The organism is Mesorhizobium sp. CCNWLY176 (assembly GCF_037153935.1).
Taxonomy (GTDB): domain Bacteria; phylum Pseudomonadota; class Alphaproteobacteria; order Rhizobiales; family Rhizobiaceae; genus Mesorhizobium_M; species Mesorhizobium_M zhangyense.
This window is the reverse complement of record NZ_JBBBDZ010000003.1, coordinates 396,049-439,956: the sequence shown is the minus strand read 5'-3', so window position 1 is coordinate 439,956 and position 43,908 is coordinate 396,049. Positions and strand designations below refer to the sequence as shown.

Here is a 43,908-nt window from a genome sequence, read left to right as displayed (position 1 = left end):
CAAGCCTAAATGCAATTCGTCATTCTCGACCTCGTGAGCGAGGAACGAGCGGAGAGTGTCGGGAATCCATGCCGGAACGGAGAAGAACTTCAGCGGTGCAGAACGCGCGTCAATATCCGGACCGGGCCGCGCCCAACGATGCCCTGACCAATAGATCCCGGATAACCTCCGCTTCGCTGCGGTTTCCGGGATGACGAACTTCATGGTTGGCTTGCGCTGATCGTCACGGATGGTGTCCTGAACATTTCGGCATGCAATTATTAGCCGGCAAAGACAAATGCACTGGACAGAGTGACTATCACTCTTCCCCCACCCTCACCGTTCGCGCCCCCACATGCAGCGCCCTGCCCGCACCCCATCCCATGATTGCGGCACCGACACCGAGCGCCACGAAGAGAAACGCGGCGGCGTGAAAACTGCCGGTCCAGCTGCGGATGAGGCCGACGAGCAATGGGCCGATTGCTGCCAGCACGTAGCCGACGCCTTGCGCCATGCCGGAAAGATGCGCGGCGACATGGGAATCGGGCGAACGCAGCACGATGACCATCATCGCAGCCGCAATCAGCCCGCCCTGCCCGGTGCCTTGCAGCACCGCCCAGAACAGCACGGTGGAGGTGGGCGCAAACAGAAAGCCGAGCAGCGCGACGACTGAAGCCGCGACCAACACCACATTGACGCCGCGCTGGTCCCTAAAGCGAACGGCCAGCGACGGCACCGCCAGACAGGTGACGACCTGCATCATCACCGAAAGCGAAACAATGCCGCCGGCAGTCGCCGCATCGAAGCCGCGTTCGCGCAGCATCGGCGCGAGCCAGCCGAACACGCAATAGGCCAGCGCCGATTGCAGCCCCATGAACAACGTGACCTGCCAGGCGAGCCGGTCGCGCCACAAGCCGACGACACGAAAGCCTGAATGGCTGGCCTGCGCCTTCCGCGCCAGCGCCTGCGGCGCAAAGATCAGCATCACGACCAGCGCCGGCACCGCCCAAGCGGCGAGCGCGCCCGACCATGAGCCAACGACATGCTCGATGGGCAGCGTCAGCCCCGCTGCACCCGCGGCGCCGCCGCAGAGCGCCATGGTGTAGAGCCCGGTCATGATCGCCGCGTGGCTGGAAAAATCGCGCTTCACCAGCCCCGGCAGCAGCACATTGCTGACGGCAATTGCAGCCCCAGCCAGGAAAGTGCCAGCAAACAGGACCGGTACCGCTTCCAGCCCGCGCAGGGCCGTTCCGATCGCCAGCAACAGCAGTGCGCCGAGCAGCACGCGCTCTGCGCCGAAGCACTGAGCAAGCTTGGGCGCAAAGGGCGCAAAGACTCCCAGGCAGAGGACCGGCAGCGTCGTCAGGATACTGGCGCCGACGGTCGACAGGCCGGTTTCCTGGATGACTTCCGGCAGCAGCACCGACAGGCTGGAAAACAACGGCCGCAGATTGAAGGCAATCAACACGAGGCTCGCGCCGAGCATTATCTGCGCCGCGCGGCTGTGAAGCTGCGGCGGTAGCGGACGCGGAATGCTGTCTTCTTCGGCATCAATGAGCTGGCTGTCAGCGGCATCCATCGCGGCGGGCTTGTCCTGCGCCTGCGGCCGGGGAAAGTTCTGGTTCATTGCGAAAGCAGCCGATCGAGTTCGAGAAGAACGGGCGCCATAAAGGTGCGGACGGCGGCGGCGGCAATGTCGGGATCGCCCGAGGCGACGCCATCGACAATGGCCTCATGCGCCTTGGCATCGGGCTCGGACACATCGCCGGCGAGCGTCGACTGGATCGTCTCGATAATCGCCGCAGAGAAGAAATCGTAGATCTCGACCATCGCCCGGTTGCCTGACGCGGCAACGACCGCCTTGTGAAAGGCGATGTCGCGGCGGGCAAAGGCCTCGCGCCCACCATCGGCAGGCGTACCGCGCTGCGCCAGCAACCGGCGCATCAGTGCGATATCGGCGGGCGTGTGGCGGATGGCGGCAAGCCGCGCCGCTTCGATGTCGAGTGCTGCCCGCGCCTCCCACTGGTCGCGCAGGCCAGCTCGCTTTACCCGGCTCAGCGTACCGGCGGTGTCGACGGCGGAACGCACATAGGTGCCGGAGCCTTGCCGGGTTTCGAGAAATCCTTGCGATACCAGCGCCCGCACCGCCTCGCGCACCGTGCCGCGGCTGACGGAGAGCATTTCGGTCAGCGTGGCTTCGTTGGGGATGCGCTCGCCGATGGCCCAGCGGCCATTGACGATTTCGAGCCGCACGCTTTCGGCGGCACTTTCGGTGAGATTGGTGCGGACGGCTGGTTGCATGGCAAGTATTCATCAAGTCATCGGATGACTTGATGAATACGCCTCTGGCCACCAGCCGTCAACTCGAACGGATTCAGGCAGGATTTTCCGATGGATAGGCGGTCAAACTGAATCAGTTTGTGAGAAGCCACAGCAATCGTTCTGGCTGTTTACACGAACGTCTCCGCTTCAGCGCAGCGTTTCGGCGAAGAATGTGGTCAGGTGTTGCCAATGACGCTCGGCACCCTTTTCGTTGTAAGCACCATTGTCGGGAACGCACCATCCATGGTCCGCGCCGATATAGTTTTCGATGATGTGATCGACGCCGGCCGTGCGCAGCGCCTCGGCAAGGCGGCCGGACTGCTCCGGCGGAAAGCTGCCATCGACGCCGGCGGTACCGACATAGACGCGTGCCTTGATACTGGCTGCATTGTTGTGCGGGCTATCGGGAGCGTCGCTTGCGAGCCGTCCGCCGTGAAAACTGGCTGCGGCGACAATGCGGCCGGGATAGGCTGCGGCGGCATTCAGCGCGCGGCCGCCGCCCATGCAGTAGCCGACGGCGCCGATCGGCCCGGTCGCGCCATTTTCCGACAAGGCTTCGAGAAACGCCGCCGTGTCGCGCTGCGTCATCTCCTGCGTGGTACCGCCGACCATGCCCATGAGTTCGGCGCGCAGTTTCTCGTCGCTGAAGGCTGTCCTGGCATCATAGGGACCGTAAGCGCCGAAACGGTAGAAGAGATCGGGTACCAGAACCGCATAGCCCTCGCCCGCTAGGCGCTCGGCCATTTCGTAAAGTGCTGCGCGCGGCCCGAAAGCGTCCATATAGAGGATGACGCCGGCCTTCGAAGTCGCTGAGGGCAGGATCAGAGCCGCCTTGGCGGTGCCGTCTTCGGTCTTGATCTCGATGTCGCGCATGGTCATTGGCTGCTCCTTTGCTCCGGTTCGATACATAGCCGTCTGCCCCCATAGGGCCAAGGCAGCGCCGGATTGCATCGTTCAATAATTCGTGCGGGGAGAAGGCGCCGCTCGCCTTGTATAGCCGCCCCATCTCTGGAACATGGCACGGCAAGATGAGGTCACACATGAAAAATCGACTGCTGCCGGCGCTGTTTTGCCCGGTAATCTCCGCCATTTTTCTTGCCGGCTGCACATCCTCCGAACCGCAGGATCTCGGCTATTCGCCTGCGGCTGCTTCGACATCGCAGATAAACGCCGCTTCCGAAAACCTCCCGGCTCCCAGCCTCGCGGCACCGTCACCCGCAAACGCGATGCCTGCGCCAGCAGCCGCACAGCCAGAAGTTGCCAATTCGGTTGTCGGGTTTCCCAGCCCGCCGCCTTGCCCGGACCCGGACGGTTGCGCGCCGAAGCCCGTCGCCAGCGCCTGCCGCACGGTCGGCAATGTGACAACCTGCGACGCCCCTCGCGACCCCTCGGCCGACGACACGCGCTACACCAACTGACCGCGCGCCTCGCTCGGCTACAATCCGGCAAAAGCCTTCATGTGAAAGGCCTGCACCTCAGCCGCATAGCGATATTCCGTCCCATAGGGACAGGCGTTGCGGGCGATGCAGCCGGTATCGCGGCAAGGTGCGCCATTCGGCCCGCGCACATGCGACAGACATGTCTCATAGGCAAATCCATCGGCGGAATATGCTCCGACCGGACAGGAATTCAGGCAAGGTTTTCCGATACATGCGTCGCAAAGATGAATCGGATTCTCAGGCGCTTGAATCGGAATCTGATGATCGAACAGAAGCGCCCCGCGATAGGCGTGCCAGAGGCCGTATTCGGGATGCATGAGAATACCGAGCGGCGACGGTTTTAGTCCCTCAACCCGCATCGCCCATTGCTGGAACGGCAGAAACGGCCGGTCTGACGGCGAGACGGCCCGCGCGCCGAATTCCTCCGCCACCGCGCCGATGACCTCGCGCGACCATGTGTCGAGCGGGTTTTTCAGGTGGCGTGGTTGTTTCTCGTGCCAGCGCAGAAAATGCGGCCAGGGTGCTGAGCCTGCCTGCCCGATGAGGAGGACGGATTTCGCGGGGACATTCGAGAGACCGGTGGGCGCTTCCTCGCCAGCGCTGAAGTTGAAGCCGCCGCGCGGGATAAGGCCATGGGCAGTCAGGGCGGTGGAAATATCGGCAAGAGGGTTGCTCATGGCCACAGTCTAATCGGCGAATTTGGACCGCCTGCGCGAGCTTCAACGTTCAGGCATGGATCCCCGGGTTCTCCGATCTTCGCTTCGCTCAATCTCCGACCCGAGGATGACGAATTCCTTGACGTTCGCCGCAAATCGCAAACGCTGGTGACTAGCCGAAACGGTTCTCCCGTCGTCATCCTCGGGTCGCAGCACGAGCAAAGCGACGTGCGGAGAACCCGGGGATCCATGCCTGAGAATTGCGGCCGAATGAGACGGTCCAGAAAACAGCCGTCTAAAAGCACAAGCCTCACCCCTTGTCCGGTTCGGAGAAAGCGCTCCGCCAGACTTCCTTGTGAATGATGTTGGCGACTTTAGCCCCGCCTGAATCGGGCTCCTTTCAAGTGAAGGCGTCGGGCATCGATTCCTTCTTCTTGGCAATGAAATCGATCAGCCCGTCGTCGATGCCCTGGTCGAGCGCCGGCGCTTCGTAGGTTTCGAGCCAGCGCCGCGCGAGGTCGTTGGCGCGCTGCGGCGCGGTCTTCTGGCCCTCGGCCAGCCACTGCTCGTAGGAATTGTTGTCGGCGATCGAGGAACGGTAGAACGCCGTCTGGAAATTCGCCTGGGTATGGTCGCAGCCGAGATAATGGCTGCCCGGCCCGACCTGGCGGATCGCATCCATCGCCTGGCCGTTTTCCGACAGATCGACGCCGTCGGCGAATTTTTGGCTCATGCCGAGCTGGTCGATGTCCATCATGAACTTCTCGTAGCAGGAGGCGAGACCGCCTTCGAGCCAGCCGGCCGCATGCAGGACGAAATTGGTGCCGGCAAGCAGCGTCGAGTTCAGCGTGTTGGCGCTTTCATAGGCCGCCTGTGCATCGGGAACCTTGGAGGCGCAGAGCGAGCCGCCGGTGCGGAACGGCAGGCCGAGGCGACGGGCGAGCTGTGCCGCGCCATAAGACACCAGCGACGGCTCCGGCGTGCCGAAGGTCGGCGCGCCCGACTGCATGGAGATCGACGAGGCGAAGGTGCCGAACAGCACCGGAGCGCCGGGGCGGATAAGCTGGGTGAAGGAAGCGCCGGCCAGAACCTCGGCCAGAACCTGCGTCAGCGTGCCGGCCACCGTCACCGGGCTCATCGCGCCAGCGAGAATGAAGGGCGTGACGATGCAGGCCTGGTTGTTGCGGGCGTAGACCTTCAGCGCGCCGAGCATGGTTTCGTCAAAAACCATCGGCGAGTTGGCGTTGATAAGGCTGGTCAGCACCGTGTTCTGGTCGACGAAATCGTCGCCGAAGACGATCTTGGCCATCGCGATCGTGTCTTCGGCGCGCTCCGGCGCGGTGACAGAGCCCATGAATGGCTTGTCGGAATATTTGATGTGGCTGTAGATCATGTCGAGATGGCGCTTGTTGACCGGCACATCGACCGGCTCGCACACCGTGCCGCCTGAATGGTGGATCGATGGCGCCATATAGGCGAGCTTCACGAAATTGCGGAAATCCTCGATCGTCGCATAGCGCCGGTTGCCATCGAGGTCGCGCACGAAGGGCGGACCGTAGACCGGCGCGAAGACTGTCGCATTGCCACCGATCTGCACGGAACGTGCCGAATTGCGCGCATGCTGCGTGTACATCGAAGGCGCGGTCTTGAGCAGCGAACGCGGCAGGCCCTTGGGAAAGTGCACGCGTTCGCCTTTTACGTCCGCGCCGGCTTCCTTCCACAGCGCCAGCGCCTCGGCGTCGTCGCGGAATTCAATGCCGATTTCTTCCAGAACGGTGTCGGCATTCTTCTCGATCAGCGCGAGGCCCTCTTCATCAAGCACCTCGTAAACCTTGATCTTGCGGTTGATATAGGTCTGCTGCACGCCGGGGCCGCCGCCCGAACGCGCCGCGCGCCGCGCTGCCGCTCCGCCGCTGGCGCCGCGTCCGCGCCGTGCGTTGGAGGCTTCCTGCTCGGACAAGAGGTTATCTTCCATCGAAGTCATCCCTAGAAATCTGACATGGAGCGCTTTTTGCACCCTTGCTCCGGATCGTAGCCATGCCCCCTTAGCGAAACGGCCCGCCAGCGCCAAGACCTGTCGCAAAATCGACAAGAAAACCGATAAGTTGGCGGTCGCTTTCCTTTTGCAGGAAGTCGCAAATCAGCTATGGATTTGTACTGCTTGCGGGATAGGTATTGAAGCGAAATTGCGCGCCGCGCTGGATGGGTGCCTGCGGCCACGAGGAGCCTGAAAATGTCCGACGACGAAATCATCCTGTCCGAGCTTTCCGACGACGAACTCGTGCAGCAGATGCATGACGACCTTTACGATGGCCTCAAGGAGGAAATCGAGGAAGGCACCAACATCCTGCTCGAACGCGGCTGGGTGCCCTACAGGGTTCTGACCGAAGCGCTGGTCGAAGGCATGCGCATCGTCGGCGAAGATTTCCGCGACGGCATCCTGTTCGTGCCGGAAGTGCTTTTGTCGGCAAATGCCATGAAGGCCGGCATGTTCATCCTGCGCCCGCTTCTGGCCGCCACCGGCGCGCCCAAGCAGGGCAAGATGGTCATCGGCACGGTCAAGGGCGACATCCACGACATCGGCAAGAACCTGGTCGGCATGATGATGGAAGGCGCTGGCTTCGACGTGATCGACCTCGGCATCAACAATCCGGTCGAAAAGTATCTCGCGGCGATCGAAGAACATCAACCCGACATCATTGGCATGTCGGCCCTGCTGACCACGACCATGCCCTATATGAAGGTCGTGATCGACACGATGAAGGAAAAGGGCATCCGCGACGACTATGTCGTGCTCGTCGGCGGCGCACCGCTCAACGAGGAATTTGGCAAAGCCGTCGGCGCCGACGCCTATTGCCGCGATGCGGCTGTGGCGGTCGAAACTGCCAAGGATTACATGAAGCGCAAGCACAACATCCGCGCTTCGGCCTAAATGAAAAAGGCCGCACTCAAAGGTGCGGCCATTTCCCTGCGACGGAAATCCGGATCGAGGATTATTCGACGGTATCCTCGACGGCATTTGCCGTTGACTTGACGTCCTTGCCGACGCCGCGAACTGTGTTGGCGCAGGCCGATACCGCCAGGGCGCAGGCCAGAATGGCCGCGAGCGATGCAATACGTGACAGTTTCATGGACTGTGTCTCCCTCGTTGACTAAATAAATAGCGTTCAGACGTTAGTACGCGATCGGAAACGGGTTTGAGCCTAAGTGGTTCCATGGCGACCGCATCGAAGCACGCAAAAACGCAAGACGGCAAGCTGCTGGTGATCGGCTGCGGCATGCTTGCGCGCGAAATACTCGCCGTAAAAGAGCAGCTTGGGCTCGACCATCTCGACCTGACATGCCTGCCCGCCGAATTCCACTACTATCCCGACCGGATTGCGCCGGCGCTCGACAAGGCGATCGTCAAGGCAAAGGCGGACGGCTACGGCCAGATCTTTGTCGGCTATGCCGATTGCGGCAGCGGCGGCATGGTCGACCGCATTTGCGAGAAGCATGGCGTCGAGCGCATGGACGGACCGCACTGTTTTGCTTTCTATCAGGGCATGGAGGCGTTTCGGGCGATCGAAGACGGCGACATGATGTCCTTCTACATGACCGACTTCCTGTGTCGGCAGTTCGATGCTTTCTTCATCAAGCCGCTCGGGCTGGACCGGCATCCGGAACTGATCGCCGACTATTTCGGCAATTACGAGAAGGTCGTCTATCTCGCCCAGACCAACGATCCTGCCTTGGACAAGGTGGCGGAGGATGCCGCCAAGCTGCTCGGTCTCGCCTATGAGCGCCGCTTCACCGGCTATGGCGACCTCTCATCCTCCCTTGCCAAGGCGGCTTTAATCACGGCTTGATCACGATGCTGCCGGAATCACCGGCTCCCTTCGCCTTGAAACAAGGAGCCGACGATGGCATTTCGCAAAGCGCTTTTTTCTCTCCTGCTGGTCCTGCCCGCCTCGCAGGCGCTTGCAACCGGCGAGATCGAAAGCCTGATCACCCCAGCTGACCGCGCCCGGTTGGAAAAATACGATGCCACCCGCACGGAAGCGATCGACGAGGCCAAGAAGGGTGGCGCAGCCGCAGATGTGGCGACGCTCGACGCAATCCTTGCCAAGCAGCCCGTTTCCTTCACCGATTTCGACATGACCGGCAACTGGCAGTGCCGCACCATCAAGGTCGGCGGCAACCTGCCGCTGGTCGTCTATGGCTGGTTCAAATGCCGCGTCACCGACGACGGCTCGGGCTGGACGCTGGAGAAGCTGAGCGGCTCGCAGCGCACCAAGGGCCGCTTCTTCGCCGACAGCGACACCCGCCTCACCTATCTCGGCTCGTTCTTCGTCGCCGGCGACACGCCCAAGCGCTACCCGGCCAATCCCGACAGCGACCAGGCCGGCTATACATTCCGCACGGGACCGAGCGAATGGCGTATCGAATTTCCGGCACCACGCTTCGAATCCAAACTCGACATCCTCGAATTCAAGCGCTGAACTGCGGTTCACGGCGGCAAACTTGTCACTCCGGTTAAGCCGGCAGTAAGCTTACCGTGCGATTGTCCCGCGGGCCCTCGCCGCCTCGGCGTGGGCCCGCAGAAATCACCGTGACCGAATAGAATGACAGCCCACACAGACAACAAACCGATCGTCATGGTGACCGAGGGCGGTCCTCACATCTGGGCGATCATCAATGCCGTGGCAAATGCCTTCGGGCCTGTCACGGTCATTCTCGAAACGCCGGAATCGAAGGCCGCACTCCTCAAACGCCGGGCCCGCAAGCAGGGCTGGATTTCGGTCGGCGGCCAGGTCGCAACGATGGTCGTCAACCGGCTGGGCAAGCGCTTCTTTTCCGGGCATGCCGAGCGCCTGATTGCTGATGCCAGGCTCGAAACCGAGCCCCGCCCCGGACAGAAGATCATCCAGGTTCCGTCAGCCAATTCGCCAGAATTTCTGGCCGCGATCGCAAAAATAGACCCTGCGGTGGTTTTCCTCGCCGGCTGCCGGCTTCTGTCGAAGAAGACGCTCGCTGCGATAAAATGCCCGGTGCTGAACTACCATGCAGCGATCAACCCGAAATATCGCGGCATGAACGGCGCCTATTGGGCGCTGGCCACGGGTGACGCCGGGAATTTCGGCTCCACGGTGCATATTGTCGATGAAGGCGTCGACACCGGCGACGTGCTCTATCAGGTGCGCGGCAAGCCCGGCCCCGGCGACAATCTGATGTCCTACGCACTGCGGCTGGCCTCGCAGTCGCGCGAAATCTGCGTGCAGGCGGTCGGCGATGCACTCACTGGTCGCCTGAAACCGGTCGATACCGGCCTGCCCTCGATGCAATGGTATCATCCGCCGATCTGGACTTATCTCTGGAACGGCATCCGGCGCGGCGTCTGGTAATCGTCGCCCCTCAAATTTCCTTTTTAGCTCTGTTTCTTTGCGACATCGCTGCGCGTCGCTTTTGAATGCGCGCGCGTCGTCCCATAACAAGCAGCACCCCAACGGTTGCGGCAATGCTGAATGCCAAGAGGAAAGCGAGATTTCAATGGCCGATCTGATTATCGTCTACTGGCGCGACATCCCCGCCCAGGTCATCGTCAAGAAGGGTCGCACCAACGCCAAGCGCGAATTGCCGCTGCGTTTCACCGAGGCCATCGACATGGCCGCGATGCGGTCGGGTGCGGCCGAGACCGACGCCTATCTCGCCGAGTGGCGCAAGGCCGAGCCGCTGCCGGTAAGCGACGATCTCGAAGCCGAGGCGGACAAGGCCGTTGCCACGATTGACAGCGACTACACCCGCGAGCGGCTCGTAGCTTTGGCGAAAGCAGGCGGGACAGAAGAAAATGTCTGAAAACCAGCCGGCGGTTACCCAGGCCACATTGGTCAAGAAGGCAGCGCCGAAAAGCGACTACAAGCCCGCCGACGTGTCGCCACAGCGGCGCGTCCAGCGCTCCTATGCGATAAGGCTGTGGTCGATCCGCCATTCGCGGCTGCTCGAATGGTTTTATGCCCGCTTCGCCGACACGTTCCTGCTGCTCCATCCCCTGTGGAAGGGCATCGGCTACGGCCGCGTCGAAGCGCCGGTGAAGTTCATCGAGAAGCGCGCGAAAGGCTTCATGTTCGACTGCCGCATGTGCGGCCAGTGCATCCTGTCCTCCACCGGCATGTCGTGCCCGATGAACTGCCCCAAGCAGTTGCGCAACGGCCCCTGCGGCGGTGTGCGCGCCAACGGCAATTGCGAGGTCGAGCCGGACATGCCCTGCGTCTGGGTCAAGGCCTGGGAAGGCTCGCGCAACATGGTCAATGGGGATGCCATCCTGAACGTGCAGAAGCCGGTCGACCAGTCGCTTCGCGAAACCTCGGCCTGGCTGCGCGTTACCGCTCAGGCCGCCATGGCGCGCGAAGCGGCCAAGACCCCGGGAGCCTCGGCATGAACCCGCCGCGCCCGCCACAAATCGACGAGAACCCGGCCGGCATCGACCTGCCGCTCGACCGCCTGCCCGGCCATTCCTCGCGTGGCCGGCTGGAACGCGTGCTGCGCCGCGGCGAGTTCGCGGTAACGACCGAACTCAACCCCCCTGACAGCGCCGACCCGGAAGACGTCTACAACCGCGCGAAGATTTTCGACGGCTGGGTCGACGCCATCAATGCCGTCGATGCTTCGGGCGCCAACTGCCATATGTCGTCGGTCGGCATCTGCGCGCTGCTGACGCGCATGGGCTATGCCCCGATCATGCAGATCGCCTGCCGCGACAAGAACCGCATCGCCATTCAGGGCGATGTGCTCGGCGGAGCCGCCATGGGCGTCGCCAACATGCTCTGCCTCACTGGCGACGGCGTGCAGGCCGGCGACCAGCCGGGCGCCAAGCCCGTCTTCGACCTCGACTCGATGTCGCTGCTGGAAACCATCCGCATCATGCGCGACAACGGAAAATTCCTGTCGGGCCGCAAGCTGTCCACGCCGCCGCAGCTTTTCCTGGGTGCTGCGGTCAATCCCTTCGCGCCGCCTTTCGATTTCCGGCCAATCCACCTCGGCAAGAAGATCGCCGCCGGCGCGCAGTTCGTGCAGACGCAATATTGCTTCGACGTGCCGATGTTCCGAACCTTCATGGAGCGCGCCCGCGATCTTGGCCTGACCGACAAGGTTTTCGTCCTGTGCGGCGTCGGGCCGCTGGCCTCAGCCAAGACCGCCAAGTGGATCCGCTCCAACGTGCCGGGCATCCATATTCCTGATTCCATCATTGCGCGGCTGGAAGGCGCGCAGGACCAGAAGAAGGAAGGCAAGCAGCTTGCCATCGATATCATCAACGAGGTGAAGGAAATCCCCGGCGTTTCAGGCATCCATGTGATGGCCTATCGCCAGGAGGAATATGTCGCCGAGATCGTCGACGAATCGGGCGTGCTGAAGGGCCGCCAGCCGTGGAAGCGCGAAGTGCGCCGCGACGACCAGCTTGTCGCCGATCGGCTCGACCACCTGCTGCATGACAACGTGACCGAAACCCAGGTGGACATGGTGAAGACCGCCCACTGAGCGCCTGCTTGATCGAAACGAGAAACGATATAAAGAAGTCTTTATATCCTTACGGAGAAGTTCATGACCCGCACGATCGTCGCCTCGGCGACCCGAGAAATCATCATCGGCTTCGACCAGCCCTTCTGCGTGATCGGCGAACGCATCAACCCGACCGGCCGCAAGAAATTGGCCGCCGAGATGATCGCCGGCAATTTCGAGACGGTGATCAAGGATGCGCTCGAACAGGCCGCCTGCGGCGCCACCATGCTCGACGTCAATGCCGGTGTGACAGCCGTTGACCCGAACGCGACGGAGCCGGCGCTGCTGGTTCAGACGCTGGAGATCGTGCAGGGCCTGGTCGATTTGCCGCTTTCCATCGACAGCTCGGTGTCGGCGGCGATCGAGGCGGCATTGAAAGTCGCCAAGGGCCGTCCGCTGGTCAATTCCGTCACCGGCGAGGAAGAAAAGCTCGAAGCGATCCTGCCGCTGATCAAGAAATACAATGTCCCGGTCGTTGCCATCTCCAACGACGAGACCGGCATTTCCATGGACCCGGACGTGCGTTTCGCGGTTGCCAAGAAGATCGTCGAGCGCTGCGCCGATTTCGGCATTCCGGCGCATGACGTGGTGGTCGACCCTCTGGTCATGCCAATCGGCGCGCTGGGCGATGCCGGCCGCCAGGTGTTTGCGCTGCTGCGCCGCCTGCGCGAGGAACTGAAGGTCAACACCACCTGCGGCCTGTCGAACATCTCCTTCGGCCTGCCGCACCGCCACGGCATCAATGCCGGCTTCATCCCGATGGTCATCGGCGCGGGCATGACCAGCGCCATCATGAACCCGGTTCGCCCGCAGGAAATGGAAGCCGTGCGCGCCGCCAACGTGCTCAACGGCACCGACGCCAACTGCACCAACTGGATCAAGACCTACAAAGACTACAAGCCGGCCGAGGGCGGCCAAGCGGTTGCGGCTCCGACAGCAGTCAACGCACCGGGCGAAGGCGCCGCCAATGGCGGCCGCCGCCGCGGTGGGCGTGAAGCGCGCATGGCGCGGGGTTAGAGTAGAAATAGACGAACGCGGTCAGCAAGGGCTGGCCGGAAAGCAGCATACCATGAACTCTCCCGCCAACATCACCGATCCGCTCGTGCTGTTCATGCCGTCGGGCAAGCGCGGGCGGTTTCCGGTCGGCACGCCGATCCTTGATGCCGCGCGCACGCTCGGCGTCTATGTCGAGAGCGTGTGCGGCGGGCGGGCGACGTGCGGGCGCTGCCAGATCGAGGTGCAGGAAGGCAATTTCGCCAAGCATAAGATCGTCTCATCCAACGACCACATCTCGCCCAAGGGCGCCAAGGAGCAGCGCTATGAAAAGGTGCGCGGCCTTCCCGAAGGCCGCCGCCTCTCCTGCTCGGCCACCGTCCAGGGCGATCTCGTCATCGACGTACCGCAGGACACCGTCATCAACGCGCAGGTGGTGCGCAAGGCTGCCAGCGACCGCGTCATCGAGCGCAATGCGGCGGTGCAGATGTGCTATGTCGAGGTCGACGAGCCCGACATGCACAAGCCGCTTGGCGACCTCGACCGGCTGAAGGTGATGCTGGAAAAGGACTGGGGCTGGAAGGATCTGCTGATCGCCCCTCATTTGATCCCGCAGGTTCAGGGCATTTTGCGCAAGGGCAATTGGGGCGTCACCGCTGCCATCCACCGCGATATGGATTCGTCGCGGCCCTTTATCATCGGGCTTTTCCCCGGCCTGAAGAACGAGGCCTATGGCATCGCCTGCGACATCGGCTCGACCACCATCGCCATGCATTTGGTGTCGCTGCTGTCGGGCCGCATCGTCGCGTCCTCCGGCACGTCGAACCCGCAGATCCGCTTCGGCGAAGATCTGATGAGCCGTGTTTCCTATGTGATGATGAACCCGGACGGGCGCGAGGCGATGACCAAGGCCGTACGCGAGGCCGTCAACACGCTGATCGGCAAGGTCTGCGAGGAAGGCGGCGTCGACCGTCACGACATCTTCGACTGCGTCTTCGTCGCCAACCCGATCATGCACCATCTGTTCCTTGGCATCGACCCGACCGAGCTCGGCCAGGCGCCGTTCGCGCTCGCCGTGTCGGGCGCGCTGCAATTCTGGGCGCATGAGATCGACATCGACGTCAATCGCGGCGCGCGGCTCTACACGCTGCCTTGCATCGCCGGCCATGTCGGCGCGGATGCCGCTGGCGCGACATTGTCGGAAGGCCCCTATCGTCAGGACAAGATGATGCTGCTGGTCGATGTCGGCACCAATGCCGAGATCATCCTTGGCAACCGTCAGCGCGTGGTCGCCGCGTCGTCACCGACGGGTCCGGCTTTCGAAGGCGCGGAGATTTCGTCGGGCCAGCGCGCCGCCCCCGGCGCGATCGAACGCGTGCGCATAGACCCGCTGACGCTGGAGCCGAAATACCGCGTCATCGGTGTCGAACAATGGTCCGACGAAGAAGGCTTCGAGGAAGCCTCCTGGGCAACCGGTGTGACGGGCATCTGCGGCTCGGCGATCATCGAGGTCGTCGCCGAAATGTACCTGGCGGGCATCATCTCGGAAGACGGCGTGGTCGACGGCTCGCTCGCCGCGACCTCCCCGCGTATCATCCAGAACGGCCGCACCTTCTCCTATCTGCTGCGCGAAGGCCGTCAGGGCGAACCGCGCCTGACGGTAACGCAGAATGACGTCCGCGCTATCCAGCTTGCCAAGGCTGCTCTCTATGCCGGCGTGAAGCTCTTGATGGAAAAACAGGGCGTGGAAACCGTCGACACGATCCGCTTCGCCGGCGCCTTCGGCTCCTTCATCGACCCGAAATACGCGATGGTGCTCGGCCTGATCCCCGATTGCGACCTCGACGAAGTGAAGGCGGTCGGCAACGCAGCCGGCACCGGCGCGCTGATGGCGCTGCTCAACCGCAACCACCGCCGCGAGATCGAAAAGGAAGTAGGCCTGATCGAGAAGATCGAAACAGCGCTGGAACCAAACTTCCAGCAGCTTTTCATCGATGCGATGGCGCTGCCCAACAAGGTCGACCCGTTCCCGAAACTGTCGGCCGCCGTCAAACTGCCGCCACGCAAGACGGTGAGCGAGGATGGTATCGCCGGTGACGCGACACCGCGCCGGCGCTCACGAGAAGAACGCGCGGCTCGGCGCAACCGGGATTAGCTGTTAGAGACTGTTTTGATAACTCGCCCTGCCGAGGCAAATGGCGTGGTTTTCGAGAACCGGAGCGGAGCGTACTTAAAGTACGTGAGCACCGGAAGCGCAGAAAACCGCGTCAGATGACCGGCAGGGTAGAGTTAGCGAGCAGTCTCTCAGAACTTGCCGGTTTCGCGGAATAGTTCAAAGGCCGAGCGGATATGGTCGGCGACGGCGCGCACCGGCGCGCTGGCGTCAGATGCCACCACCATAGCCAGACTGTAGGTGCCGATATCGGGCATGCCGTCCTTTGAGCTGAGTTCCATCAGATCGCCGCCTATGAAGGAGCGCGGCAGCGGTGCCACGGCCAGATCGGCGAGGATGGCAGCGCGCTGGCCCGCCGTATGCGCGCTCATATAGGCGACGCGGTAGTTGCGCCCTTCCCGGCCAAGCGCTTCAACCGCGCCTGCCCGCCAGGCGCAGCCCTCTTCCCAAAGCGACACCGGCAGCGGTTCGCGCAGATGCGCGCAGCCACCCTTGGCGCCAGCCCAGACGATCGGCTCGGTCAAAAGCACTTCAGCGCCAGCCATGTTCGTCTTGTAGGAATTGGTGATGAGGGTGATGTCGAGCGTGCGGTCGTCCATGCGCCGCCACAAATGCTTGCTCTGGTCGATCGTCACGTCGACAGCGATCGACGGATGCGACTGGGCAAAGCGCTTCAGCACATGCGGCAGGATGCGTTCGCCGTAGTCGTCCGGTGAACCGAGGCGCACGACACCGACGATATCGGGAATGATGAATTTCGACACTGCTTCGCGGTTGATCGACAGAAGCCGCCGCGCATAGCCGAGCAGGACTTCGCCGTCATTGGTCAATGTCACCGACCGCGCGTCGCGCGAGAAAACCGAGCGCCCGAGCACGTCTTCAAGCTTCTTGATCTGCATCGAAACGGCAGAAGGCGTGCGGAAGACGGCATTAGCCGCGGTGGTGAAACTGCCCGTCTCGGCAATCGCCACGAATGTGCGCAACACATCAAGATCAAGCACCGGCAGCGGATGATTGAGTGGGGCTGTCATCGCTCTAACCCTTCAATTTTTCTGATCCAAGACATCATTTCATTTCGTTTGATTGAACATCACAACAGGAGGATAGTCAAGACTGTGAAGAGAGGCCGACGGGTACAGACACCAGGATCGACCTCGAGATGCGAAGCCCACAGCGATATCTTTTCCGTGGGGCAACCGAGAGGAGAATGAAATGTCTATTTTGTCGTCGATCGGCCGCTTTGCCGCCGAATACTCTGCCGCCCGCAACCGCTATCTGACGGAGCGCCAGGTTCGCTCGCTTCCTTTCGAAATCCAGAAGGATATCGGCTGGCCGGATAGTTACACGCGGCGCGACGTTACTCGCGCGTCACTTGGTGCGTGGGCCGGAAGCAAGTAATCATGCATAACCAGATCATGGCCTGCCGGACCCTCTCACAGAAGACCGGCGGGCCTTTTCTTTGCCCGGACCTTGCCACAAAGTAGACATGGCAGCCATGCGCGGCACGCATGACGCATATGAAGCAGTCGCATAGCCGGTTAATTTCACAGCTAAATACCTGTAATTGCTTATTTTATCGGCATACGACGCACAAAAACGTCGCAAATGATGTCGCTTTTCGCTTCAAGTAGTTCGTTTTCTCCACTTAACTTCCGCAACAGACCATCTATATGAGCGGCATCAAACGAGCTGCCCCACTCCATCAAGCGAAGGCACCCCGTGTAACCACTACGCATGGAGAAGTGTCATGAAGTTTCTTTCCCGTTTCCTGAACGGCAGCCGCCGCGAAATGAACCTGACGACTGCGCTTGAGCGTCAGCGTCTCGACAGGACGATGCCTGGCCAGTCCGGCGCCGTTGCCGCCGCCCGCCTCGGCTTCCTGATCCGCTAATTAGAATATCTCTGGCTCTGGATACAGGGCCCGACTTCCAGCAGCCGCGCCGGCCAAAACAGGCCGCGCGGCTTTTTCTTTGGAAGCAGTAGCCTTACCTAAGGTGATGCAAACAAGTCGATGTCGCAAATTTAGTTTTCGGCAAGCCCTCTACCCCATTGACAGCAATGGTTTTTCCTGATGACGCTTTGCTGATCGCGACATCGGGTTCGCGCCATCTTCGGTCTGCGTGAGGGTTCCTTGAACGCCGTAAAACATCCGATCAAACGGTCGCTTGTCTTCTTCCTCGTGCCTGATTTCACGATGATCGCCTTTGCGACTGCGCTCGATCCGCTCCGCTCGGCCAACCGTATGCTCGGCTACGAGGCCTATAAGTGGCGGCTTGCCAGCATCGACGGAAAGCCCGTCAGCGCGTCGAACGGCGTGCAGTGCGCGGTCAACACCTCGCTGGAGGAAGAGCGCAAGAAGATGGCAGGCCCCGACCGCCCCTCAATGGTGGTGGTGTGCAGCGGCATCAATGTCGAAAGATACCAGAACAAGTCGGCCTTCGCCTGGCTGCGCGAGGAGTACAATCGCGGCGTCGCCATCGGCGGGCTGTGCACCGGCGCGCATGTGCTGGCGGCTGCCGGCCTGCTGTCCAACAAGCGCTGCGCCATTCACTGGGAAAACCTGCCCGGCTTCTCGGAAGCCTTCCCCAAGGCCAATGTCTTTGCCGACCTCTTCGAGGTCGACCAGAACATCTACACCTGCGCCGGCGGCACTGCCGCGCTCGACATGATGCTGAAGCTGATCGGCGACGATTTCGACGATAATCTCGTCAACCGCGTCTGCGAACAGGTGCTGACCGACCGTGTGCGCAGCCCGACCGACCGCCAGCGCCTGCCACTGCGCGCCCGCCTCGGCGTTCAGAATTCCAAGGTGCTGACCATCATCGAACTGATGGAGGCCAACCTTGCCGAGCCGCTGTCGCTGATCGAGATCGCCGATCATGTCGGCCTGTCGCGCCGCCAGATCGAACGCCTTTTCCGTACCGAGATGGGCCGCTCGCCGGCACGCTACTATCTCGAGATCCGGCTCGACCGCGCGCGGCATTTGCTGATCCAGTCATCGTTGCCGGTGGTGGAAGTGGCGGTCGCCTGCGGTTTCGTCTCGGCCTCGCATTTTTCCAAATGCTACCGCGAGCTTTATGCGCGCTCGCCCCAGCAGGAACGCGTCGACCGCAAGCAGTTGCTGGCGGCTTGAGGTCGGGCAGAGCGTTCAGTTAAAGCAATTCCAGGAAAAGTGCTTAGCGGTTTTCCGTCCGGAATTGCGTAAAAACAAATAATTAGAGCCGCGCACTCACTAACCGTCGCAGTAGCATTCGGCAGATGAGATCTCGTCGTTCCAGTCGCCAACATGGCGATCGTTGCGGCGGAACTCCTGCGACCTGCCGCCCATGCGGGTATCTTCGTACACCACCAGCGAACAGCCGCGCGCGACGCGAATCGACGAAACGCGGTCGTTCCAGAATTGGCCGCTGCGAAAGCTGACCGCCTGATCCGGCTGCATCCGCAACGCGCGCCCGCTATAATTGCTGTCCTCATACATCACGCATGCGACGTCGCGATATTCGTTATAATACTGGGCGCTGGCACTGCCAACCATCACCACCGAGGCGAACGCCGCAATAGCTGCAACACGTTTCATGATTCTCATTTCCCTCTCAGGCTGTATCCCAAAAACTTAGAGATGCGATCCTCGTGGCCAAACTTTGGCAGCGAGTCGCGGAGGATGAACACCGCCAGTCTACCGGCTTTCCCACATCCAGGAACGGTCGCGCCACAGCTTTTCACCAACCATGCAGTCATACGGCGCTGTGGCCTGAGCCAGCACGACCGGAAGCCCCTGCTCCGCCTCGGCGCGCCAGGGCTGCGACCATGGGCCGGCCAGTTCCAGCACCAGCTTGCGGCGGATCGCTTCCGGGAACTGTTCCCAGTCATTGACCGGGATCATGAACGCCCCCGGCCCGCCGATGACGCAGTCATTGTAGTATTTGTCGAGTTCGGCGACGTCATAGGCACTGGCGAGCCCGCCATTGGTCATCAACGGCAGGCCGTTGATGGTTATGCCCTGCCGGACAAGCGCATCGCGAATTCCCTGCACAGGCGCGCCCTGGTTGTTCGGCCCGTCACCGGAAACGTCGATGACGCGCTTCATGCTGGTAAATCCGCTTTCGGCGAAAAGGTCGCCGCCGAATTCCAGCGCGCCCGAGATCGAGGTTCGGCGCGCGCTGTTTGGCGGGCTGGCCGAAAGCTGTGCTGCGACACGCTCGGCATCCTCGCGGCTTGCGATGACAGTCCACGGCACGATGACATGCTGGGTGGTTGCGCCCGCCCATTCAAAAAAGGTCACTGCGATCTTGCCATGGACGCCATCTGCAATCGCCTGCAGCACATCGTTATGGGTAAGGGCCGCGGCATAGCCGTGGCGCTGGATTTCAAGCTCGTCGGGCGACATCGACAGCGAGACATCGACCGCGAGCACCAGTTCGATATCGACCTGTTCGGCGGCAAAACCCTGTGGCGCGAAGAGAAGTGTCAGCGCAAGGGCTGCGCCGCCTGCAAGAACATGTCTGATGCGAAGCAAACGAGACATGCATCGAAGGTACGCGAAAATCTGCGGTTGAAAAGAAAGCCCGGTTTTTTGCCGGGCCTTTTCCATTCACATTTTCGCGATTGCTTGAATCGAATTTCGCAAGAAGCCGCCTGCTTAAGGATCGTACATCCGTTGCCGCCCGCGGTCTCCCTGCCAGAGTTTTTCGCCGATCATGCAGTCATATGGCTGCTTGGCTTGCGCAAGTATGACAGGCACTTTCTCTTCATGCGACCGTGGCGGCCGACTGGCTAGCTCCAGCAGAAGCTTGCGGCGGATGGCTTCGGGAAACTGCTCCCAGCCATTGACCGGCATGACAAATGAGCCCGGTCCGCCAATCACGCACTCGCTGTAATAGGTGTCGAGTTCCTCGACCTCATAGGGCAGCAATTCGGTGCCCGCCGCCATCACCGGCAGGCCATTGATGGCGATCTTTTGCCGAACGACGGCATCCCGCGCCGCATCGACCGGCCGGCCTTCATTGTTCGGCCCGTCGCCAGAAATGTCGATGACACGTTTGAAGCTCTGAAACCCGCTCTCGGCAAACAGATCGGCGGCGAAATGCAGCGCGCCGGAGATCGAGGTTCGCCGCGACTGGCGCGGCGGCATGGCAGAAATGCGTTGTGCGACCCCCTCGGCATCCTCGCGGCTTGCGATGACCGTCCAGGGCACGATGACATGCTGCGAGGTACTGCCCGCCCACTCGAAATAGGTGAGCGCGATCTTGCCATGCGCGCCGTCGGTAATCGCTTCCAATACGCGCGGGTCCGTCAGCGCCGCCGCATAGCCGCGCCGCTGTATTTCCATCTCGTCGGGCGACATCGACAGCGACACGTCAACGGCCAGCACCAGCTCGATATCAACCTGCTCGGCGGCGAAACTATGCGGGGCGCAAAGAAACGTCAGCGCAACAGCTGCGCTGGCTGCAAGGACATGTCTGATGCGTGGCAAACGAGACATGAATTGCAAGGTACATGAAAACCAACGGTTGAGAAGACCGGAGGATGTTCGTCTTAGTAATGAGAGTCAGCGCTGCCCCTCATCCGCCTGCCGGCACCTTCTCCCCGTATAGTGACGGGGAGAAGGGAGAGGCGGCGACGTCGCGGCCAGCCTCCTTCTCCCCGTCACTATACGGGGAGAAGGTCGCGGCAGCGGGATGAGGGGCAGCACCAACCTATATCGGTCAGCGCCCTACTCTCGCGATACCAGCAAGCACCCTCAGCTCCGCGGCTTGAGGTTCTCCGGGTCATACAGCGGCTTGTAGCCAACGGCGGCCACTTCGACCGGATAGGTCTCGCCAAAGTATTCGACAGCGAGCTTGCGGCCTTCCTGGCAATAGGCGTGCGGCAGGTAGGCGAGCGCGATGTTCTTGCCGATCGTCGGGCCGTAGGCGACGGAAGTCGTGTAGGAGCGGCGGCCGAGGTCGTCGACCAGCACTGCGCCGGTGTCAGCATCCATGACTGGCATGCTGCCGACGGGATAGCGCTTCACGCCCTTGCTGTCGGTGTTCTCCGTCATCACGAGCGTGCACAGAATGGCGGGCTGGTGCTCGCGCGCCTTGTATTCCAGATGCTTCGCCTTGCCGCGGAAATCCGCTTCCTTGACCTTCGGGCGGGCAAGATCGGCCTCGATCAGGTTGTACTGGGTCAGGAGATCGCCGTTCTGCAGGCGCAGGCTTTTTTCCATGCGGCGGGAATTCGCGTAGGTCTCGACGCCGAAGGCCATGACGCCGGTGGCGCGCAGCGCATCCCAGACGGCAAGGCCATCCTCGTATTTCATGTGAAGTTCCCAGCCCTGCTCGCCGACATAGGAAATGCGGAAGGCGGTGACCGGCTTGCCGGCGATTTCGATCGGCTTGATCGCGGCGAAGGCGAAGTTTTCGATATCGAGGCCGGCCGGGTCGGCGACCACCTTTTTCAGCGTGTCGCGGGCATTCGGCCCCCAGATGCCGATGGTGATGAATTTTTCCGAGACGTCGGTGATGGTGACGTCGAGGCCGCGATCCTCGGCAACGCGCTTCATGTAGTGGAAGTCGCGCGGGCCGGCATCGGCGCCGTTCACGAGGCGGCAGCGGTCGGCCATGCGGAAGACCGTGAAGTCGGCGCGCACCATGCCCTGGTCGTCGAGGAAGTGGGTGTAGACGCCCTTGCCGATGTTGCCGTCCCCGCCGATCTTGGCGGCGCAGAGCCATTCGAGCAGCTCGACATGGTCCGGCCCCTCGATATCCACCATATGGAAGTGCGAGAGATTGACGATGCCGCAATCCTCGCTCATCGCCAGATGCTCGGCATTGGAGACGCGCCAGAAATGGCGGCTATCCCATTCGTTCTCGCGCACCGGCACGCGGTTGCCGTATTTTTCCAGAAGGTGCTCATTGGCCTTGTAGCCATGCGCACGTTCCCAGCCGCCGAGTTCCATGAAATAGCCGCCAAGCTCGACTTCGCGCTCGTAGAAGGGCGAACGCTTGACGTTGCGGCCGGTGCCGTAGGGCTCGCGGGTGTGCACGGCCGGGAAGTAGATTTTTTGCGCGGCCTCGTAGGTGCGGCCCTCGATGAATTTCTCTTCGAGCTGGTGCGGATAGAAGCGCGCATAGTCGATGCTGTTATGGTCGATCTCGGTGCGGCCGTCCGTCATCCAGTCGGCGATGAGCTTGCCGTAGCCGGGACCGTCCTTCACCCAGATGGCGACGCAGTACCACAGGCCACGCACCTTCTGGCTCTCGCCGCAGGAAGGGCCGCCCGCAGCCGAGACCTGAAGCAAGCCGTTGAAGGAGTGGCTCTCATTGTAGCCGAGTTCGCCGAGGATCGGCGTCAGTTCCATCGCCTTTTCGAGCGGCTCGAGGATCTGCTCCATGTCGAGGTCGCGCTGTGAGGGCGACAGGCGCGCCTGGTGCTTTTCGAGAATGTCGCGCGGATGGCAGAGGCGCGGATTGGTGGTCTCGTAGTAGCCCCACTCGATCTGGCCGCCTTCGGTGGTCTTCGGATCGCCGGTGTCGCGCATATAGGCGGAGTTGCCCTGGTCGCGCAGCAGCGGATAGCCGATCTCCTTGCCCGTCCCTTCGAACTCGTTGTACGGACCAAAGAACGTCAGCGGGTGGTCGACCGGCATGACCGGCAGGTCCTCGCCGACCATCTCGGCGATCAGGCGGCCCCAGATGCCGGCGCATACGATGACGTGATCCGCCATGATCGTGCCGCGATGCGTGACGACGCCCTTGATGCGGCCATTCTCGACGAGAAGCGAGGTCGCCGGCGTATTGCCGAAGACCTGAAGCTTGCCGGATTTTTCGGCTGCATCGACCAGCTTGCCGGCGACCGTCTGCGAACGCGGGACGACAAGGCCGGCATCGGGATCGAACATGCCGCCCATGACCTGATCTTCCTCGATCAGCGGGAACATCTTCTTGATTTCGGCCGGAGAAACGTAGTGTGCGCGGGTGCCGAAGGCTTTGGCGGAGGAAAGCTTGCGCTTGATCTCTTCCATCCAGGTATCGTCGCCGGTGCGCGCGACTTCCAGGCCTCCGATGCGGGCGTAGTGGCCCATCTTCTCGTAGAAATCGATGGAATACTGCGTGGTCCAGACCGAAAGATAGTCGTGGCTGGTCGTGTAGCAGAAGTCGGAAGCATGCGCCGTCGAGCCGATGTCTGTCGGGATGCCGGACTTGTCGATGCCGACGATGTCGTCCCATCCGCGCTCGATCAGGTGATGGGCGATCGAGGCGCCGACGATCCCGCCCAACCCGATGATGACGACCTTCGCCTTTGCCGGAAACCCTGCCATTGACTGCTGCTCCAAAGTGGTAATGCGGGCAGACTATAGGGCGAGGCGGCAGCGTGATTGCAGCCTGTTTGCGACATTCCAAAAAAGCCGAGCGACGGGCGGCCTCCGCAACCTATTAAGCGAATGCCCAGACGTCCTCGGCGTAGATGCCGACGTGGTAGCCGGCGGTCTTGAGCTTGACGACGACATTGCCGATTTCTGCCGCCGGCAGCGCACCGATCTCCACCTTGATCATGCCCGGACGATAGCGCTCGAGGTCGAGCTGATCGAAGACGATCCAGTCGGCACCCTCGCAATCGACGAGGAAGGCGTCGATATGCTCGACTTTGTTGCGGTCGAGGACGGATTGCAGCGTGTCGGAGGGAACCTCTATGTCCCTGAGGTAGGGCGCGAATTTCTTGAAATCGATATCCGCTTCGCCCCAGGCGTTCTTGCCCGACATCAGGTTGGTGTCGGTGATGGAGGAGCAGCCGATGAACTCGATCGGCAGCGTGCCGGCTTCGAGGGCTGCCGCATCGAAAGTCTTCACGGTGATCGAGCCGGGTTTTGTGGTGATCGCCAGCGGCTCGATCCTGAAACGCTCCGTATCAGGATAGTTCTTGCGCAGGCGCTGCTGGTTGTAGGGGATCGGTTCGACCAGCACGGCGCGCGCATTCGGAATGCGGTGCAGCCACGGCGTCACGTCGTCGAACAATGCGCCGTCGCAAGCGCCGACATTGACCATCTGGAACGGTCGCCCGCGCCCGAAACGGGCATTGAGCGCCGCCCAGGCGAGAAACCGCGTGCCCCGGAGCGGCGCGCCGCGATTGAGGATGCCGACCGGAACGCCCAGCGCCAGAACGACGCGAACGAATTCCATGAAGACCGAGGCTTCGGCTCCGTCCATGATCATGCCTTTCCGGCTGCGATGTCGAAACGCGGCTTCCACATGACGACGAGAAGCATCGCCATGCCTGCGAGGAAAACGAAATAAAAGCGGTCGTCAGGCAGCGGGAAGCTGGCGAACTTGCCGAGCGTCCCGATGGCAAGGGCAAACATCAGCGCATTCTCGCGGCCCGTTCCCGTCCTGCCGGCGCGCCACAACAGCGCCCAGCCGGCCAGGATCGCAAGGAAAAGCGGTGGCCAGTCATTGTCGAGCAACGCCACCGCAGCACCCCGCGCATACCCCTTGACGAAGGCGGCAAGCGAAAAGTCCGGGTGGAAATTTATCATCGAGTTCTGGATCTCGACGCAGGAGAAATAGAAATGCGCCCACCAGCCGGGATGGCCGCCGAGTTTCGAGATCAGCAGACAAGCTGCGAAGGAAGCAACGAAAGTGAGTGCGATCGGCAGGAGCCGCCAGCCGAAGGCTATCGCCGTCAGGAGCAGCGCGAAAATGAGGATGATGTTGTCGGGTCGCACGAACACCGACAGGAACAACAGCAGGCAGGCAGCTATGTCGCGCTTCTTGGCCAGCAGATAAAGCGCGCCCATGGATATCAGGGCAAGCAGCATGTCCGGCGTCACCGCAGTCGTCATATGGAAAGCATCGGCAACGATAAGCGCCGGCGCCAGCAATATCGCCCCTTGAAGCGCTTGTTCGCGGCTTAGCCAGAACAGGCAGATCAACGCAAAGCCAAGCACCGGAATTACGGACAGCAGGATTGCCGCCCTCGTGATACCGGTGAAGGGCTCCAGCGCGCGCAGCGCCTCAATGTAACCGAGCTTCACCCGGAACATCGACAGCTGGGACTCGAAATCCGCCGGGTTTTCCCACTGATGGCGGTTGTAGGGATTGCCGTATTGCAGATTGTAAAGCTGTGCCTCGCGCGCGCCTTCGCTGACAGCTTTCCAGGTCTCGGCGTGAAGCTGCTCCGGGCTTTCAGTGCGATTTTCGAGCGCGCTGGCTATGTAGGCGACCATGTCCCAGTTGTAGTCCGGCCGCACCCAGGTATAGGCGGCAACGAACAGGAAGATGGCGAGGAAGAAGACGGCAGCGATCCGGTCGAGCAACGTCCGGTTCGACGCCGCCCTGCCGAGCGCTTCAGCCGCTCCCGTTCCCATTGCCCAACCAATGGCTGTGCCCTGCAACTGCGCCATGCCCTGCCCCTACCTTGATGGCCCTTATTTCATCTGCGATTTCACGAAATCCTTCACGATCGACACGATGCCGCGCGACAGGAGATCGTCCATCGAATCCACGAGCTTGTCGACATGCTCGCGCTGGCAGATCAGCGGCGGCAGCAGGCGGATGACGTTGCGGTTGTATTCGGTGAAGGCCACCAGCACGTCATAGTCTCGCAGCAGCAGCGCGCCGACGAAACCCGAAAGCGAGCCCTTCAGCTTTTCGTCCAGAACGCTGACGACCGGACGCAGCACCATCGGCAGCGTCTGCGAGAAATCGTGGAATTCGAGGCCGACCATAAAACCCTTGCCGCGAACGTCCTTGATGATCTTCGGATATTTCGCCTGCAGCGCCTGCAGCCGTTCGAGCAGATAGTCGCCGGTGACGGCGGCGTTCTCGATCAGCCCTTCGTCGTAAAGAACATTCAGGGTCTCGATGGCCGTGATGGAAGCCTCGCCGATACCGCCGAAGGTGGCGGCGGCATGGATCATCGCCGTCTTCGGCGTGCCATAGGCCTTCATGTAGATGTCCCGCTTGGCGATCATCGCCGCCATCGCCGACTTGCCGCCGCCGAGCGACTTCGCCACCGCCGTCACATCCGGCACCACGCCGTAATGCTCGAACGCATAGAAGCGGCCGGAACGGCCGACGCCGCACTGGACCTCGTCGGCAACCCAGATGACGCCATGCTTGTCGCACAGCGCGCGCAGCTTCTGCCAGAACTCGGCGGGCGCCTGCACGATGCCGCCACCGCCCTGAATGGTTTCAAGGATGATGACGCCGATTTCGGGATCGGACTTGAACGCCCGCTCGATCGCGTCGATGTCGCCGAAGGGCACGCGCACGGTGTTGTCGACCAGCTTGAACTCGCCGCGATAAAGCTGGCCGTCAGTGATGGCCAGCACGCCCTTGGTCTTTCCATGGAAAGAGTTTTCAGCATAGACGACCTTGGACCGTTTCGGGCCGGCGGCGCGCTCGGCGATCTTGATTGCCGCTTCCATCGCTTCGGAGCCGGAGGAGCCGAGGAAGACCATATCGAGGTCGCCCGGAGAGATCTGCGCCAGATTGTGCGCAAGGGCTGCCGCATATTGCGACATGAAGGCGATGGCGATTTCCTGGCGCTTCTCGTCCTGGAATTTCTTGCGCGCCTCGATTATGCGCGGGTGATTGTGACCCAGCGCCAGCGAGCCGAAACCACCGAAGAAATCGAGGATGCGCCGACCGTTCTGGTCGACATAGTACATGCCTTCGGCGCTCTCGATCTTGATCTTGTGGAAGCCGAGCAGCTTCATGAAATGAAGCTGGCCGGGATTGAGATGCGCCTTGAACAGGTCGGTCATGCGGGCGACATCCATCGCCTTGGCCTGCTCGACGCTGATGAGATCGGGCTTGGCGATCGTTACCGGCGAAAGGCTTGGCGCAGCTAAGACGGCACGGGCATCATTGGTGTTCGGCTTGGTCATGACGGTCATCGATATCCCCTATTCGGCCGGAACGTGTTTCGCGGCCACAACAGGACCGTCTTTCTTGGCGCGATATTCCTTGTAGGCGGCGATCAGCATGTCCTCGTCGCGATACTGCGGCACCCAGCCGAGCTGCCGTTCGCCTTTGGAAACGTCGAGAACGCATTCCTCGTCGGCGATCAGATACTGCTCCGGGTCCATGATCGGCATGTTCATCAGGTCGAGCAGGTCGAGCGTGCGCTTGACCGCCCAGCCTGGCGTCGGGATCAGGATCGACTTCGAACCGGCATGCTTGACCAGATCGCCCAGAAGCTTGCGCACCGGCGGCGGGTTGAGCGAGCCGAGATTATAGGCCTCGTTCGGCACGCCGGCTTTCCAGGCAGCGCGTGCAGCTTCCGCGCAGTCGAACACCGAGATAAACTGATACGGGTTCTTGCCCGAGCCGATCATCGGAACGGGCAGGTTCCAGTCGATCAGCTTGAACAGCTTTTCGAGGATGCCGAGACGGCCGGGGCCGATGATGAGGCGCGGGCGGAACAGCGAGATCGCCATGCCGCGCTTGCGCCATTCGACGGCTAGTTCCTCGGTCTTCAGCTTGGACCAGCCATATTCGCCGAGCGGCGAGACCGGGTGCTCCTCGGTCATCGGATAGGTCACGGTGTGGCCGTAGATCATGTCGGTGGTGAAGTGCACAAGGCGAGAAGCCCCTGCCCTGTCCATCGCCTGCATGATGTGCTCGGTGCCGTGAAGGTTCACCGGAAAGAAGAAATCATGGCGCTTGGCCCGAACCTGGATCGGCGACAGCATCTTGGCCGACAGATTGTAGACCATGTCGTCGGCCTTGATGCCAACAGCGTCCACGGATGCCGGCTCGGTCACGTCGCACTGGACAAAGCCGGCGTTACGGTAGTGCGGCAGGTCGCTCTTGACGATGTCGGCGACGATGACTTCCTGTCCGTCGGCCAGAAGCTTTGGCGCAAGATGGCGGCCGACGAAGCCGTCGCCTCCAAAAATGATGTGTCTCATTGTGCAAGCTCGCTTGTCTGAACAGGTTTCGAAAGATCGCCCGCTTCTTCGTGTCCGCTGCCGCCCTGGGCGATCAGTATAGTGCCGACACAGATGAAGCCGATGCCGGCGATACGCCATGCATTGAGGTCTTCACGGAAGACAAAATAGGCGAATACTGCGACCGCGACATAGGCCAGGCTGAGGAAAGGATAGGCGAAGGAAAGCTCTACCTTCGACAGCACGTAGAGATGCGAGGCCATGGAGATGACGAACGTGGCAAGCCCGGCGAATACCCATGGGCTGAACACGATCTGAAGTATCTTCAGGATGGGATTGACCCCGGCAAAGGTGATCGGCCCAAGCGTCATCATGCCGTGCTTCAGCATTAACTGCGCCGCCGCATTGGTCATGACCGTGAAAAGTATGAATGCGATGTATTTCATGTCCTACCCACCCGTCACGCTCTATAAAACAAAACTGAAAACATTTCGTGAAACAGAAGAACGATTTGAAAAGTTCGATAATAATGAAACGTTTACTATGATTTGCTCACAATTTAATTATTCAGCAGCTTCGACATGCCCGCATTGACGGGCATGGAGCCGCCGCGCCGTGCGCTCCCAGAAGCTGGAGGTGAATGCCGGATCGCGCAGCACTTCCAGCCGCTGCCATTCGGGGAATGAGCCCCCGAAAACATCGGCGCCCATGCGGGCATCCTTGTAAGGATTTACGGCGCCGCCTGCGTCGATCGTAATCTCATCGAGCCGCTGCAGTAGCGACAGCGTCGACCGGCCCCGGTTCGGAAAATCCAGCGTCAGCGTATAGCCCGGCCGCGGGAACGACAGCATACCCGGCGAGCGGATCGATGCGAAGCGCTTGAGCACGGTGAGGAAAGACCCCTGCCCGGCCTGCCGCGCGGCAGCAAGCATTGCCGGTATCGCTTCGCGCGCGACGGCCTCCGGCACCACGCTCTGGTGCTGGAACAGCCCTCGCGGACCGTACAGGCGGTTCCAGTCGCGCACCCCGTCCAGCGGAAAGAAGAAACCCTGGTAAGGCACGTGATGCTCGGCCGTGTTGCTGCCTTTGCGCCAGCGATAGGCAGCGTTGAAGGCTTTCAGGAACGGCCGGTTGAGCACGTTGAGCGGCGGCTGGAACGGCACGGACAGCCGGGAACTTGCCGGAGCCGAAACCCGTGCGCCATGCCTGGCATGGTTGCCCGTCATCAGCAGCCCGCGTCCGCTTCCCTTGCCGCCGGCAAGCTGGTCGATCCAGGCAACCGCATATTCGTTCGCCGCGTCGGCTTCCTCGGCGAGATCGAAATACTCGGCGAGATTGGCGAAGGGCGTGACCTGTTCCAGAATGTCGATCGAAGGCACGCGCATCAGCCTGATGGAGGCTGACAGGATGATGCCGGTCAGGCCCATGCCGCCGATGGTCGCCCAGAACAGGCGCGCGTTGCTGGTTTCGGAACAGTTGTATGTCTTGCCGTCCGATCGCAGCAACTCGAAGGTCTCGACATGGCAGCCAAATGTGCCGCGCCGGTGGTGGTTCTTGCCATGAACATCGTTGGCAATCGCGCCACCGAGCGTGACGAACTGCGTGCCCGGAACAACAGCCGGAAAGAAGCCGTGCGGTGCTGCATAGGCGATAATATCCGAAAGCAGCGCACCCGCCTCCGCCTCGACAACGCCAGTCTCGGCATTGAAAGAGAGGATGCGCTTCATCGAGCGCATGTCGACGAGACTTCCGGTCTCGGTCTGGCAGCTATCGCCATAGGAACGGCCATTGCCGAAGGCAAGGAGAGACGCCGGGTTGGCCGCGCCGCTCTTGAGCAGCGCTATACCCTCGGCAGCAGGCATCGCCCACCGCGCCGGCGCTGTCGTCCGGCCGAAACTGTTATAGGCGGCCGTCATCCGATCCACCCCGCCAGAAAGAGGAGGGCCGCGCCGGTAACCGCCACGACCTGGCTGCGCCAGTCGCGGATGATGAAGACGACGGGATCGTCGTGCATCTCGTCGCGGCGCGCCAGAATCCAGACGCGCATCGTCAGATAGAGCACCGTCGGCGCCAGCGGCCATACCATCCAGGGATGCGGATAGAGTTCGCGCACAGCGGCGCTGTCGATATAAAGCGCCAGAACGAGCGCTGCCGAGAAGGCCGAAGCCATGCCGGCCTGCGCGATGATTTCCTGATCCTCGGTGCGGTAGCCGCGGCCGGCGATGCGCTCGCCCGGCGAAAGCACAGAGGAACGCAGTTCCACGTAACGCTTCACCAGCGCCAGCGACAGGAAGAAGAAGATCGAGAAAGCCAGAAGCCAGAACGAGACGTCGACGCCGGTGGCGGCAGCACCCGCCAGAATGCGCACGGTGTAGAGCCCGGCGAGCATCAGAACGTCGATCAGCAGCATGCGCTTGACGGCCAGCGAATAGGCCGTCGTGGCAACCAGATAGAGCGCCAGGACGCCGGCAAACTCGATCGGCAGGAACACGGCCGCACCTAAACTGATCGCAAGCAGGATCGCGGCCGACGCAAGGCCGAACGGGATCGAAAGCAGGCCGCTGGCGAAAGGGCGATTGCGCTTGGTCGGATGACGTCGATCCAGCGCCAGATCGAAGAAATCATTGATGATATAGATGGCCGATGCCGCCGCACTGAACGAGATGAAGGCGAGCACGCAGGCGAGCAGCATATCCTCGTTGAAATACTCATGCGACAGCACCATCGGCACCGCGATCAGCGAATTCTTCAGCCACTGATGCACGCGCAGCATCTTCAGGATGGTTTTCAGCGTCGGCTTCGGCGTCTCGACGATCTCGCAGCCATGCGCTGCCTGCCAGCGCGCTGCGTGACGGTCCGGTGCGACGACGATCGCCTCGCGCGATGCGTCGAAAACCTTGAGGTCGTGCCGGCTGTTGCCGACATAGTCGAAGCCGGCATCGCCATAGGCCGCGACAAGTGCAGCGCGCTTGCGCCCCGAAGTCAGGTTTTCGAGGCCGTCAGTCGCAAGCACGGCATCGAAGAGCCCTAGATGCGCCGCGACGGCGTCGGCGAATTTGCGCGGCGTGCCTGTCGCAAGAACGATCTTGCGCCCGTTCGCGCGTTCCTCGCGCAGACGTGAAACGAGCACGTCACGATAGGCAAGCGAAGCCGGATCGATGTCGATACGCGCCGCGATCGCCTGCTTCAGGCCGGCCGGTCCCTTGGACAGCCAGAACGGAATGCAGAAGAGATAGAGCGGGTTCTTGCGGATGAGGAGAAACAGCCCCTCCCAGAGCAGGTCACCGGCGATCAGCGTACCGTCGAGGTCGACTGCAAGCGGTATCGCATTGTTGTCCGATCGCGCATCCATTTTGCGTAGCCCGCCCGTTTCCGCATTACGCCATTTGTAGGCGTTTTGGGCGGGGTATAACTACCATAGCGCTACGGAAGGTTAAACGGGCAGGTTTGACGCTGCCAAAGAGCCGCGATTTCGCCTGTCATCGTTAAGATTGCGCTACCTCGGACGATAAAAGGCCGGGCAGATCGCCCGGCCCTCCGCCTCCGCCCTTTGAGGGCAATTTACTTGATGCGAGCGACTCCGCCCGAGATTTCGATCGTCTCGCTGCCGGTCAGCGCCTCGCGATCGCCATTGGGCATGGTGACGAAGCAGCCGCTCGAGCAGAATTCCACGGTCTCGCCGCCGGCAAGCGACAATTCGGACTTGCTGCCGCCTTCCGTCACGATCAGCGTGCGGGGCTCGGCATCCTTGTTGACGGCACTCGCGCCAAAGGCTGCGTTGCCCAAGCCAAGAAGCACCGTGGCCGCAAGAAGAGATTTCATCATTGCATTGTCGGTGTTTCCACCGCCCCTGTTGCCATTTGCAAGGCGCACCTGCCCCTTGCAGCGACCTTATAGGAATTCCAACCTGAACAGCAACTGAATGACACGTTCATGCCACAATTGGCCGCGCCGCAATCTCAATCCGGATCGGGCCGCTTGGGCCTGCGTTTGGTCGCTCGTTCAACCGCCGCCTTGGCCTTGACCTGTTCCTTTTCATAGTGCTCGGCCTCCAGCTTGTCGTCGTCGATCGGCCAATTTTCCTCCGGTGGCGGCTCGATGAAGCGCGCCGTGGACGGAATGGGAATGCCTTCCTTGCCGAAGGCGTCAAGGATGGCGAAACGGATATCGTTCTGGACAATGCTGCCATTGTTGATATCGGCGAGGAAGGCACGGACCTCAAACTCGAGTGCGGCAGCGCCGAAATTGGCAAACAAAACGAAGGGTTCCGGGTTCTTGAGCACGAGCGGATGGTTGCGCGTGATCTCAAGCAGTATCTCATGCGCGCGCTTGGCATCGAAGCCGTAGGCCACGCCGACCTTGATCTCGATGCGGCCGAGCTTGTTGCGATGCGTCCAGTTGCCGACCGCGCTGTTGATCAGCTCCGAATTGGGGAGAATGACGGTCTGGCGCTGGAACGTCTCGATCTCGGTGGCGCGCACGCTGATCTTCTTGACCGTACCCGAAGTGGCGCCTGCGACGATCCAGTCGCCGGCCTTGAACGGACGTTCGGCCAGAAGGATCAGGCCCGAGACGAAATTCTGCACGATATTCTGCAGGCCAAAACCGATGCCGAGGGACAGACCGCCGGCGACAAGGGCAAAGCTGGAGAGATTGATGCCGGCTGCCGAGATGCCGATCAGTGCTGCAAGCGCCAGACCGGCATAGCCGACCACCGTGCGGATCGAATTGCGCACGCCGGTATCGACCTTGCCGCGCGCCATGACTGAATCGTCGAGCCAGCTCTGGAACCAGCGCGTGATGAAATAGCCGATCGCAAAGACGACTAGACCCGTAACGATGGCGAATGGCGAGAACGAGAAGGTGCCGATCTGAAAGCCGGTCGCCAACTTGTTGAGCCATGTCGCGATGTCGCCCGGCTGGAATCCCCACTGGAACAGAACCAGCGGCAGGAAAACGACGACGATCAGGATGTTGATGCAGACGCTGGCCGCAAGGCCGAGCTGGTCGAGTGTCGTGTCTTCGGTCTCGAAGCGAGCTTTGAGGCGCCTTCCGATGAAGGTGTTGCTGAAGCTGCCCTCTTCCGAAACCGCGCGCGCGGCGAGGAAGCCTATATAGGCCGTCGCCAGCATCGCGCCGGTGACGACGATCTGCTGCGAGATGAACTGGGCGAAGCTGATATAGCCGAGCAGTGCGGCAACAACCGTGGCAGCGCCGAGAAAATAGAGCAGGAAACGCAAGGTCGCCGGCCAGCGGCGCCGCGCGCCCTGCCCATCGACGAATGGCCTGACACTGCCGATGAGAACCAGAAGCACGCCGACAATCACGGCGGCGATAAGGCTTTTCAGGATGGTGACGGAAAGCGGCGAGCTGAGCGTTTCGCTGATGAGCCCCATGAAATAGTCGAGGCCGACAACCAGTGCCATAGCCGTCATCAGCCAGACCAGCACACGTGCAGGCCGGGATTCGATCGGGATAAGCCGCCAGTTGGGCATGTCCGGCGACAAGGCCGCATGGCTCAGGCGGTAGACGAAGAAGGTGAGGAAGATGACGCCGACAAGGCCGTTGAGATAACTACCGATATCGCCGCGCAAGACGTTGAAATAGTTGAACAGCCCTATCGTCGAACTTAGGAAAACCGAGAGCGCAACGCTCGGCAGCAGCGTCGACCAGAATGCGACCGTCAACCTCGCAAGATAGGAAGGATCCTCGATCGTCGGATCGCGGTCGATAACCCTTCTGACCAGCCGCTTGCCGACGAACTGCAACAAGGCGGCAGCCAGCAGCGCAAAGAAGGTCGCGCCGACCATTGCCTGAAATTTGAACTGGAAGGCGAAGCGCAGCCAGGACGAAATCGACCTGTTGAAGGACGAGAATTCCGTCTGAATCTCCTGACCGACCTCCCCGCTGAATGCCTGGCTAAGCTGGTAGCGCTTGGTCAGCATGTTGGCGAACAGGTCGCGGCGCATGGTCTGGATCTTGTTGGCCAGCCCGTTGACGCGAACCGACAGGTCTTCCGCCTTGCCGAGCAGGACGTTTATTTCGGCTTTCTCGTTTGTCAAAGCGCGGCGTTCGGTGGAAACCATTTCTGGTTCAGGCGGCTGGCCCTCGGCAGGCGGCGCGCCAAGCTGCTCGATGCGGGCATTGATTTCGCCAAGGCGCGGGCGAAAGGCCACACCACTTTCGAGCAGAGCCTTGTCGACCGGCTCCAGTTCACTGCGGATTTCGACGAGGCCAAGATCGTCGTCGGCGCTGGCATCGACCTTCTTTTCAAGATCGTCGACCTGCTTGGTGATTGTATCGATCTTCGCGCGCTGGCTAGCGACGATCCCGATCGCAGCCGGCACCGCATCGGCAACCGTGTCAGAGGGCTGCGCGACCGCGACAACGGGCCCGGCAGCCGTCAGAACGGCCAGCAGGATCAGGACGGCAAAGCGTCGCAAGAGTGCGGAAAAGAGATTGATCGGGCGACTCACTAGCTTCCAGAACCGGTTGTGAAAAGTCGCACAGTGATAAAGATGGCGCGACAGCGGGGCAAGCCGCCTTGATCCGGCAGGCCAAAGTCGGCCATACGAAAGCCCGTGGCGCAATATTGGCCTTGCAGGTCGCGCCTGCTCTATAGTCTGCGCCTTCCTAACTGGACGAATGACATAATGGCGGAATACTCAGCCTTTGCGCTGCTGAAAAATGCGCTCACCGGAAATCAGGACTGGAAGCCGGCCTGGCGCAAGCCGGAGCCGAAGCCTGCCTACGACGTGATCATCATCGGCGGCGGTGGCCATGGCCTTTCAACCGCCTATTATCTCGCCAAGGAATTCGGCATCACCAATGTCGCGGTGTTGGAAAAGGGCTATCTCGGCTCCGGCAATGTCGGCCGCAACACCACCGCCGTGCGCTCCAACTATCTCCTGCCGGAAAATGTCCGCTTCTACGAACACTCGATGAAGCTGTGGGAGAACCTCTCCCATGAACTCAATTACAACGTCATGTTCTCACAACGCGGCTGCCTCAACCTCGCCCACACGCCGGGCCAGCTCGACGACTATGCCCGTCGCGGCAATGCCATGCGCCACGAAGGTGTGGATGCCGAACTGATGACCCCGGCGCAGATCGCCAAGCTGGTGCCGGGGCTCGACGTCTCCGCCTCGGCGCGCTTTCCGATCATCGGTGGCCTTATGCAGCGGCGCGCCGGCACGGCCCGTCATGATGCTGTGGCGTGGGGCTATGCGCGCGGCGCGGACCGCCGCGGCGTCGATATTCTGGAGAATTGCGAAGTCACCGGTTTCATCAAGGACGGCGACCGGGTCGTTGGAGTGAATACAACGCGCGGCGAAATCCGCGCCGGAAAGGTGGCCGTCGCAGTCGCCGGACATACCGGCCACGTCATGCGCATGGCCGGCATCGACACGATGCCGATCGAAAGCCATGTGCTGCAGGCCTTCGTCTCGGAATCGCTGAAGCCCTTTCTCCACACCGTTCTCACCTTCGGCATGGGGCACTTCTATGCCTCGCAATCCGACAAGGGCGGTCTCGTCTATGGCGGCGACCTCGACGGCTACAACAGCTATGCCCAACGCGGAAACCTGCCGATCGTCGAGGAAGTGATGAGCGAGATGCTGGCACTGTTCCCGAGCCTTGCGCGGGTTCGCGTGCTGCGCTCATGGGGCGGCGTCTGCGACATGTCGATGGATGGTTCGCCCATCATCACCACCGGCCCCCTGCCCGGCATGTATTTGAACTGCGGCTGGTGCTATGGCGGCTTCAAGGCGACGCCGGCCTCTGGCTGGTGCTTTGCCCATACCATCGCCCGCGACGAGCCGCACGAATTCAACGCGCCGTTCACGCTCGACCGCTTCCATCGCGGCACCATCATCGACGACAAGGGCCAGGGCTCGACCCCGCGGCTGCATTAGAGAATCCAGATGCTGATCACCTGCCCCTATTGCGGCTCGCGCGACGTTTCCGAATACACCTATCAGGGTGACGGCAACCGTATGCGTCCCGATCCCGCCTCGACCGACCAGAAGGTGTGGAACGCCTATGTCTACGACCGGCTGAACCCGGCCGGCGAGCACCATGAAATCTGGCAGCATTCCGGCGGCTGCCGCGCGCATCTTGCCGTCACGCGCAATACGCTGACCCATGTCGTCGGCAGCGTTTCCTTCGCCCGCGACGCCGGCCACAAGAAATCCGACAGCCGCCGCAAGACCGGAGCCAAGGCATGAGCCCGCGCCGCGTCATTTCCGGCGGACGGATCGACCGCCTGCGCACCATCCGCTTCACCTTCGACGGCAGGCTTTTTACCGGCCATGCCGGCGACACGCTGGCATCGGCGCTACTTGCCAATGGCGTGACGCTGTTTGCCCGCTCGTTCAAATACCACCGCCCGCGCGGCGTGCTCACCGCCGGCATCGACGAGCCCAATGCGCTGGTGACGGTGCTGAGCGGCGCGGTGCGCGAACCCAACATTCCGGCGACGATGCTGGAGATCTATGACGGACTGAACGTCGTCAGCCAGAACCGCTTCCCCTCGCTCGCCTATGATGTCGGCGCGCTGAACCAGCTCGGCAGCAAGGTGCTGGGCGCAGGCTTCTATTACAAGACCTTCATGGGCCCGGTTATCGGCCCGCTGAAAGGCACCCGCTTCTGGATGTTCTGCGAATGGTTCATCCGCCGCGCCGCCGGCCTCGGCAGCGCCGGGCTGGAAAAAGACCCGTCGCGCTATGAGCGCATGAACGCCTTCTGCGACGTGCTGGTGGTCGGCTCCGGCCCCGCCGGGCTGATGGCGGCGAAGGCGGCAAGCGACAGCGGCGCGCGCGTGATGCTGGCCGAACTCGACGCCACGCCCGGCGGCTCGGCAAACTGGTCCGGCGAAACGATCGACGGCCTGCCAGCCGCCGAATGGGCGGCAGAGACGCTACGCGACCTGAAGGCGCGCGCAAATGTCCGTGTGCTGCCGCGCACCACCGTCTGGGGCTATTACGACGGCAACACGCTATCGGCAATCGAGCGCGTGGCCGACCACAGGAACACGCCGGCCAAGGGCGAGCCGCGTCACCGCCACTGGACCATCCGCACGCAATCCGTCGTGCTGGCGACCGGCGCTTTCGAGCGGCCGCTGGTGTTTCCGGGCAACGACCGGCCGGGCGTGATGCTGGCGGGCGCAGCGCTCCGCTACGTCAACCAGTATGGTGTGCTGCCGGGGCAGAAGGTCGCGATCTTCACCAACAATGACAGCGCCTATCGCACGGCGGAGGCTTTGAAGAAGGCAGGTGCCGAGATCGTCGCCATGGTGGACGTGCGTGAGGACACATCGGTTGCGGGACGCGAAATCGCGCGCGAAGTCGGCGGCGAGTATCTCGCTGGCCATGCTGTGGTCGCCACGGAAGGCGGTGCGCAGGTTTCCGGCATAAAAGTCCAGCGCATCAACGCCGCGACGGGCGCGCTATCCGGCGACCCGCGCAGCATCCATGCCGATTGCCTGCTGGTGTCGGGCGGCTGGTCCCCAACCATCCACCTCGCCAGCCAGGCCGGATTGAAGCCCGAATGGGACAATGATCTGCAGGCGTTCCTGCCGCCGAAACCGACACAGAACTGGGTCGGCGCAGGCGCATTCAACGGCAGCTTCTCGACTGAGAAGGCGATCGAGGAAGGTCATGCCGCTGGCCTCACGGCAGCCGGTGCCAGTGACGGCAAGACCGACGATCTGCCTTCGGTAGACGCCGACGCCTTCGACCCGAACCCAGCGCCGGTCTTCGAGATCAAGGCCAAGGGCAAGGCGTTCGTCGATCTCCAGCACGACGTGACGGCCGACGACGTGCGCCTCGCTCACCGCGAAGGCTTCGTCTCGGTCGAGCATCTGAAGCGCTACACCACGCTCGGCATGGCGACCGACCAGGGCAAGACCTCGAATATTCCGGGCCTTGCCATCATGGCCGAGACGCTGGGAAAGCCGATCCCGGATGTCGGCACGACGCGGTTCCGCGCGCCTTTCGCGCCGGTTTCTGTCGGCTCGCTCGCCGGCGAACGCTACGGCGACATTCGGCCCGAGCGCCTGACGCCGATGTATGACTGGCATGTCGAGAACGGTGCCGAATTCTACGCCGCCGGCCTGTGGCATCGCCCGATGATCTACGGCCTGTCCGGCGAGACGATCGAACAGGCTTATGTGCGCGAAACGAAAGCCGTCCGTGGCGGCGTCGGGCTGGTCGATGTCTCGACGCTCGGCAAGATCGCCGTGCAGGGACCGGACGCCGGCGCTTTCCTCGACCGCGTCTACACCAACATGTTCTCCACCCTTGCCATCGGCAAGGCGCGCTACGGGCTGATGCTGCGAGAGGACGGCCTTGTCCTTGACGACGGCACGACATGGCGGCTCGGCGAGCATGATTTCCTGATGACCACGACCACGGCCAACGCCGGCAAGGTCATGCAGCATCTCGAGTACCTGCTCGATGTCGTCTGGCCGGAGCTGAAGGTGCAACTCACTTCCGTGACAGACCAGTGGGCGGGTGCGGCAATCTCCGGGCCGAAATCGCGCGATGTGCTGGCGGCCTGCGTCACCGGCACCAGGGTCGACAACGAGGCCCTGCCCTTCATGGGCATCGTCTACGGCGAGATCGACGGGGCGCCGGTGATGATCTGCCGCCTCTCCTTCTCCGGCGAACTGGCCTATGAGGTCTATAGCGGCGCAGGCCATGGCACCCATGTATGGCAAGCGCTGATGAAGGCCGGCGAGCCCTTCGCCATCGTGCCCTACGGGCTGGAAGCGCTGGGCACCATGCGCATCGAAAAGGGCCATGTCACCGGCGCGGAAATCGACGGCCGCACCACCGCGCGCGACCTGCATCTCGACTGGATGCTGTCGAAGAAGAAGCCGTTCATCGGCTCAGCGATGATGGATCGCGAAGGGCTGGTAGCAGACGATCGGTTGCAACTCGTCGGCATCGTCTCGCTCGACAACCGCCCACTGAACGGTGGCGCGCATATCGTCGAGGAACTGGACGAGGCCAATCCGCACGGCTCGCTCGGCCATCTCACCGCCGCCTGCTATTCGCCCTCGCTCGGCAAATATATCGGCCTGGCGCTGGTCAAGGGCGGCAAGGCAAGGCGCGGCACCCGCGCCTTCATTTCCGATCCGCTGCGCAAGCGCTTCGGCCCGGTCGAGATCGTCAGCCACCATTTCTTCGATCCGGAAGGGAGCCGCATGCATGGTTGAGCAGGAATCACCGCTGAAGCCAGTGTGGAAACCGGGCACGCGCGGCAATTTTTCCGACGGCGTCGGTGTTTATCTGTCAGAGACCGCACCGGGCTCGATCGTTCAGCTTGCGGCATGGCATGGCGAGGAAAAGGCAATCATCGCGGCCATCAAGAAGGTCGCCGGCCTGACGCTGCCGGACGGCGCTGGCGGCGGGGCGGCAACCGGCACTAAGGCTGCTTTCGGCTTTGCACCCGGAAAATTCCTCGTCGTCGACGAGCAGGAAGGACTGGCCGAGGCCTTCGCGAAATCCGTCAAGACAGAGACGGGAACAGTCACCGACCTTTCGCATGGCCGCACCGCGATCCGCATCACAGGCCCGAAGGCGGAATGGGTGCTGGCAAAATTCTTCGCCATCGACTTTTCGCTGACGGCTTTTCCAGTCGGCGCAGGGCGCTCGACCGTGCACCACGATATATTCGCGCAGATCCAGCGCAGCGCGCCGGCGCAGTTCGACATCTATGTCTTCCGCTCTTTCGCGCGATCGTTCTGGACGGCTCTGTGCCATGCCTCGGAAGAAGTCGGCTACGAGGTGAGGTAGCGCCCGCTTGCGGCAAACGTGGCATGCGATATAAATCGCAAGCTATGCAGATGAAGTTTTCGCGCGAAAAATCAGCCGGCTATCTCACCAACTGGGCGGCGCGCCTGTTTGCGAAAGCCATCGACCGACGATTGAAGGAACTCGGCCTGTCATCCGGCCAGTTGCCCGTCTTCTTCGCCCTTGGCGATGGTGGCGCGCTATCGCAGAAGGCCCTGACCGAAATAGCCGCGATCGAGCAGCCGACCATGGCCGCAACGTTGTCGCGCATGGAACGCGATGGACTTGTCGCCCGCGCGCCCAATCCGGACGATGGCAGGAGCGCCTTCTACTCGCTGACGCCAAAAGCCATGGAAAAGATACCCGGCGTGCGCGAAGCGATCGCCGCGGTCAATGCGGCTGCGCTCAACGGCCTCGGGGAAAAAGACGCACAGGCATATCTGGCAATGCTGCGCGGCGTTACCGCAAATCTGGAAAAGGAATTGGGCGAGTAGCTATGACGCTCCGCTAGCCGTCCGTCACAGACGCGGCAGGATCACTCGCGAAACGTCACCCACTCTTCCTGCGGCGCACGGTCGGTGCGGAAGGTGCTTTCCGGCTTGGTCGTGTCCTCATGGCCGAGTGCCATGCCGCAAACGACGATTTCCTCATCCGGAATATCAAGAACCGGCCTGATCTGATTGTGATAGGGCGCAAATGCCGCCTGCGGGCAGGTGTGCAGACCCCTGCCCCGCGCCGCAATCATGATGTTCTGCAGGAACATGCCGTAGTCGATCCACGAGCCCTGGTTGAGCCGGCGGTCGATGGTGAAGATCATGCCGACCGGCGCGTCGAAGAAGACGAAGTTGCGGTCGTGCTGGGCGCGCATGCGCTCGACCTCGCGCCGGCCGATGCCAAGCACGCTGTAGAGGCCGAAGCCGTTGGCACGGCGGCGTGCCAGATAAGGCTCGAAGAACTGGTCGGGATAATATTTGTACTCGTCCCAGTTCGCCTTTTCCGCGCGAATGCCCGAGTTGAGGATCGCGTCGGTGATGCGCTGCTTGCTCTCGCCCTTGGTGACGTAGACCTTCCACGGCTGCATGTTCGTGCCCGACGGCGCGCGCGCGGCGACATCCAGGATTTCCCGGATCACGGCGTCATCGACAGGCGTCGGCAGGAAAGCCCGCACCGAACGACGCGACACGATGGCCTCGTCGACGATTGCGGTTTCGTCCTTGGCGTTGGCTGCGGCCCCACGTGCCAGCATGAACAGTTCCTTCTCGATGCGGCTGCGATCCAAAGAACGCTCGTCATCATCCTTTCGCGAAACCTGCATTTGCACCAGCCTCTTGACTCTCGCAAGCACTACCTGCGTTTCATGAAATTCTGCTTGAATTTTTCACGAAATTGACATCTGATGAAATTTCTTGAGGAATTTTCATGTCGCTTCAAAAGTCCCGGCACATAGCGGCAGACAGCCCCTTTCCAGACGGCGCGAATGCGCTGCTGGCGCGGGACCTGCGCGCGCTGCGAAAGGCGCGAGGCCTTACATTGTCCGAGATTGCGCTGAAACTTGGGCGTTCGGTCGGCTGGCTGAGCCAGGTCGAGCGCGGCCTGTCGACGCCTTCGATCGGTGACCTGCGCGCCTTCGCCGATCTGTTCGGCGTGCCGGTCAGCCTGTTCTTCGGCCACGACGTACCGGAAGAGGCCGAGCGCGGCGTGATCGTGCGCGCGGGCCGCCGCCGCTCGCTTGGCACAAGCGATTCCGGCCTGGTGGAAGAGCTTCTTTCGCCGGACCTTGGCGGAAGCTTCGAAATGCTGCGATCCGAATTCGCACCCGGCGCAGAATTGAAGACGCCGGCGCATCGGCCGACCGAGGAAGCCGGCTATCTCGTCTCAGGCCGCTTCGACATCGAGATCGACGGCAACTGGCACAGCCTCGCGGAAGGCGACAGTTTCAGGTTCGACGGCAAGCCGTTCCGGTGGAAAAATCCGGGGAACGAACCGGCGGTGGTCATATGGGTGATCTCGCCACCGGTCTATTGAAGGCATCAAGGAGGAGCAGAGCATGGCCGGAATTCCGACAACGGCGCGCGTGGTCATCATCGGCGGCGGAGCTGTCGGCGTCTCGGCGCTCTATCATCTGGCCAAGGCCGGCTGGACGGACTGCGTGCTGCTCGAAAAGAACGAGCTGACCTCCGGCTCGACGTGGCACGCAGCCGGCAATGTGCCGACTTTCTCCTCGTCCTGGTCGCTGATGAACATGCAGCGCTATTCGACAGAGCTCTACCGGGGTCTGGCGGCGGAAGTCGACTACCCCATGAACTACCACGTCACCGGTTCGCTGCGGCTCGCCCACTCGAAGGAGCGCATGCAGGAGTTCCAGCGCGCCCGGGGCATGGGCCGCTATCAGGGCATGGATATCGAGGTGGTCGGAACCGACGAGATCAAGGCGCGCTATCCCTTCATCGAAACGCATGAACTGCAAGGCGCGCTCTACGATCCGAGCGATGGCGACATCGATCCGGCGCAGCTGACGCAGGCGCTGGCGAAGGGCGCGCGCGACATGGGCGCAAAGATCATCCGCTTCTGCCCGGTCAGCGGCGTGCGCCGCGAGAATGGCGAATGGATCGTCTCGACGCCGCAAGGCGAAATCCGCTGCGAATATGTCGTCAACGCCGCCGGCTACCGTGCGCAGGAAGTCGGAAAGATGTTCGGCCGCGACGTGCCGATGATGGTGATGAGCCATCAATACATCCTGTTCGAGGAAATCCCCGAACTGGCCGCATGGTCGAAAGAGGCCGGACACAAGCTGCCGCTGCTGCGCGACGTCGACAGCTCCTATTACCTGCGGCAGGAAAAGAACGGCATGAATCTCGGCCCCTATGAGCGCAACTGCCGCGCCCATTGGGCAACCCCTAACGATCCGATGCCCGATGATTTTTCGTTCCAGCTCTACCCGGACGATCTGGAGCGGCTGGAATGGTATCTCAACGACGCCATAGCCCGCGTGCCTATCCTCGGCACCGCCGGGCTTTCCAAGGTCATCAACGGTCCTATCCCCTACGCACCCGACGGCAACCCACTGATCGGCCCGATGCCCGGCGTGCCCAACGCCTTCGAGGCCTGCGTCTTCACCTTCGGCATTGCCCAGGCCGGCGGGGCCGGCAAGGTGCTGGCCGAGTGGGTGACGCAGGGCCAGACCGAATGGGACATGTGGTCGTGCGACCCGCGCCGCTTCACCTCATACGCCGCCGACAAAGACTATGCCGTGGCCAAGGGCATGGAGATCTACGGCCACGAATACGCCATCCATTTTCCACGCCATGCCTGGCCGGCTGGCCGTGGACAAAAACTGTCGCCGATCCACGACCGCATCGCCGCTCTCGGCGCGCAGTTCAACGCCTATAATGGCTGGGAGCGCGCGACCTGGTTCGCGAAGGAAGGCGACGACACTTCCGAAGAGTCCACCCAGACTTTCGCCCGCTCCGGCCCGTGGGAGAAACGCATTCGCGAGGAATGCCTGGCCGTGCGCGACGCCGCCGGCATTCTCGACCTGCCCGGATTCTCACGCTTCATGGTTTCGGGCGACGGCGCGCGCGACTGGCTGTCTTCGCTGATCACCGGCTTAGTGCCGAAACCGCGCCGCATCGGGCTCGCCTATTTCGCCGACGACAAGGGCCGCATCGTCACCGAAATGTCGATCATGCCGTTGCAGCTTGATGATGGTGAACGTTTTATGCTGATCACCGCAGCGCTTGCGGAGTTGCATGACTTTGAATGGCTGCATCAGAATCTACCGAAAGGCTCACTGATTCAAATCGAGAACATGACAGACCGGTTTTCCTGCCAGATCCTGACGGGACCCAAGTCACGCGATATCCTCGCCGATTTGACAGATCTTGACGTCCAGCGGCCCTGGCTTTCGATGCAAACCAAGCGGATCGCCGGCCGCTGGTGCCAGCTCGTGCGCGTTTCCTTTGCCGGAGAACTCGGCTGGGAAATCCACAGCAAGGTGGAGGACACGGCGGCGATCTTCGACGCCGTCTGGACTGCCGGGCAAAAACACGGCCTGAAACCCTTCGGCATGTTCGCACTGGATTCGCTGCGTCTGGAAAAGGGCTACCGCGCCTGGAAGGGCGATCTCTCCACCGACTACACC

At 61.9% G+C, this 43,908-nt stretch carries 42 protein-coding genes (1 of these 42 only partly in view); 20 read left to right on the top strand and 22 right to left on the bottom strand.

Translation table 11 applies throughout. The annotated features are described in order from the left end of the window. The 4 genes from WBQ96_RS07725 to WBQ96_RS07710 form a co-directional block, all read right to left on the bottom strand. Positions 1-204 (bottom strand): hypothetical protein (locus WBQ96_RS07725; RefSeq protein WP_337035874.1); only part of this gene is annotated, 204 nt, incomplete at its 3' end. 94 nt (positions 205-298) lie between these two features. Further along, positions 299-1,606, bottom strand: a complete 1,308-nt coding sequence (locus tag WBQ96_RS07720; RefSeq protein ID WP_336548898.1) for a CynX/NimT family MFS transporter — start codon at positions 1,604-1,606, stop codon at positions 299-301. Continuing rightward, a complete protein-coding gene (locus WBQ96_RS07715) occupies positions 1,603-2,280 on the bottom strand; it encodes a FadR/GntR family transcriptional regulator (protein WP_165115729.1) in 678 nt (225 codons plus the stop codon). Before WBQ96_RS07715 ends, WBQ96_RS07720 begins: the two co-directional genes overlap by 4 nt. Before the next feature lie 168 nt (positions 2,281-2,448). Continuing rightward, on the bottom strand, positions 2,449-3,180 hold the full coding sequence (locus tag WBQ96_RS07710; protein ID WP_165115731.1) for a dienelactone hydrolase family protein: 732 nt from the start codon (positions 3,178-3,180) through the stop codon (positions 2,449-2,451). Between the two features lie 161 nt (positions 3,181-3,341). Here WBQ96_RS07710 and WBQ96_RS07705 point away from each other — a divergent pair, with 161 nt between their 5' ends. After that, positions 3,342-3,719 (top strand): hypothetical protein, encoded by a 378-nt coding sequence (locus WBQ96_RS07705; RefSeq protein ID WP_336548894.1) that lies wholly within the window; start codon positions 3,342-3,344, stop codon positions 3,717-3,719. A 17-nt stretch (positions 3,720-3,736) separates the two neighbouring features. Here the strand turns inward: WBQ96_RS07705 and WBQ96_RS07700 are convergent, their stop codons facing one another. Together WBQ96_RS07700 and WBQ96_RS07695 are read right to left on the bottom strand one after the other, a co-directional pair. Continuing rightward, the gene (locus WBQ96_RS07700; protein ID WP_165115734.1) at positions 3,737-4,417 is read right to left on the bottom strand and encodes a 4Fe-4S dicluster domain-containing protein; all 681 of its coding nucleotides are present in this window, start codon (positions 4,415-4,417) and stop codon (positions 3,737-3,739) included. Positions 4,418-4,796: 379 nt separating this feature from the next. After that, a complete protein-coding gene (locus WBQ96_RS07695) occupies positions 4,797-6,371 on the bottom strand; it encodes a trimethylamine methyltransferase family protein (RefSeq protein ID WP_091915109.1) in 1,575 nt (524 codons plus the stop codon). 258 nt (positions 6,372-6,629) lie between these two features. On the opposite strand from WBQ96_RS07695, the gene WBQ96_RS07690 reads away from it, so the two are divergent. Further along, positions 6,630-7,328 (top strand): corrinoid protein, encoded by a 699-nt coding sequence (locus WBQ96_RS07690; RefSeq protein WP_165115736.1) that lies wholly within the window; start codon positions 6,630-6,632, stop codon positions 7,326-7,328. A gap of 61 nt (positions 7,329-7,389) precedes the next feature. On the opposite strand, the gene WBQ96_RS07685 is transcribed toward WBQ96_RS07690, so the two are convergent. Continuing rightward, positions 7,390-7,527, bottom strand: a complete 138-nt coding sequence (locus tag WBQ96_RS07685; RefSeq protein ID WP_091915040.1) for an entericidin A/B family lipoprotein — start codon at positions 7,525-7,527, stop codon at positions 7,390-7,392. Between the two features lie 84 nt (positions 7,528-7,611). Here WBQ96_RS07685 and WBQ96_RS07680 point away from each other — a divergent pair, with 84 nt between their 5' ends. The 8 genes from WBQ96_RS07680 (at position 7,612) to WBQ96_RS07645 (ending at position 15,080) form a co-directional block, all read left to right on the top strand. Next, a complete protein-coding gene (locus WBQ96_RS07680; protein ID WP_165115738.1) occupies positions 7,612-8,244 on the top strand; it encodes a DUF1638 domain-containing protein in 633 nt (210 codons plus the stop codon). Positions 8,245-8,298: 54 nt separating this feature from the next. Next, positions 8,299-8,877: a DUF4893 domain-containing protein gene (locus WBQ96_RS07675; RefSeq protein ID WP_336548890.1), complete on the top strand. Its 579-nt coding sequence runs from the start codon at positions 8,299-8,301 to the stop codon at positions 8,875-8,877. Between the two features lie 123 nt (positions 8,878-9,000). Next, positions 9,001-9,780: a formyl transferase gene (locus tag WBQ96_RS07670; RefSeq protein WP_336548888.1), complete on the top strand. Its 780-nt coding sequence runs from the start codon at positions 9,001-9,003 to the stop codon at positions 9,778-9,780. Positions 9,781-9,925: 145 nt separating this feature from the next. After that, entirely contained in the window at positions 9,926-10,231 is a 306-nt protein-coding gene (locus tag WBQ96_RS07665; RefSeq protein ID WP_119816968.1) for a virulence factor, read from the top strand. Then, positions 10,224-10,814 (top strand): methylenetetrahydrofolate reductase C-terminal domain-containing protein, encoded by a 591-nt coding sequence (locus tag WBQ96_RS07660; RefSeq protein WP_165115746.1) that lies wholly within the window; start codon positions 10,224-10,226, stop codon positions 10,812-10,814. Before WBQ96_RS07665 ends, WBQ96_RS07660 begins: the two co-directional genes overlap by 8 nt. Continuing rightward, the gene (locus WBQ96_RS07655; protein WP_165115748.1) at positions 10,811-11,911 is read left to right on the top strand and encodes a methylenetetrahydrofolate reductase; all 1,101 of its coding nucleotides are present in this window, start codon (positions 10,811-10,813) and stop codon (positions 11,909-11,911) included. The genes WBQ96_RS07660 and WBQ96_RS07655 overlap by 4 nt, the downstream gene beginning before the upstream one ends. Before the next feature lie 63 nt (positions 11,912-11,974). Then, positions 11,975-12,949, top strand: a complete 975-nt coding sequence (locus WBQ96_RS07650; protein WP_336548881.1) for a methyltetrahydrofolate cobalamin methyltransferase — start codon at positions 11,975-11,977, stop codon at positions 12,947-12,949. A 52-nt stretch (positions 12,950-13,001) separates the two neighbouring features. Next, positions 13,002-15,080, top strand: a complete 2,079-nt coding sequence (locus WBQ96_RS07645; protein WP_336548953.1) for an ASKHA domain-containing protein — start codon at positions 13,002-13,004, stop codon at positions 15,078-15,080. A gap of 149 nt (positions 15,081-15,229) precedes the next feature. Here the strand turns inward: WBQ96_RS07645 and WBQ96_RS07640 are convergent, their stop codons facing one another. After that, positions 15,230-16,129, bottom strand: a complete 900-nt coding sequence (locus WBQ96_RS07640) for a LysR substrate-binding domain-containing protein (RefSeq protein WP_165115754.1) — start codon at positions 16,127-16,129, stop codon at positions 15,230-15,232. Between the two features lie 181 nt (positions 16,130-16,310). Here WBQ96_RS07640 and WBQ96_RS07635 point away from each other — a divergent pair, with 181 nt between their 5' ends. The 3 genes from WBQ96_RS07635 to WBQ96_RS07625 all read left to right on the top strand — a co-directional run bounded on the left by WBQ96_RS07635 (position 16,311) and on the right by WBQ96_RS07625 (position 18,231). Continuing rightward, on the top strand, positions 16,311-16,496 hold the full coding sequence (locus WBQ96_RS07635) for a hypothetical protein (protein WP_336548879.1): 186 nt from the start codon (positions 16,311-16,313) through the stop codon (positions 16,494-16,496). A 349-nt stretch (positions 16,497-16,845) separates the two neighbouring features. After that, positions 16,846-16,989, top strand: a complete 144-nt coding sequence (locus tag WBQ96_RS07630; RefSeq protein ID WP_336548877.1) for a hypothetical protein — start codon at positions 16,846-16,848, stop codon at positions 16,987-16,989. A gap of 303 nt (positions 16,990-17,292) precedes the next feature. Continuing rightward, entirely contained in the window at positions 17,293-18,231 is a 939-nt protein-coding gene (locus WBQ96_RS07625) for a GlxA family transcriptional regulator (protein WP_442920807.1), read from the top strand. A 99-nt stretch (positions 18,232-18,330) separates the two neighbouring features. Here WBQ96_RS07625 and WBQ96_RS07620 read toward each other — a convergent pair whose 3' ends face one another. The 13 genes from WBQ96_RS07620 to WBQ96_RS07560 form a co-directional block, all read right to left on the bottom strand. Beyond that, complete coding sequence (locus WBQ96_RS07620) at positions 18,331-18,675, bottom strand: peptidase inhibitor family I36 protein (RefSeq protein WP_165115760.1); 345 nt, start codon at positions 18,673-18,675, stop codon at positions 18,331-18,333. Positions 18,676-18,774: 99 nt separating this feature from the next. Beyond that, complete coding sequence (locus WBQ96_RS07615) at positions 18,775-19,623, bottom strand: DUF1194 domain-containing protein (protein WP_336548874.1); 849 nt, start codon at positions 19,621-19,623, stop codon at positions 18,775-18,777. Between the two features lie 114 nt (positions 19,624-19,737). Then, positions 19,738-20,580: a DUF1194 domain-containing protein gene (locus WBQ96_RS07610; protein WP_336548872.1), complete on the bottom strand. Its 843-nt coding sequence runs from the start codon at positions 20,578-20,580 to the stop codon at positions 19,738-19,740. Positions 20,581-20,838: 258 nt separating this feature from the next. Further along, positions 20,839-23,400 carry a GcvT family protein gene (locus tag WBQ96_RS07605; protein WP_336548869.1) on the bottom strand — a complete coding sequence of 854 codons (2,562 nt, stop codon included), beginning with the start codon at positions 23,398-23,400 and terminating at the stop codon, positions 20,839-20,841. 115 nt (positions 23,401-23,515) lie between these two features. Beyond that, positions 23,516-24,286, bottom strand: coding sequence for an FkbM family methyltransferase (locus WBQ96_RS07600; RefSeq protein WP_442920806.1), 771 nt, complete (start codon positions 24,284-24,286; stop codon positions 23,516-23,518). A gap of 2 nt (positions 24,287-24,288) precedes the next feature. Beyond that, entirely contained in the window at positions 24,289-25,479 is a 1,191-nt protein-coding gene (locus WBQ96_RS07595; protein WP_336548866.1) for a hypothetical protein, read from the bottom strand. A gap of 24 nt (positions 25,480-25,503) precedes the next feature. After that, a complete protein-coding gene (locus tag WBQ96_RS07590; protein ID WP_165115770.1) occupies positions 25,504-26,976 on the bottom strand; it encodes an aspartate aminotransferase family protein in 1,473 nt (490 codons plus the stop codon). Between the two features lie 9 nt (positions 26,977-26,985). Then, a complete protein-coding gene (locus WBQ96_RS07585) occupies positions 26,986-27,993 on the bottom strand; it encodes an NAD-dependent epimerase/dehydratase family protein (protein WP_165115772.1) in 1,008 nt (335 codons plus the stop codon). Next, entirely contained in the window at positions 27,990-28,418 is a 429-nt protein-coding gene (locus tag WBQ96_RS07580; protein WP_091915010.1) for an EamA family transporter, read from the bottom strand. Before WBQ96_RS07580 ends, WBQ96_RS07585 begins: the two co-directional genes overlap by 4 nt. A 117-nt stretch (positions 28,419-28,535) precedes the next feature. Next, on the bottom strand, positions 28,536-29,888 hold the full coding sequence (locus tag WBQ96_RS07575) for an FAD-binding oxidoreductase (protein ID WP_336548862.1): 1,353 nt from the start codon (positions 29,886-29,888) through the stop codon (positions 28,536-28,538). Next, positions 29,885-31,324: a UbiA family prenyltransferase gene (locus WBQ96_RS07570; RefSeq protein WP_165115776.1), complete on the bottom strand. Its 1,440-nt coding sequence runs from the start codon at positions 31,322-31,324 to the stop codon at positions 29,885-29,887. Before WBQ96_RS07570 ends, WBQ96_RS07575 begins: the two co-directional genes overlap by 4 nt. 209 nt (positions 31,325-31,533) lie before the next feature. Continuing rightward, on the bottom strand, positions 31,534-31,797 hold the full coding sequence (locus WBQ96_RS07565) for a hypothetical protein (protein ID WP_336548861.1): 264 nt from the start codon (positions 31,795-31,797) through the stop codon (positions 31,534-31,536). 134 nt (positions 31,798-31,931) lie between these two features. After that, the gene (locus WBQ96_RS07560; RefSeq protein WP_336548860.1) at positions 31,932-34,448 is read right to left on the bottom strand and encodes a mechanosensitive ion channel family protein; all 2,517 of its coding nucleotides are present in this window, start codon (positions 34,446-34,448) and stop codon (positions 31,932-31,934) included. A 177-nt stretch (positions 34,449-34,625) separates the two neighbouring features. Here WBQ96_RS07560 and WBQ96_RS07555 point away from each other — a divergent pair, with 177 nt between their 5' ends. The 5 genes from WBQ96_RS07555 to WBQ96_RS07535 are packed head-to-tail and all read left to right on the top strand — an operon-like array spanning position 34,626 to position 40,261. Then, complete coding sequence (locus tag WBQ96_RS07555) at positions 34,626-35,885, top strand: sarcosine oxidase subunit beta family protein (protein WP_336548858.1); 1,260 nt, start codon at positions 34,626-34,628, stop codon at positions 35,883-35,885. Positions 35,886-35,894: 9 nt separating this feature from the next. After that, positions 35,895-36,197, top strand: a complete 303-nt coding sequence (locus WBQ96_RS07550) for a sarcosine oxidase subunit delta (RefSeq protein ID WP_336548856.1) — start codon at positions 35,895-35,897, stop codon at positions 36,195-36,197. After that, positions 36,194-39,190 (top strand): sarcosine oxidase subunit alpha, encoded by a 2,997-nt coding sequence (locus WBQ96_RS07545; protein ID WP_336548854.1) that lies wholly within the window; start codon positions 36,194-36,196, stop codon positions 39,188-39,190. The genes WBQ96_RS07550 and WBQ96_RS07545 overlap by 4 nt, the downstream gene beginning before the upstream one ends. Next, positions 39,183-39,770 carry a sarcosine oxidase subunit gamma gene (locus WBQ96_RS07540; RefSeq protein ID WP_336548852.1) on the top strand — a complete coding sequence of 196 codons (588 nt, stop codon included), beginning with the start codon at positions 39,183-39,185 and terminating at the stop codon, positions 39,768-39,770. The genes WBQ96_RS07545 and WBQ96_RS07540 overlap by 8 nt, the downstream gene beginning before the upstream one ends. A gap of 50 nt (positions 39,771-39,820) precedes the next feature. Beyond that, entirely contained in the window at positions 39,821-40,261 is a 441-nt protein-coding gene (locus WBQ96_RS07535) for a MarR family winged helix-turn-helix transcriptional regulator (protein WP_336548850.1), read from the top strand. A 41-nt stretch (positions 40,262-40,302) separates the two neighbouring features. Here WBQ96_RS07535 and WBQ96_RS07530 read toward each other — a convergent pair whose 3' ends face one another. Continuing rightward, positions 40,303-41,013, bottom strand: coding sequence for a nitroreductase (locus tag WBQ96_RS07530; protein ID WP_165116777.1), 711 nt, complete (start codon positions 41,011-41,013; stop codon positions 40,303-40,305). A 173-nt stretch (positions 41,014-41,186) separates the two neighbouring features. Between WBQ96_RS07530 and WBQ96_RS07525 the strand changes: the two genes are divergently transcribed. Next, positions 41,187-41,792, top strand: coding sequence for a helix-turn-helix domain-containing protein (locus tag WBQ96_RS07525; RefSeq protein WP_442920804.1), 606 nt, complete (start codon positions 41,187-41,189; stop codon positions 41,790-41,792). A gap of 22 nt (positions 41,793-41,814) precedes the next feature. Then, positions 41,815-43,908, top strand: partial view of a GcvT family protein gene (locus WBQ96_RS07520; RefSeq protein WP_336548848.1) — the 5' portion only. It continues 366 nt past the right edge of the window; the window shows 2,094 of its 2,460 coding nt (coding positions 1-2,094); its start codon is at positions 41,815-41,817; its stop codon lies off the right edge, out of view.

Bases quoted from the DNA above. Each gene is read 5' to 3' on its own strand.
- WBQ96_RS07720 (WP_336548898.1), bottom strand. From the start codon at position 1,606: ATGAACCAGAACTTTCCCCGGCCGCAGGCGCAGGACAAGCCCGCCGCG.
- WBQ96_RS07715 (WP_165115729.1), bottom strand. From the start codon at position 2,280: ATGCAACCAGCCGTCCGCACCAATCTCACCGAAAGTGCCGCCGAAAGC.
- WBQ96_RS07710 (WP_165115731.1), bottom strand. From the start codon at position 3,180: ATGACCATGCGCGACATCGAGATCAAGACCGAAGACGGCACCGCCAAG.
- WBQ96_RS07705 (WP_336548894.1), top strand. From the start codon at position 3,342: ATGAAAAATCGACTGCTGCCGGCGCTGTTTTGCCCGGTAATCTCCGCC.
- WBQ96_RS07700 (WP_165115734.1), bottom strand. From the start codon at position 4,417: ATGAGCAACCCTCTTGCCGATATTTCCACCGCCCTGACTGCCCATGGC.
- WBQ96_RS07695 (WP_091915109.1), bottom strand. From the start codon at position 6,371: ATGGAAGATAACCTCTTGTCCGAGCAGGAAGCCTCCAACGCACGGCGC.
- WBQ96_RS07690 (WP_165115736.1), top strand. From the start codon at position 6,630: ATGTCCGACGACGAAATCATCCTGTCCGAGCTTTCCGACGACGAACTC.
- WBQ96_RS07685 (WP_091915040.1), bottom strand. From the start codon at position 7,527: ATGAAACTGTCACGTATTGCATCGCTCGCGGCCATTCTGGCCTGCGCC.
- WBQ96_RS07680 (WP_165115738.1), top strand. From the start codon at position 7,612: ATGGCGACCGCATCGAAGCACGCAAAAACGCAAGACGGCAAGCTGCTG.
- WBQ96_RS07675 (WP_336548890.1), top strand. From the start codon at position 8,299: ATGGCATTTCGCAAAGCGCTTTTTTCTCTCCTGCTGGTCCTGCCCGCC.
- WBQ96_RS07670 (WP_336548888.1), top strand. From the start codon at position 9,001: ATGACAGCCCACACAGACAACAAACCGATCGTCATGGTGACCGAGGGC.
- WBQ96_RS07665 (WP_119816968.1), top strand. From the start codon at position 9,926: ATGGCCGATCTGATTATCGTCTACTGGCGCGACATCCCCGCCCAGGTC.
- WBQ96_RS07660 (WP_165115746.1), top strand. From the start codon at position 10,224: ATGTCTGAAAACCAGCCGGCGGTTACCCAGGCCACATTGGTCAAGAAG.
- WBQ96_RS07655 (WP_165115748.1), top strand. From the start codon at position 10,811: ATGAACCCGCCGCGCCCGCCACAAATCGACGAGAACCCGGCCGGCATC.
- WBQ96_RS07650 (WP_336548881.1), top strand. From the start codon at position 11,975: ATGACCCGCACGATCGTCGCCTCGGCGACCCGAGAAATCATCATCGGC.
- WBQ96_RS07645 (WP_336548953.1), top strand. From the start codon at position 13,002: ATGAACTCTCCCGCCAACATCACCGATCCGCTCGTGCTGTTCATGCCG.
- WBQ96_RS07640 (WP_165115754.1), bottom strand. From the start codon at position 16,129: ATGACAGCCCCACTCAATCATCCGCTGCCGGTGCTTGATCTTGATGTG.
- WBQ96_RS07635 (WP_336548879.1), top strand. From the start codon at position 16,311: ATGTCTATTTTGTCGTCGATCGGCCGCTTTGCCGCCGAATACTCTGCC.
- WBQ96_RS07630 (WP_336548877.1), top strand. From the start codon at position 16,846: ATGAAGTTTCTTTCCCGTTTCCTGAACGGCAGCCGCCGCGAAATGAAC.
- WBQ96_RS07625 (WP_442920807.1), top strand. From the start codon at position 17,293: ATGATCGCCTTTGCGACTGCGCTCGATCCGCTCCGCTCGGCCAACCGT.
- WBQ96_RS07620 (WP_165115760.1), bottom strand. From the start codon at position 18,675: ATGAAACGTGTTGCAGCTATTGCGGCGTTCGCCTCGGTGGTGATGGTT.
- WBQ96_RS07615 (WP_336548874.1), bottom strand. From the start codon at position 19,623: ATGTCTCGTTTGCTTCGCATCAGACATGTTCTTGCAGGCGGCGCAGCC.
- WBQ96_RS07610 (WP_336548872.1), bottom strand. From the start codon at position 20,580: ATGTCTCGTTTGCCACGCATCAGACATGTCCTTGCAGCCAGCGCAGCT.
- WBQ96_RS07605 (WP_336548869.1), bottom strand. From the start codon at position 23,400: ATGGCAGGGTTTCCGGCAAAGGCGAAGGTCGTCATCATCGGGTTGGGC.
- WBQ96_RS07600 (WP_442920806.1), bottom strand. From the start codon at position 24,286: ATGGACGGAGCCGAAGCCTCGGTCTTCATGGAATTCGTTCGCGTCGTT.
- WBQ96_RS07595 (WP_336548866.1), bottom strand. From the start codon at position 25,479: ATGGCGCAGTTGCAGGGCACAGCCATTGGTTGGGCAATGGGAACGGGA.
- WBQ96_RS07590 (WP_165115770.1), bottom strand. From the start codon at position 26,976: ATGACCGTCATGACCAAGCCGAACACCAATGATGCCCGTGCCGTCTTA.
- WBQ96_RS07585 (WP_165115772.1), bottom strand. From the start codon at position 27,993: ATGAGACACATCATTTTTGGAGGCGACGGCTTCGTCGGCCGCCATCTT.
- WBQ96_RS07580 (WP_091915010.1), bottom strand. From the start codon at position 28,418: ATGAAATACATCGCATTCATACTTTTCACGGTCATGACCAATGCGGCG.
- WBQ96_RS07575 (WP_336548862.1), bottom strand. From the start codon at position 29,888: ATGACGGCCGCCTATAACAGTTTCGGCCGGACGACAGCGCCGGCGCGG.
- WBQ96_RS07570 (WP_165115776.1), bottom strand. From the start codon at position 31,324: ATGGATGCGCGATCGGACAACAATGCGATACCGCTTGCAGTCGACCTC.
- WBQ96_RS07565 (WP_336548861.1), bottom strand. From the start codon at position 31,797: ATGATGAAATCTCTTCTTGCGGCCACGGTGCTTCTTGGCTTGGGCAAC.
- WBQ96_RS07555 (WP_336548858.1), top strand. From the start codon at position 34,626: ATGGCGGAATACTCAGCCTTTGCGCTGCTGAAAAATGCGCTCACCGGA.
- WBQ96_RS07550 (WP_336548856.1), top strand. From the start codon at position 35,895: ATGCTGATCACCTGCCCCTATTGCGGCTCGCGCGACGTTTCCGAATAC.
- WBQ96_RS07545 (WP_336548854.1), top strand. From the start codon at position 36,194: ATGAGCCCGCGCCGCGTCATTTCCGGCGGACGGATCGACCGCCTGCGC.
- WBQ96_RS07540 (WP_336548852.1), top strand. From the start codon at position 39,183: ATGGTTGAGCAGGAATCACCGCTGAAGCCAGTGTGGAAACCGGGCACG.
- WBQ96_RS07535 (WP_336548850.1), top strand. From the start codon at position 39,821: ATGAAGTTTTCGCGCGAAAAATCAGCCGGCTATCTCACCAACTGGGCG.
- WBQ96_RS07530 (WP_165116777.1), bottom strand. From the start codon at position 41,013: ATGCTGGCACGTGGGGCCGCAGCCAACGCCAAGGACGAAACCGCAATC.
- WBQ96_RS07525 (WP_442920804.1), top strand. From the start codon at position 41,187: ATGTCGCTTCAAAAGTCCCGGCACATAGCGGCAGACAGCCCCTTTCCA.